The sequence below is a fragment of the Xenorhabdus siamensis genome (assembly GCF_037996745.1).
Taxonomy (GTDB): Bacteria; Pseudomonadota; Gammaproteobacteria; order Enterobacterales; family Enterobacteriaceae; genus Xenorhabdus; species Xenorhabdus indica.
The window spans coordinates 57,672-115,342 of the sequence record NZ_JBBMXE010000019.1 but is presented as its reverse complement, the minus strand read 5'-3'; the positions used below and the strand labels follow the sequence as shown (position 1 = coordinate 115,342).

The window sequence follows — 57,671 nt, the reverse complement described above, 5'->3', positions numbered from 1 at the left end:
CGGCTCATCATCCGTACTGCCAGCAGCGAATGCCCCCCTAAGGCAAAGAAATTATCATGTCGCCCCACCTGCTTAACTTTCAACAATTCTTGCCAGATAACGGCCAGAGCAATTTCCATTTCTCCTTGTGGCGCTTCATAGATCTGACGGGCAAAAGCCTTATCATCTGGAGCCGGCAATGCGCGACGATCCAGCTTGCCATTTGGTGTTAACGGCAGTGACGCTAAACGGACAAAGGCCGCCGGCACCATATACTCAGGCAAAAGAGCACTGACGTAATCACGCAGACGCTTAGCCAATCCGTCATCAGGCTCAGCCACAACATAGGCAACTAAACGTTGCTCCTGCCCTTCTCCCAATGCCAGCACCACCGCCTCACTCACAGCCGGATGCTCAGTTAATCGTGTCTCAATATCTCCAGGTTCTACCCTAAAGCCCCGGATTTTGATTTGATAATCATTGCGGCCCAGGAATTCCAGATTTCCATCCGGTAAGTAACGCACCAAATCCCCTGTTCGATACATCCGCGTATTGGGGCTATCGCTGAACGGGTCAGATAAAAAACGTTCTGCCGTCAGTGCTGGCTGGTTCAAATAACCCCTGGCTACAGCCGCACCACCAATATACAATTCTCCCACCGCGCCTAATGGCACCGGATGACCAAAGTTATCCAGTAAATAAAGCCGAATATTGGCAAGGGGGCGACCAATCGTCGGGCAAGGGTGCGCAGGTTCTATAATTGCCAATGTTGCATCCACTGTACATTCGGTTGGACCATAGACATTATAGGCTGTCAAGAATGGGATATTCGCAACAGCGTGCCAGGTTGGAGGAGATATGGCTTCACCGCCAACCCATAGCACCAGGGGTTTGTTATGTCGGTCTAACCCCGCAGCCAGCAACATTTCTAATTGCATCGGTGTGCAATCTATTACATCAAGATTAGCCGTGGTTAGAAATTGCAAAAAGGCCGTACTATTGGCTCGTACATCTTGTGGCACAATGACCAACGTATAGCCATTCAACAGACTCAATAAGTTTTTCACTGCTGCATCAAATGAAATACTGGCGTTCAGGCCAATCCGGGATACAGATAATTTTGCAAAAATATGTTGTGTCAGTGTTCCATGTAAGTTCAATACAGAGCCATGCTCAACCATCACGCCTTTCGGCGTACCAGTAGACCCGGAGGTGTAAATGACATAAGCCAGATGCCGTAAAGTCAATGTCTGTATTTGTGGGTTACTGTCCGATTGATCTGGCAATGAATTCGGATCAATTACAGTCAGTCCGGTAAACGCTTTTTCACCCAGCGCTATCTGCCCCGCCTGATCAACCAATACCACTAACGGGGCCGCATCACTTAAGATATGCGCTAAACGTTCACTTGGATAGGCAGGATCCAGTGGTACATATGCCCCACCCGCTTTCAGCACCGCCAGCAATCCCACCACCATAGCCAGTGATCGTGTGACACAAAGGACTACTCGCTGCTCTGGTACAACACCTAATGCAATCAGTTGATGGGCTAGTCGGTTAGCACGGGCATTCAATTCCGCATAGCTGAGCGTCTGTTCTTCATATACCAACGCTGTTGCATCCGGGGTCTTCTCTACTTGTTGTTCAAATAATTGATGAATACACAACGAATCGGGATACGCTGTCTCCGTGGCGTTCCAGGTTTTCAACAACAACGTGCGTTCAGTTTCAGGCAGGATTTCTAATGCCCGTACTGGTGTCTCCGGGGCCTGTTCAAGTGCCTCCACCAAACTTTCCAGTGCCTGCTGCATATAGCTGCATATCCTTGCCGGGTCAAACGGCTGCTCGACATGAGCGGTCAGACCCAATGCGTCTCCAAACTCTTCCACCGACAGGGCAAACGGATAGTTAGTACGTTCCTGTTCACCCAGGAATTCAACGCCATCCAAGATTTCATCCGAACCTTCCGGCAGTAAGTTATACCGATAGTTCAACAAGGTATTGAATAACGGCAAGCCACTGGCAACTCCGCTGCAACGCTGAGCCAATGCCAGTGAAGCATGTTCGTGTGCCAGCAATCCGGCCAGTCGGGTATGTACTACCCGGACACTATCCCGTACCGGAGTCTCATTGATATCTAAACGCAGCGGCAAGGTATTGATAAATAATCCCATCCCGTTGCCCGCTCCTTCCCCCGTCTGCATACGTCCAAACAACACGGTACCGAATACCACTTTTTCCTGCCCGCTGGTACGCGATAACACTTGCGCCCAGGCAAGGTGGCACAAGGCAGCCAAACTCACTCCCAACCGTCTGGCCTGAGTACGCAAACGATCATTCAATGCGGCCGCCAGCATCTGGTGATATTCCATCACTTGAGAGCCATCACTGTGTACTTCCGTTACCCCAAATGACAACGTTGGTTCCTCTACCTCCGCCAACATATCGGTAAAGAAACGGGTGTGCTCTGTCTGGCTGGCACCCAATCGGGCTTGAGCAACCAGATTGCGGAAAGGCGTCGGAGCAGGCAGGCTATCTTCCTGCTCAGCAAAACAGACCTGAACTTCATGGTTCATCACCTCCATCGTTACATGATCACCAACCAGATGATGCAGCAATTGTAATGCTACCCAACGGCCATCAGCTTCCTGGGCGACCACAAAACGCAGCAGCGGTGCTTGCCCCAAGTCAAGACGATAATGAAGCGGATCAAAACGTTGAATAAGCTGGTCATGGACGGCCCCATCAGCAGGGTCTAATTTCAGCTCAGTCACGGACAAAAGCGCCTGACGCCAAACCACCTGAGCCGGGCTTGATAACCCTTGCCAAACAAAAGCGGTGCGCAAGATATCATGACGGTCAACCACTTTTTGAGCTGCGGCCAGATAGTGATCCAACAACGATCGACTATCAAAAATTATCCGGTTGGTTAACAGATACGGGTCGCCTTTTTCCCTCAACAGATGGTGGAATAAAATACCATCCTGTAATGGTGACAGGGTATAAATATCTTGAATATTAGCGATTCCCCCCGGCACCTGACTGACCAGCCTATCAATGTCTGCCTGTTCTATATCAATCAACGGTAACATTTCCGGCGTGATCCGTTCACATTCATGGCTTATCAGGTTTGGCGGAATAGCAAAGGTATCATCCACTTTTGTCAGCAAAGCGGCCTGTTCTGCCAGTACCGGACTGGAAAACAGCGCTCCGGCTTGTGCGGTATAGCCTTTCTCCCGCAACAATCCCATTAGTTGTACTATTGACAACGAATGACCACCTAGTGCGAAGAAGTTATCAAATCGACTAATTTTATTGATACCCAGTAACTGGCTCCACATCGCTGCCAACAGGTTTTCTGTTTCGCTTTGGGGGGGCTGATAATATTGACGCTGATAAGCGGTGGCATCTGGTGCCGGCAGTGCCTTTCGGTTAAGTTTACCATTAGGCGTCAGTGGGAAATGTGTCATCACCATAAACGCAGCTGGCACCATATATTCGGGTAGTACAGACAACAGATATTGACGTAATTCTGCCGTAATCTGATCAGATTCATCACCTTGCACCAAGACGATATAAGCCACCAGCCGTTTATCTTCCCCATTCCCTGCATGAGCAATAACAATCGCTTGCTGCACCGCCGGATGGGTTTCAAGGCAAGTTTCAATTTCACCTAACTCAATACGGAAACCACGAATTTTGACCTGATGGTCATTACGCCCAAGATATTCAATATTGCCGTCATTATCATAACGGGCTAAATCGCCGGTACGGTACATGCGGGCATCCGGTTTTGAATAAAAAGGATCTGTTAAAAACCGTTCTGCTGTTAGCTCTGGTCGATTCAGATAACCGCGGGCAACACCGATACCACCAATATATAATTCACCAATCGCCCCCAAAGGGACCGGCCGTTGTTGGTTATCTAATAAATAAATACGGGAATTGGTAATGGGCTTACCTATCGGCACTACCTGATCCTCAAAATGATCGGGACAATGCCAGTATGTCACATCAATTGCGGCTTCAGTCGGGCCATATAAATTGTATATCCTGACCCAAGGCATCAATGCCTGGCACTGCTTCACTGTAATAGGATGTAACGCTTCGCCGCTGCAAAACAGGTGTTTTAGCGTTAAACAACGGGCCACATCCGGTTCTTTTAAGAATGCGCTCAACACCGAAGGCACAAAATGCAGAGTGGTTACCTTCTCCTGATTGATTAATTCAATCAACTGAGAAAGGTTTTTCTGTTGTGCTGTGGTAGCCAATACCATTTTGGCGCCACTCATGAAGCTACAAAACAGCTCCCAAACAGAAACATCAAAGCTAAACGTGGTTTTTTGCAAAACCACGTCGTCAGGGGTGAGTTGATAAGTTTGCTGTATCCAATACAACCGATTTATCACACTACGATGCTCATTCTGCACACCTTTCGGGTTGCCGGTCGAGCCTGAGGTATAGATAACATAGGCCAGATTACGTGAACTGAGTGCCATAACACAGGGATTCTCTGCCGAGAATTCAACGTTCTCCGACAGAACAGTACCAATATCCAACTGTTTTTTTGTCGCAGAGATGTCATACAACTTATCTGCACCGATATCGTCATGTAAGAGTAAAATAGGAGCGGCATCATCAAGAATATAATGAAGACGTGCTGATGGATAACTGGGATCAAGCGGCACATAAGCCCCGCCCGCTTTGAGTATTGCCAGCAAACCAATAACCATCAGGGGTGTTCGGTCAACACAGATAGCTACGCAACTATCCGGCACTACCCCTTCAACAATCAACCGATGGGCTAAGCGATTAGCCTGTTGATTCAATTCAGCGTAACTCAGAATACGATCATTAAATACCAATGCAGGTGCATTTGGCGTTTTCGTCGCCTGTTGCTCAAGTAATTCATGAATACAATATTCGGCGGGGTAATAACCCGCGGTGTCATTCCATTGATTTAATAATAGTTCTTTCTCAGTTGCTGACAAAATATCGAGATCTTTAAGGCGCTGAGTCACATTGTTTGTAATAGTGTGTAACACAGTAAGACAGTAATTTATCTGGCGTTCTATAGCTTGTTTTTCAAACAATGTCGTAGCATAGGTTATTCCCCCAACAAGCTCATCATCTCGGTGGAATATAACCAGCTCAATATCTGATTTTATGCAATTAGATCTGTAACCCATGGATGACGTTTTGATTCCCTCCAGTTCAAACTCTCCATCATAAAAATCTGGCCAGGTCATGATAGCCTGAAAAATAGGTGAATCAGCGACATGAGATCCCGGATTGATGATTTCAATAAGGTGCTTAAACGGAATATCCTGATTATTTTGCGCATCAATAACAGTATGATTTACCTGTGAAAACAGTTCTGCAACGGTGGCATCATCATCAATATCAATCCGGATTGGTAAAATATTGGCTAAGGGCCTCACCGTTTTTTCTGTTCCTGTTATATTTCTATTCGTAAAGGAGGTCCCTATAATGATACTGTCCTGCCCTGAAAGGCGATGAAGCACAATCGCCCAAGCTGTCATAATTGTCTCTAACAGTGTTATTCCGTGTTCTTGGCTAATTTGTTTAAGCTGATTCGTGAATTCTTTATCGAGCGTAAACGAACAGGTATCTCCTTTTGAGGATAACTGATTAAGTCTGGGAGATATTGTCGGTAAGGTGAGTAAAGGAGGGGCATCAGCAAGTTGTTGCTGCCAATATTCACGTTGTATTGATATCTGTTCTTCAGTCCAGCTAATTTCATTAGCTTCGTGTTGAGCAATAAGAGGTAAAGAAAGCGTTCGATGATTCAGCAGGTCATTATAAATGACACATAATTCATTAATTAAAATTTTAACAGATAAGTTATCAACAATAATAGGATGGAGATTTAACAAAAAGATATATTCATCATCTTTCAATAATACTAACAATACCCTTAACAAGGGTCCCTTCGCAAGATTAAAAGACGTGTTAAGTGTGTTATCAATAATCTGAGCAACCTTATTTTCTTTGTCATCAGAGGTGCGAATATCAGAAATTAGAAAAAGGCTTTCAATATTTTTGCTCAGAGTATTAATCACTGATTCATGATCATCTTCAACTAATGTTGATAATAATGCATCATGCCGAATCAATAAAATATTTAAGGCCTGGTGCAATAGTTCAACATTTAAAATACCACTTAGTTTATAATATACTGATACATGGTGGTTTGCAGGAACATAATGATCTGGCCGCATGTGTTTTTTTGATACCGATAAATATTTTCTATCACGTCCGCTTGCCGAAGTCATCACCTTATCATTTTTCATTTATAATTCCTCATGTTAATCATATCAAAAAGAACACCAAATACTGAATATTTAAAAACCGAAGCAATCATTAACTCGTTTTTTCTTGCGACCACTTTAACTTTATCACATGTTTGATATTGATTTATTTGAGGTTTCTATCATTATTTCATTATTAATAGTCTTAACTTTAAATTCACAATAGATATATTTTAATAAACACAAAAACAATTATATTACACTATTAACACTAGATGGTTAGTTTATTGTTAGTGAATATTTTTTAATTTTAGATATTGAGATGTCATATAATCAATCATCATCACGAAATTCATTATACTTGTTGATATTTTTGTTTGTTTTCCTGAACTGAAATCATATGATATTTAGCATGATACATTTAACATGTATGTTATCATTACCTTTTCGCATAAAATTCTTAACGTTGAGCCCTTCCTTTTCCAATAAAGCAATTTTTCAAACAGTAGGGAAATGTAAACACCCATGAAGCTTTTTACGCCATTATTGATGTACCGAGGTTTACCTAAAGATATATATTTTATTGCATTAGCAAAATTTGTTCTTGGTCTTGGAAATTTTATTATACCATTTATTATTCTTTTGCTAACACAAAAACTTGGGTACTCAACAACGATAGCCGGCGGGTTAGCTATGGGGATAACCGCGCTTTTTCTTATAGGTAGTCTTATTGGCGGTAAAATAGCTGATTCTTTCGGGCATAAAAGAGTGATGGTATATGGAGAAATTGCCGGTTCACTGGTTCTAATCGTTAGCGGTTTTTTTTCAGACTGGCCTGTGATGCTTCCTGTTTTACTTTTTTTAAGCTATTCCTTTTATGGCGTGTCTATTCCTGCCAGTAATGCACTTGTTGCAGGTATATCGTCTCCAAATAATCGCAGTGCTGTTATGTCATTAAGTTACCTTGCATACAGCTTAGGCTCCGGCATTGGACCCATATTGGCTGGCTACCTTTTTTGGAATTTTACGGCCTGGGTTTTTTGGGGAAATGGGATTGCGAGCTTAATCGCTGTTCTCATCGTTTTATTCGGTGTAGACAATCATATTCGCGATCATAGAACCAGTGAAATAGAACTTTCAGAACTTGAAAAAGCGACTGACGGTTCAGTATGGAAGGTGTTTAAGGAGCGACCCAGATTACTTATTTTCGGAGTTTTGTGTACCTTTCTTTGGTTTGCCTTAAACCAAATGACAATAACCACTCCCCTCTACTTAAGCCATGTATTTGACAAGCAAGGTCCGATCTTATACGGACAATTAATGACATTTGTAAGCATTTTAGTCGTTATTATTACACCGTCAATAATCAGATTAACGTCAAATTTATGCGACATTAAAAGTCTTTCCATCTCCGGTTTTATTTTTGCACTAGGATATAGTTTGATACTATTTTATAGTTCAGTCAGTATGCAGTTTATAGCGTGGTTTTTCCTTGCTATTGGAGAAATTCTACTTTTAACCAAAGAAGGTGTATATTTGGCTAATCACTCTCCAAGCAGCCATCGCGGGCGTATAAGCGGGATATTAACAACAATCAGACACATTCTTCTTATGCCTACCTATATTTTAATCGGCGCTTATATTCAATCAGATGGATATGTGAGTACCTGGAGTTTGATCATCATTGTTTCTTTAGTGGCTGGAATAACATGCTGGCTTTTTTCAATTCAACAAAATTCAATTCAACAAAATAAAGTTACAAAATGATTTAGAACGGCACCCATGACGCCTGAACAAATTAAAATACGCGTATTTAAAAATAAATTACAACACATTGAAGTAAAAATGACATATTAAAGAGGCATCTAAAAAAATCCGGTATGAACAATCAATACCGGATTTTTATCGTCAGGTTAAATTAATACTATTACTTTGCCATTCTCAGAGTATCCATTTTTCCAATCCGTTGTTGAGGGTTATTCACCATGGCTTGCAGCACAATAAGAAAATAGTCAATGTGTCGTTCTATGGTCGATTGATCAAACAGGGCCGTGGCATAATTTATCACCCCGGCAATCACGCCATTCTCCTCAAAAAACTCTATTTCGAGATCACAGTTAATAATATTTAAATCATGAATAACCGATGATACTGTCAGCCCCGGCAGTGTCCAGTGGGGATCTTCATAATCCTGCCAGGCAAACATCACCTGGCACAACGGCATATGGTCTAGCGGGCGTGACGGCTGCACATTTTCCATCACCTGCTCAAACGGCAAATCCTGATGCACCTGTGCCGCTAATGTGGTTTGCCGGACTTGTGCCAACAACTCTGCCACCGTCAAGTCATCCGAAACCCTCGTGCGCAACGCCAGTATATTCACGAAGAATCCAATTAAAGGCTCCACTTCCTGACGACTACGGCCAGAACTGGGAGTGCCAACAATAATATCCTCTTGACCGGACAAACGCGCTAAAACCACCGTCCAGGCAGACAATAAGGTCATAAATAACGTGACATTGTACTGCGCACTCAGGCGTTTCAGGGCGGCTATTAATTCCGTATCCAAATTGATGGGTAAAACCTGCCCGACAAACGACTGCTCAGACGGGCGTGGTCGGTCTGTCGGCAGATTCAGCAGAGCCGGTGCATCAGCCAACGCCGTGCGCCAATAGTCAGCTTGTGCCTGCATACGTTCAGCGGAAAACCACTGCCGCTGCCAGGCTGCATAATCAGGGTACTGGATCGTCAGCGCGGGTAAAGGATCCGGTTGCCCGGCCAGAAAAGCCGTATAGAGCGTGTTCAGTTCAGCTATCAGCACTTCTTTCACTGACCAGCCATCGGAAATAATATGGTGCTGTGTCAGCAAAAACTGATAGTCGTCATCCGCCAGCCGGATAAGCATCGTTCGAACAAGCGGGCCCTGGCTGAGATCAAATGGCGCAGATACCTCCTCAATACGCAATCGTTCCAATGCTGTTTCGGCATCCGGGCACTCACGCAGGTCATAATGAACCAACGGCAGTCCGCGGTCTGCCGCCAGCAGACGGACCTGAGGCTGACCATCAACAGAAACAAAGACCGAACGCAGGGCTTCATGACGGGCAAATAACACATCCAGCGCCTGCTGCCAGGCTGCGATATCCAGTTGTCCACGCAGATGCCACACGAGCGGCATATGGTAGCGTTCACTGACACCTTTAAATTGCGTCAAGAGCCACAGGCGCTCTTGAACGAATGACAGTGGCAATCCTCCCTCACGGGAGAGAGGCAGAATGGGGGGCAATGTGCTTTGTTGTTCAAACCGGGTATGAAGTTTTTCAGCCAGGGCCGCTAAAGAAGGGGAGCTAAACAGTTCACTCAGTGTCAATTCCATCCCTAAAGCTGCTATTCGGTTCATTACCTGCATTACCAGCAATGAATGGCCGCCCAGTGCAATGAAATTATCATGCCGGCTGATCTGTTCAATCCCTAAGACTTCTTGCCAAATCGCCGCTAACGCGATTTCCATTTCCCCCTGTGGGGCCGCATAAGTTTGCCGGGCAAAAGCCTCTCCATCCGGTGCCGGCAGGGACCGGCGATCCAGTTTGCCATTCGGCGTCTGTGGGAAGCTGTCCAGACGTACAAAAGCCGCCGGCACCATATAATCCGGCAAAACAGCACTCAGGTGAGTACGCAGGTTGTTAACCAGCGTTTCATCGGCTTCTGCTGCCCCCGTTTCCACAATGACATAGGCCACCAGCCGTTTACCTTGTCCGTCATCTCGTGCCAGCACGACCGCCTCCTGTACCGCTGGGTGCTCCAGCAAACGGGTTTCAATTTCTCCCGGTTCAACACGGAAACCGCGAATTTTTACTTGCTGGTCATTACGGCCGAGGAATTCCAGACTGCCGTCTGGCCGATAACGGGCCATATCCCCGGTGCGGTACATCCGCGCCTCCGATACGGGGCTAAAGGGGTCGGGGATAAAACGTGCTTCACTTAAAATTGGCTGGTTCAGATACCCCCGCGCCACCCCCACGCCTCCAATATAGATTTCCCCCACACCGCCTAACGGCACTGGTTGCCCGTGGCTGTCCAGCAGGTAAATGTGGGTATTGCTGAGCGGCTGGCCGATAGAACGGTCATCCTCAGCGGAGACAACTGCTTGACAGGTGGCGGTGACGGTATTTTCTGTCGGACCATAGGCGTTTAATAACCGGGGACGGTGACCGACCTGGGCAAACCAGTTCTGAAGGGCTGTTTTCTGCACCGCTTCACTGCCGATAATAACCAGCCGGAGCGCGTCCGGCAGCAGTAATCCCGGTTTTCTGGCAGCCAGTTCAGACCAGAATAATGTCGGCAGGAACAGCACCGTAATACGGTTTTCGCGGGTTAAAGTAATAAATTCCGGCATAGAAGCCAGCCAGCTATCATCACGGACCACCAGTGTGGCACCCTGACATAATGAGGAGAAACATTCCTCGACAGCGACATCAAAGGCAAACGCCGCAAACTGCAATACCCGATCCTGCGCCGTCACACCATAAAGCTCATTCACTGCCAAAGTACGCTGATAAATCGCCTGATGCTCCACCATCACCCCTTTCGGCGTGCCGGTAGATCCGGAGGTGTAAATCACATAGGCCAGATTTTGCGGTGTTAATGTTGAAACCTGCGGGTTGCTGTCCGGTTGATCCGGCAGCACCGTCGGGTCAAGAACGGTCAATTCAGCCAGCACGTTGTCACCCAAGATGGACTGTCCGACCCCATCCGCTAATATCACCGATGGAGTGCTGTCACTCAGGATATAAGCCAGACGCTCTGCCGGGTAGGTTGTGTCGAGTGGCACATAGGCTCCACCGGCTTTCAGTACGGCTAAGAGGGACATTACCATAACCGGTGAGCGTGCCACACAAATCGCAACCCGTTGCTCCGGCCCGATCCCTAACTCAATCAATTTATGTGCCAGCCGGTTCGCCCAGGTATTTAATTCGGCGTAACTGAGCGTTTGTCCCTGATATTCCAGTGCTATGGCCTGCGGAGTTTTCGCCACCTGCTGTTCAAACAGTTGGTGGATACACAATACTTCAGGATAAGTGGTTTCTGCCGCGTTCCAGATGCCTGACAATAAAGTCCGCTCCGCTTGCGGCAGAATTTCTAATGCCCGTACTGGTGTTTCCGGGGCTTTTTCTAGCGCGTTCACCAGACTTTCCAGTGCCTGCTGCATATAGCCCCATATCCGCTCTGGCTCAAACGGCAGTACCACACTTGCCGTCAATCCTAATGCGTCACCAAAATCCTCCACCGACAACCCAAAGGGGTAGTTGGTGCGTTCCTTGCCGTCTAAAAATTCAATGCCTGCCAATGTGTCATCCGACAGCGCTGAGGGACCATTGTGCGGGTAATTGATATGCGGGTAATTGATATGCCGGTAATTGAGCAGAGCGCTAAAGAGTGGTGTACCACGCTCAACCCCGCTACACTGCTGCGCCAGCGCCAATGACGCATGTTCATGGGCTAATAATCCCGCTAGCCGGTGATGGGCCGCCTGTACGCTGTCCCGAACCGGGGTATCATCCATATCCAACCGCAATGGCAAGGTATTGATAAATAATCCCATTCCCTCCTCTGTCCCTTCGCCTCCGGTCATACGCCCAAACAACACAGTGCCAAATACCACTTTTTCTTGTCCGCTACTGCGCGCCAATACCTGTGCCCAGGCCAGATGACACAAAGCGGCCAAGCTGACCCCCTGCTGCCGGGCCTGACGGCGCAAACGATCATTTAGTTCCGGGCGTTAGCAATCGGTAAAATTCCCTTTCCTGTGATCCATCCAGATGGACCGCCGCCAGCCCGAACGGCAGTGTTGGTTCTTCCACTTCTGCCAGCATGTCGGTAAAGAAACGGGTATGGGCTGCCTGACTCACGCCCAACCGGGCCTGTGCTACCAGATTGCGGAACGGGACAGGCGCCGTCAGACTCTGTGCCTGTCCTGTCAGGCAGCTCTGTACTTCATGGTGCATCACCTCCAGCGTTTCATGGTCACCAATCAGATGATGCAGTAATTGCAGAACAATCCAACGGCCATCGGCTTCCTGCGCCACCACAACGTGCAATAACGGGGCTTGATTCAGATCAAGATGATAATAACTGGGATCAAAACGGCGGCTTAACTGGTCAATCGCCGGACCGTCAGCCGGATCCAGCGTCAGCTCTGTCACTGACAAAGAGGCATGACGCCAAACGACCTGCACCGGTACCGATATCCCTTGCCAGATAAACGCGGTGCGTAAGATATCATGCCGTTCAACGATCTGTTGCGCTGCCGCCAGATAACGATCCAGCAACGCACGGTTCGCAAACGCCATCTGGACACTTAACAGGTACGGATCCCCTTCGTGTGCCAGTAAATGATGGAACAAAATCCCGTCCTGCAATGGCGATAAGGCGTAGATATCCTGAATATTCGCTATCCCCCCTGGAACTTGCTTGACAATGTGGTCAATATCCGCCTGCGTTAAATCCACCAGCGGCAACATGGCCGGAGTCAGTTGTTTTGTCGCGGGGGTAATCATATTCGGGGGGATCTCGATGGCCTGATGCTGCCCCAATGTTTGCGCCAGCTCGGACAACACTGGCGACCGGAACAACTCCCGTGCTGTCAGTGTTAACCCCTGCCGGCGCAAGCGTTCAATCATACGCACCGCAAGCAATGAATGCCCGCCCAGTGCAAAGAAGCTGTCATGACGACTGATTTGCTCAATGCCCAGTAATTCTCCCCAAATCGCTGCCAGCGTCATTTCGGTTTTTCCCTGCGGGGCTGCATAAGTTTGCCGGGCAAAGGCGTCACCGTCCGGGGCTGGCAGCGCCCGGCGATCCAGCTTACCATTCGGCGTCAGTGGAAACGCATCCAAACGTACAAAGGCCGCCGGCACCATATAATCCGGTAAAACCGCGCTCAGATGCGTTCTCAGGCTGTTTGCCAGCTCTTCCTCCTCTTCCACGACCACATAAGCCACTAACCATTTCTCTGTTCCATCCCCCAGAGCCAGTACTGCTGCCTCACGCACTGCCGGATACTCTGTCAACCGGGCTTCAATTTCCCCCGGTTCAATCCGAAAGCCGCGGATTTTCACCTGCTGGTCATTACGCCCCAGAAACTCCAGATTACCGTCCGGCCGGTAACGGGCTAAGTCCCCGGTGCGGTACATCTTCACATCCGGGCTACCACTAAATGGATCATGAAGGAAACATTCAGCCGTTAATTCGGGGCGATTTAGGTAACCACGGGCCACGCCGGCACCGGCAATATAAATTTCTCCGATCACGCCAAGAGGGACAGGTTGTCCAGCAGGATCAAGAAGATAGATGCGGGTATTGGCGATTGGGCGGCCAATCACTGATGCTTCCGGGATCCCGGTCTGAGCTTTATATTCATACCAGGTAGCATCACCATTAATTTCGGATGAACCATAAAAATTTAACAGACGCAGCCAGGGGTAATCTGCCACAACTTGTCGGGCCAGTTCAGGCGCCAGCCGTTCTCCGCTGCAAACCAGCGTCCTGATGAATTTTAACTTATCGCCATGGACTTGAATTAAGTGTTTTAGTAACGAGGGCACCAGTACCAGATAATTGACGTCAAAGCGGCGTAAACCATCACAGAAACGGTCAAGATCTTTCACTGCCTGATCACTGAAAACGACCAGTTTGCCACCGGACAACAAGACGCTCAGCATCTCGGTGACAGAATCAACAAAGCTGATGTTGGTTTTCAGTGCCCCTACCAATGGCACCGTTACGATATCGCGGACAAACCATAATAAGCGGTTACACAAGGCGTGATGACTGTTCATCACGCCTTTGGGCAGGCCCGTAGAGCCGGAAGTGTAGATCACATAAGCCAGATGGTGCGATGTCAGTCCCAACGCCTGAGCATCTGGGTTATCGGTGGAAAGTGACATCAAGAATGCTGCCTGAGCATCAAGTACCACGGTGGGCACAGTGTTGGCTAGCCGGTCAACCCATTCGGTTTGGGTCAGTACCACCACGGGGGCGGCGTCTTCAAGCATATATGCCAGCCGATCGGCCGGATAAGCAGGATCCAGCGGCACGTAGGCCCCACCGGCTTTCAGTATGGCTAATAACCCAATCACCATTGCGGATGACCTTGACACACAAACCGCGACCCGTTGTTCCGGTTCAACCCCCAGTTCAATCAACTGATGAGCCAACTGGTTAGCTCTGGCGTTTAATTCCGCGTAACTGAGGGTCTGATCTCCATCGATCAGGGCGATGGCATCCGGGGTTTTCGCCACCTGCTGTTCAAACAGCTGGTGAATACACAAGGCTTCAGGATACGGCGTTTCCGTTGCGTTCCAAGCGGTTAACAACTGTGTGCGTTCCGCTTGTGGCAGGATGTCTAATGCCCGCACCTGCCTATCCGGGGTGTGCTCCAGCGCATCTGCCAGACTTTCCAGTGCCTGCTGCATATAGCCCCATATCTGCTCCGGCTCAAATGGTTGCACGACACTCGCCGTCAATCCCAGTGCATCACCAAAATCCTCCACCGACAACACAAAGGGATAGTTGGTGCGTTCCTTGCCATCTAAAAACTCAATGCCTGCCAATGTATTATCCGCCGGTGCTGAGGGGCTATTGTGCCGATAATTTAGCAAAGCGCTAAAGAGGGGCGTACCGCGTTCAATGCCACTGCACTGTTGTGCCAACACCAGTGACGCATGCTCATGGGCAAGTAATCCCGCCAGCCGGCGATGGACGGTCTGTATGCTGTCCCGAACCGGGGTATCATCCATATCCAACCGCAATGGCAAGGTATTAATAAACAAGCCCATCCCATTGTCTGCCCCTTCTCCAGCGCTCATACGCCCAAACAGCACGGTGCCGAACACCACTTTTTCCTGTCCACTGGTACGCGACAATACCTGAGCCCAAGCCAGATGACACAAAGCCGCCAGACTCACCCCATGCTGGCGGGCCTGACGGCGCAAGCGGTCATTCAGTTCCGGCGTTAGCAATCGGTAACATTCCCTTTCCTGCGATCCATCAAGATGGACCTCCGCCAGCCCAAATGGCAGGGTCGGCTCTGTCACTTCCGCTAACATGTCAGTAAAGAAACGGGTGTGGGCTGCCTGACTCACGCCCAACCGGACTTGTGCCACCAGATTGCGGAACGGCACAGGCGCAGCCAGGCTCTCTTCCTGTCCCGTCAGGCAGGTCTGCACTTCACGGTGCATCACTTCCAGTGTTTCATGATCACCAATCAGGTGATGCTGTAATTGCAGCACAATCCAACGGTCATCCGCTTCCTTTGCCACTACAAAGCGCAATAACGGCGCATCACTCAGATCAAGGCGATATTGATTGATGTTAAAACGTTCATCCAGTTGCCTGCTAACTGGCCCATCGGCCGGGTCCAGTATGAGCTCCGTTACTGACAAAGGGGCATGACGCCAGACCACCTGCACTGGTGTAGATACACCTTGCCAGATAAAGGCGGTGCGTAAAATATCGTGACGATCAACCACACGTTGTATCGCTGCCAGATAACGATCCAGCAACGCGCGATCAACAAACACCATTTGACCACTCAACAGGTAGGTATCCCCTTCCCGTGCCAGTAAATGGTGGAATAAAATCCCGTCCTGCAACGGGGATAACGCGTAGATGTCCTGAATATTTGCTACCCCGCCCGGTACCTGTCCGACAATATGGTCAATATCCGCCTGGGTTAAATCTGCCAGCGGTAACATCGCCGGAGTCAGTTGCTGCGTTTCGGCGGTGATCACATTCGGCGGGACTTCGACGGTCTGATACCGTCCCAACGTTTGCACCAGATCAGACAACACCGGCAACCGAAACAAATCCCGCGCTGTCAGTGTTAATCCCTGCTGACGCAGGCGCTCAATCATACGCACCGCAAGCAACGAATGCCCGCCCAGCGCAAAGAAACTGTCGTGTCGGCTGACTTGTTCAATACCCAGTAATTCTTCCCAAATTGCCGCCAATGTGATTTCCATTGCCCCCTGCGGGGCTTCATACGCTTGCCGGGCAAAAGCGTCTTCCTCCGGGGCCGGCAGTGCCCGGCGATCTAACTTACCATTCGGGGTTTGTGGGATGCTGTCCAGACGCACAAAAGCTGCCGGCACCATGTAATCCGGTAAAACTGCACTTAGATGGGTACGCAGGCTGTTTGCCAGCCCTGCATCCCCCACCGTTTCTGTGACCACATAAGCCACCAGCCGCTTATCCTGCCCTTCTCCCTGCGTCAACACGACTGATTCATGCACTGCCGGGTGCTCTGCCAATCGAGCTTCAATTTCCCCCGGTTCAATACGAAAGCCCCGAATTTTCACCTGCTGATCGTTACGGCCGAGAAATTCCAGATTGCCATCCGACCGATAACGGGCTAAATCCCCGCTGCGGTACATGCGTGCATCCGGGGTATCACTGAACGGATCAGCCAGAAAACGTTCGGCGGTTAACTCAGGGCGGTTCAGATAACCTCTTGCCACTCCTACCCCGCCAATATACAGTTCTCCCACGGCTCCTAGTGGTACAGGCTGACCAAAATTATCCAGTAAATAAAGCCGGGTATTATCTAATGGGCGACCAATTATTGGGTAAGGATGCTCTGGGCCTATATGCGCCAGTGTTGCATCTACTGTGCATTCCGTTGGACCATAGACATTATAGGCAGTCAGTTGTGGGATGCCGATTACAGTCTGCCAGGTTTGTGTTGATATGGCTTCACCGCCAACCAGTAGTACTAAAGCTTTTTTATGCTGACATATGCCCGCAGCCAATAACATCTCTAATTGCATTGGCGTACAATCCAATACGTCAAGGTCAGCCTTAATGAGAAATTGTAATAAGGCCGCACCATCAACTCGCACCTCTTGTGACACAATGACCAATGTGTAGCCATTCAAGAGACTCAATAAATTTTGCAGTGATGCATCAAATGAAATACTGGCGTTCAGACTAACCCGATAAGGTGCAGATGAATTGGCAAAAACACGCTTTGTCAGTACTGCATATAAATTTAACAAAGAACCCTGTTCTACCATCACCCCTTTTGGCCGACCCGTCGAGCCGGAAGTATACATCACATACGCCAGAGAGCGTGAAGTCAATACCGCTATCTGTGGGTTACTATCTGACTGTTCAAATAAGATATTTGGATCAAGCACCCTTCGTCCTGCCAATGCTTGCTCACCCAAAGCTGTCCGGCCAGTATTATCGGCCAGCACTATCGCCGGCTCAGCATCCCTCAGATTATCAGCCAAGCGTTCTCCCGGATAAGCCGGGTCCAGCGGCACATAAGCGCCTCCCGCTTTTAAGACGGCCAGCAACCCAACCACCATGGCCGGTGAACGTGCCACGCAAATGGCGACTCGTTGCTCCGGTTCCACGCCCAGAGCCATTAATTGATGGGCCAGCCGGTTAGCCTGGGCATTTAATTCTGCATAACTGAGCGTCTGGTTTTCATAGACCAGCGCGGTGGCCTGTGGCGTTTTCGCCGCCTGCTGTTCAAACAACTGGTGGATACACAACGTCTCAGGATAAGCGGTTTCCGTCCTGTTCCAGGTTTTTAATAACCGTATACGTTCTGCTTGTGGCAAGATGTCCAACTGTCGTACCGGGATTTCCGGGGTTTGTTCCAGTGCGTCCACCAGACTTTCCAACGCCTGCTGCATATAGCTGCATATCCGCTCTGGCTCAAATGACTGCACTATTTGTACTGTCAGGCCCAGTGCTTTGCCAAAATCCTCCACCGATAATGTTAATGGGTAGTTGGTCCGCTCCTGGCCGTCTAATAACTCAATCCCTTCCAGCGATTTATCCAATTGATTCGATTGATCATTATGTCGATAATTTAACAGGGCACTAAAAAGGGGCGTACCACGTTCAACACCGCTACACTGTTGCGCCAGCGCCAATGACGCATGCTCATGGGCAAGTAATCCCGCCAGCCGGTGATGGACGGCCTGTACGCTGTCTTGTACCGGGGTGTCATCCATATCCAGCCGTAACGGCAGGGTATTAATAAACAAGCCCATTCCTCCCTCTGTTCCTTCGCCGCTGGTCATACGTCCAAATAATACGGTGCCGAACACCACTCTTTCTTGTCCGCTACTGCGCGCCAACACCTGAGCCCAGGCCAGATGACACAACGCCGCCAAACTGACCCCCTGCTGCCGGGCCTGACGGCGCAGACGGTCATTCAGTTCCGGTGTCAGCAGCCGGTAACATTCTCTTTCCTGCGTTCCATCCAGATGGACGTCCGCCAGCCCGAATGGCAGGGTCGGCTCCGTCACGTCCGCCAGCATCTCGGTAAAGAAACGGGTATAGGCTGCCTGACTGACGCCCAACCGGGCCTGCGCCACCAGATTACGGAACGGCACCGGCGCAGGCAGGCTTGCCTCTTGCCCTGTCAGGTAAGCCTGCACTTCACGGTGCATCACTTCCAGCGTTTCATGGTCACCAATCAGGTGATGCAGTAATTGCAGGGCAATCCAACGGCCATCCGTTTCCTGCGCCACCACAAAGCGCAATAATGGTGCATCGCTCAGGTCAAGACGATAATGACTGACGTTAAAACGGGCCGCCAATTGGCTGGCTCACGGGGCCCTCTGCCGGATCCAGTATCAGTTCAGTCACGGATAAGGCAGCATGACGCCAGACGACCTGCACGGGTACGGATATGTTTTGCCAGATAAAGGCGGTGCGTAAAATATCGTGACGGTCAATCATCCGTTGCATTGCTGCCAGATAACGATCCAGCAAAGACCGATCAGCAAACGCCATCTGGACGGTTAACAGGTACGGATCCCCTTCCCGTGCCAGTAAATGGTGGAACAAAATACCGTCCTGCAACGGCGATAAGGCATAGATATCCTGAATATTCGCCACCCCGCCCGGCACTTGTCCAACAATGTGGTCAATATCCGCCTGCGTTAAATCCACCAGCGGCAACATGGCCGGAGTCAGTTGCTGTGTTGCGGGAGTAATCACATTCGGCGGAATTTCGATGGCTTGATGCTGCCCCACTGTTTGCGCCAGATCGGACAACACCGGCGACCGGAACAAATCACGCGCTGTCAGTGCCAATCCCTGCTGACGCAGGCGACCAATCATACGTACAGCGAGCAATGAATGGCCCTCCCAACGCAAAGAAACTGTCATGGCGGCTGATCTGCTCCATGCCCAGTAATTCACCCCAAATCGCTGCCAACGCCATTTCCGTTTCCCCCTGCGGGGTTTCATAGATCTGCCGGGCAAACGCCTCACTGTCCGGTGCCGGCAATGCCCGGCGATCCAGTTTACCGTTTGGCGTTAAGGGAAACGCATCCAGACGCACAAAAGCCACCGGCACCATATAATCCGGCAAAACTGCACTCAGGTGGGTACGCAGGCTGTTAACCAATTCTTCATCCATATCTGCCACGACATAGGCCACCAGCCGTTTGTCCATCCCATCACCTAGCACCAGCACTACGGCTTCACGTACCAACGGGGACTCGGCCAGCCGTGCCTCAATTTCCCCCGGCTCAATGCGGAAGCCGCGAATTTTCACCTGCTGATCATTACGGCCCAGAAATTCCAGATTGCCGTCCGGCCGGTAACGGGCTAAATCCCCGGTACGGTACATGCGCGCCGCCGGGCTATCACTGAACCGATCAACAAGGAAAAATTCGGTCGTCAATTCAGGCCGGTTCAGATAGCCACAGGCTACGCCGTCGCCCCCCACATAAATTTCGCCAATTGCCCCCAACGGTACGGGATGTCCATGACTATCCAGCAGATAAATCCGTGTATTGGCGATAGGCCGGCCAATGGGGAGCCGGATCATACCGTCTTCCAGCCCCTCAATAGGATATATTGTTGTAAAAGTGGTGCCTTCCGTCGGGCCATAAGCCTGTAAAAGTTGTTGTGGCGGACGATGTTTCAGAACCTGAGCAATCACCGATAAATCGGGGATATCACCGCCAAAAATCAATATTTTTATCTGCGGCAGCACCACGGACAACTCTACCGCCAGCCGGTTAAACAGCCCGATGGTCAACCACAGGACTGTGATATGGTGAGTCTGTAGAGCCCGGACTAACTCTACCGGCGTCAATAAGGTGGTGTGATCAATCACTACCAGCGCCCCGCCGTTAAGCAACGGCGCCCAGACTTCAAAGGTGCTGGCATCAAAAGCTGGGTTCGCAGTAAAAGCTACCCGATCATCCGGTTTGATGGCCGCATAACTATTATTGATAACCAGCCGGACCACAGCACGGTGTGGCACCAGTACCCCTTTTGGAGTGCCAGTCGAGCCGGAGGTGTACATGATATAGGCTAATTCGGTGCTGGCACGCGGCAAATCAGGATTAACGCTCTGTTGCTCGCTGCTTGTATTGCTCTCATCGGAAAGACGAAGCAGCGGTACAACCAGATCAGCCGGGATCGCTGTCTGTGTATCGGTGAGTAACAATTTGGCGGCACAGTCATTGATCAGCCAGTTTTTCCGTTTATCCGGTACAGTGGGATCAAGGGGAACGTAAACCGCACCAGCTTTAAGCACCGCCAGTTGAACCACCACCAGCATGATGGAACGTTCGAACAGCAATACAATATGATCGCCGGGACAAACACCTTGTTTGATAAGCTGGTGAGCCAACTGATTAGCCCATGTATTCAGCGCCTTATAGCTCAGGTGCTTATCGCCCGCTATCAGAGCTGTCGCCTGTGGGGTCTTCTCCGCTTGTTGCTCAAACACCTGATGAATACATGACTGGTTCGGGTAGGTAGTTTCCGTGGCGTTCCAGGTTTCTAATAGCAATGTCCGTTCCGCCTCCGGCAACAAATTAAGCTGCCCAATGGGGATACCATCACTTCTTCCTTTTGATAACAGCAACATTTGTAAATGGTCATCCATACGCGCAATCACTTCCCCGCTCAGGCGATTTGCATCATAAATCCAACGGAAACTACCTTGTCCATTTACCTGAAGTGTCAGTAATTCACCCGACGCCTGTTGATCACACGGTCTACCATCCTGTATTACCGAAACAGCGACAGGCCACGGATGGTGAGTACTTAATTCAGGAATGGCATACAGTGAAAGTAAATGGGAAAGGCGGTCACGACTGAATGTCTGGTGTTGCGCCAGTCGGGCAAGTTCATCATCAACCGCGTCAGCTACCCCTCGCCACGACTTGTCCCATGCTACTTCAATGTTCATGGGCACTACTGAGGCCAGATTTGCCTGGTTATCGTTTAATGCAGCACTCCAGCCGATTTGGTATGCAGACTGCTGAGACAGGCGCGCAAGATAGATAACAAATGCCTGCAACACTATTTGCCATGGAGCCTCTTGACCCTTTTGGGGAGACGGGGACTGCCAACGGCTGATTGCCCAACGGGGTTCTACAATCTTATGAGGTATGTCGAAAGGTAACTGGAGAGGGTGCAAAGCGATAAAACGCTGATACCAAAATAATTCACTGGGTGTGAATAATTGCAGGGTATTTATTCCAGAAAGTGCTTCACCATTAAGACTATTTCCCGTTGTAGCAATATTATCTTTCATTTATTACCTCATCTCAACGAATCTGTTAGTTGTTTGAAAATGTTCAATCTGTAGGATCATCAAAACCATTTTTTCTTGCTTTTTGTTTTATTCATTTGACTGGAGAAAAATATAATTCATGCATAAAACGTTGTTCAGGATATTTAGGTGGTATTTTCTATCAGGTTTTTAAATTACATAGTTTAATTTCTGGTTAATAAAAATTAATGCCATAACAATTTATCTAACAACGGAATAAATAATTAGTTTGGCAAATCAGAATAAGATATTCTGTTTTTATTTTTTAGATGAACTTATTCATTTTTTATTAGCTATAATTAGCAACCTAATAAATAAAAATTATCTTAGCTTAAGAATAATTCCATTTAAATGTCATGTATTAAATGGTTAGATTGCCCATTAAATATAGTTTTTACGTTCAATGAAGGTGCCTATGACTTTGTCGTGCATCTCTTCTGATTTGGAATAACCTATCGTTTTTCAATTCAGCCTTTTTATCCGGGGACGATGGGTGAGGTTGGTTCTCTCTATACGCTGGGTAAATGTCTTACCAACAAGATGCTCTTTTTCAGGATGGCAATCATAAACGGCATAATCATAGGTGCAATAAAACCGGATATTAACGGGTGACAAGAGCTCAAGTCGCTTTTCCAGTGTTTTCCTACAAACGACCATTGCTCGTCTATTTCACAACAAATAACAACTTCTGTGTCAGGAGAATTTGCTGATGTATCCGGGGATAGCATTCAATTTAAGTCAATTCCAGTTATCAGGTATGACGGCAAGATTGGCAAAGATAACGTTGGTGACCCCGAGCGGGAACATCCATTACGGTGAACATCTTTAACAGCACAGCAAGCAAGAAGGACAAAACCATAGCCGCTTGATAGTGTTGACCTAATACACACAGAAATTCATGGTGGTAGGGTTGCATCCCTGTAACCATTCTATGCGCTTGAAATCCAAAGGTGCTTATCCCCTCAAAAGTCAGGAAAACCCAACGGGCTTAAAACCCTGGGTCTAGACGGGCTGCATACGCTGTGCCAAATCAATTATATTTATTCTAACTCACTTTCAAGATACAAGATCTACTCACCCCCAACCTCTTACCCTGCTTATACTCATGTTCATGAAGGTGTGCCGGAAGCTGCTGCGTTTCTTGGTAATACAGTAGAGCATGTCATCGATCGACTTAAATATGATCTGTTGGCAATTAAGCCTGGTAGATTTATTTGCCCAATGAGTTTAGATGATGAATAAGACAATCACTGACAAACAGATTGCTCCAGAAACCAATTTATGCAACTGGTCAATTAGATCGACCAGTTGCTTAACGCTACACCCTAGAGCCTTTTTCACCAACTCTAGTTCTATCGTAACTGCGGTAGAGTGCTACATCCGGGGCATAAGTACTGAATGCGCCAGAATAGATGAAAACTATTCTAGCTTCTCTGTACACTTAGCTGGTTTTATCCTGAATTTATCTTCCTCTGATACCAGTTCGAAACGACTGACATCGGGGTTTAATTCCGTCAGTTCAGCCATTCTTCCCAGTAAGTAAATTATCTTCGTCCTCTTTAGCGTCAGAGTTCCGACGCTTTCAAGCCTCATATCACGTTTAGCCACCTGTTCAATATTGACAATGTATATATTGGTGTCTTCTGATGCCTGATGAAGCAGCACTAGATTTTGGTCACTGCGCCAGAGTGACAGGTTGGCTGTGCAGGCATCAGAAAACCGGATGACTGAATCCTGACCCCGGTCATCTATCGTGATATGCCGATAGTGATTCAGCACCTCGGAGGGGAAAAGCCAGTAATACGATTCTTTTGAACGTCCAGTGATGGCCAGCCGATCAATGCCCGCCAGTTGCGGCAGGCGGATTTTTTCATCCAAAAGATCCTGACCCACCTGTAACACCAGACTCTCCGGTGTTCGGTTAATAAAACGGTAATTCCCCACTAGGGTCGACTTTCCTTCGCTGACTTGCCACAATTCTCCGGTAGTCTGGTCATGGACATAACTGTCCTCCTGTCCGGCAACCTGACCCAAGTAATGCAGAACATGATTCGAGTTAAGTATGCTGGAACGAAGCGTTTTCCCTTCCTTCGGCAGGTACCACGCAGGATAACCACGCTCAGAAAATAGTCTAACGGCTTGCGCTAATTCAACCTCATTCCTGAGTGCTACAATGGCTGAGGCAATTTGACTGTCCGGGCGACCCTGCACATGCCAGGCAATCAGCACCGGGCGGTCTGTCATCTTGGCATCAACTGACAACAGTAAGACTGCGCCGTCCGGGGTTTCCAGCCGGAGTGTATTGCCCTGACGAACCGCACTGCGGTATTGATAGCTGGCCTGGGGCCAAAGTTCCGCTGCGGCAGGCTCCTCAGAGAGCACCCGCTTTTCACTCAATTTAAGGCCAGATTCCGCCGACAGTGGTTGACGATATAACTGATGGTTATCGGTGTCAAAAATCCATGCCTGACTGCCATCTTCCGCTAAACCAAGATAGGTCAGCGTGTGTTTTGTAATGAGACCAACTCCACCTTGCACCACCCGGCCTGCCGTACTGTCATACCAGGCACTGATTGGTTTTCCGTTACTATCCTGCAACCCCAACAGCAGCAGGGTACTTAACCGATCTGGATTATCCCGCACCAACTGACTCAGTGCGGCTATCAGACTCTCCTTGTCAGCCTTCTGGTGAGATTGAAGCTGTAGCCAGTCTGCCGTCACCCCGATCAGACGGATACTGCCCTGATCATCTGCCAGCCACAGTATCCCCCCACTGGAAAGTACAACCAACTGCTTGTTCGCTATGGATACGGATCTGATATCGTCAACAGCCACCTTGCTGGCCGGAGTGCCGGACAGGCCATTATCCTGCTGAAAATAAAGACTATGTCTCTGATGGCTGTAAAAATAATAACCCGGTTTATCGCCAGTCGTGGTGAAAACGAGGGTGAAATCAGGCGTCAGGGCCTGCAAATCCGCATTTTTCTTTTTCAGCTCAGCCAGGATGCCGGCATCCTCCTGATCCGGATTCACCCGGTTCATTCTGATCAGATTTTGCGGCTGTTTTCCATCTGTCTGTAACCAGTAATGTCTATCCACATCAGCCAATCGCCCAGAAAGGCTGATCACCTCCGCCAGGCTGCCTTTAACCTGACGTTCCGGCACACAGAGATCGCCGGTGAACCACTGATTCGCCGCTAGTGGTGACATAAGGCCATTAAACTCACCGTCACTGGAATCGAGAAGAACAGGCAGCGAAACGAGGTTTTTTTCACTGATTTTATCCAGACCAGCCAGCATGACTGTATTTCCGTCAATAGCTACCAGTTTCAACGTTTCCTCTGCCACCTGATAAGTATACGAGATACGGCCTTCATCTAGCTGGCGTTCCACCACAAACCAGAGCTGGTCATTGCCCTGCATCACATGACTGCTGATTTTCTCCTGATCATACCCCGGAAATTTTATCGGCAGATACTGCCGCAGAACTTCGCCACTGGCAATATCCACTTGCCAGAGCGTGGCATCCCGGTAAAACCACGCCTTATTACCCTCGACTTTCGCCAGCTCGGCATCGCTGAGAAAATCTGCTGCGTCAGGGACGTTGGTGTAAATCATACGATCACGACCGGTCTCATAGAATGCGCGGCCAACAGGACGGCTTTGCGGTGAGAGCCGGTAGTGTTCCACCACTAAATATGGCCTGTTGTGATGTTCATAATTGCTTAACTGCCTGAGATGATCATGCAACGCTTGCAGACTGTTAAACTGCACAGCATTCGTTACGTTCTCTGTTATCTGCCACTGATTCTTTTTGTTCTGCTTGACAGAAAATATCCCTGCATTATTTATCAGAGAAATATTATCCGACTCTTCAGACAGGGTTATCTTTATATTGCCGATATGCAGTAGTTGTCTGTTATCTTCTTTGCTAAGACGGGTGTTAACATTAGAGCCGATATGACGGGCATCCAGTATCCAATGGGTATCAGTGTTTCCCTGTAAGGACAGAGAAACCCCCTCCTGCAAGCTGATACGGTATTTGCCTTTCCCGCCGGTCAGATGGTAGGACAAGAACCCGTGAACATCCTCCGGTAACTGCTGGATGACAATATCCCGGTCTTCATCGTCCAGAATAATGTCAATCGGTGTTTCAACAAATTCTGGCTTTATACGGCGTACCACGCGCTCTGAGGGAAAAGCATAAAAATCAAAGTCGAATCGTCCGTCTTCTTCCAGTCGTCGTAGAACGTCAAATCCCCGGTCGTTGCGAGCAGTGACGAAGGGCAGGATCATATATTCGTAATTAATGTAGGACTTCATGGTAACGGGCAGGATCAGTATGTCGCTGCTTCTGGGATGGAAATGGAAGTCGATCTGCGCCTGTTTGTGACCGATGCCTTCACGGATATTAATTGCCTGTTTTTTATCAGTATTAGCTGGCCTGCCGGGCCACCAGCCAAAGTAATTACTCCTACCCGAACCCCATGAATATTTCGGGTCGTTGCGATAGAGATACTGACTGTCAAAAGTCAGATTACCATGGCGCAAATCGAGCTGACGGATTACTGCGCCGGGGATTGGTTCCATCACCGTATAACGGCTGCCATCTTTTGCCACTTTTTCCGCCTGCCGGTATCCACCCTGCTGATAAGCTGCTTCCAGATCGGCAAAATAATTGCCTACCGCCTGTGCATCACTGGCTACCCTGCCGAACGCCTCGGCCAGAGCCGTAAAACCAATACCTAAACCAGCCAGTGGTACTGCCAGCGAGGAGGCAAAACCAGCAACAATGGGGGCACCGAAGATCCCGGCACCAATACCTACGCCGGTTGTAACCAGGCCAGCACTATCAAACGCCAGTTGTGTACCGTAAACCGCCTTCTGGGATTCATTCTGCGCATGTGCCAGTTCTATACCGTCCAGTCCCACACTGAGGATATTTAACCCCACCCCGGCACCAGTGCTGACATGGGAGAGTGATGAAAACAGGCTGCTGGTCACTCCCCGGCCTTCGCTGGCCACCGCCTTGTACAAACTGGCGAGTTTATAGCCATCCTCCAGCACACCATGAGCCATCTGCGTCAGATTAACATAAGTGTGCACCCGCAATGCGGTCTCTAACGTATTAGGCATCGCATTAGGCACCTTATCACTGGCTACGGTGGTACGATTTTTATCGGCAAACCAAGGGATCAGAGTCTTAATCATAAAGGCGGAATTCAGCCCGTGAACAGCTTCTGCTTCGGGGATACCTGTACGCAGGGTGAGTTTCCCTTTGGTATACTCGTGAGTTTTGCTGACAGTCTCGAGATCTTTATCATAAGAATGAATAAAATCAATAATACGTCGGTCATCCGTCGTGAATGTCTGGGGAGGAAGCTCAGACCGTTCCGTATTAATAAACTGTAAAGAATAACTTCCCGGCTGGGACTCACTCTCCCTGAGGCTGCCCAGTACTGGCTGCCATTTTTCTGTGGACAGTGCGTTTTTGCTGTACAGTTGCTCCGTGGCCTGCTGAAAATCCTCTGCACGGTTAAGCATCTCCAGCAGCCGGATGTCAACCTGCACATTGTCTGGAACCGGAGCCGTTTTGTTTCCCAGTGGCGGGTTAGCCATACCTCCTACAGGGACTGATTTACCTGGCGTTACTGTTTTCACCCACACACTATTCTGCGGATTAAAAACAAGCGTGACTTTATTACCGTTTTCCACGAATTGTTTCCGGCCTTCAGAGCTGACAGTAATTTGAGTGGTATAAGCCTTAACAGAAAGTGGACGAATACGCTGGTCAAGCGACTGAGCAAACTTTAGCGCATAGCTTTCCTGCTGGTCTTCACCAGCCAATGAACAGCTCACCATACTGATATGTTCAGGGGATGTTTTAACGCCGGAGTCTGTACAGAACTGGCTGAGTTGTGACGCCAGATCTTCCGGAAGGCGTTCGGCCAGCGTCTGGTGATGAAGGTTATCCCCACTATCGCGGCTATGACCAACCAGTTGCCAGCGGATTTTTTCTTTATCCTTCAGGATAGCCAGGTCACCATAAACCACCTGGTATTGACCCTGGGCATCCAGTTGCACCAGCACTGAATCAGGGTGTTTTCCCACCAATTTTGCTGCCGCTTCCCTGACTACAGGGTCGTTTTCAAGCTGAATGATCAACTGACCATCAAAGCGGGACATTCCACCCTCATGGTGAGCCTCAACTACAGGCTTTTCCCAATGACTGACAGGTTTTTCATCGAACGGAGCAATGCTCTCTGATTTATGATGGTAGCGACCTTCCTCCTGTTCCGATAGCGCTGGCATTGGACCAAAGCGGGTAAAACGCGGTGAATGGAACTTCTTAGCCTCTGGCAAGCCCTGATTGATGATCGGCAAGATTCGTGCCATTACGCCCTCATACAATTCCCCCTTCTCTTTACCTTCAGCGCGGTACTTATCGAACATATGTAACATGTCCTTACCGATACTGTCCGCACTCTCCGGTTCGTAACGTGCAGCGACATAGAAGGTTTCAAAGAACGAGTGATAGCCGTTACGGATCATGAAAGCCGCGTTGGCCATCTGGAACTGCCAGTACTCCTTGATGCTCAACGCAACATCAAACAATTGCGGTAAGACATTGCTGACAGTCTGAGTGGTCCCTGAAATCCCGCCTACGAACGGGGTATCCAGGTCATTCATATAGAGTGTAGCCTTATTCTTGGGATCCGGACGGAATTGGTTGTAGCTGCGGTACTTATCGTCCTTAATCAGATTCGAACCATCGTGATATACCTGCTCCTCAGGGCTGGTATTGAGGATCAGAAACGGGTCTGGCTGATTCAGCCGATTGTTGATTATGACCTTGTTGTCATCTCTTTCCGACATCAACTCAGCATGGGGATTTACCGGGACTGCAAGCTTGGAAAAGCTATCGGCCACCGGGCGCAAGACATGGAAAAAGATCTGTTTGCGCAGACTCCTGCCCTCATCACTCAACAGCACCTCTTCAACCGTCAAATTCAGTTGCACATCGTTGCTCTCAAGGTTCTTGCGACCGACCAATAACAGGGTAAGCAACTTGCTATCCAGCAATCGCTCAACCTCAACCTGATCGAAAACCTGTATTTTCGGGTTGTTTGGATGCCGTGCTGCATTGGCACTGGCAACCCGCTGAGTTTCCTCTTCGACAGCCTGAATGTGCCACTGTTCGTACAGTGGCGCCAACAGCTTCTTGGCCTGGGCAATGTCATTTTGCACATAGCCATTTTGCAGGACCTTGACCAGATTACGGTTCTCCGCCAATCTCTCCACCAAACTCGCCGCCAACCTGAACAACAGTGGATCATTATTGACGTTCTGCCAGACAGAATCGGCAAACGCCTGTTCCCACAATACCTTATTCAGGTTATTGCCCTTGATATCGCGCATACCGTCACGGGTGTACTTTGGCACTAATACCCCTGCGGGGGTGATGTGGTTGCGTTCAAGCAAACGCACTAACTGCTGCTCAAACGCTGTGCGCTCGCTGCTATCTTTGAACAGACGACTGACCTTCGTATCATCGCCATGCAGTAGTTGTTCCAGCTTGTCGAAAAATGCGGTGTTGTATTGATACAGTACGTCGGTCTGTGCCTTGCTCAAGTGACTACTGCTGACTTTGTCACCGTCAACGCTCATCACCCCAAAGGGGGTCGCGGACAAGTAGGTTTTGCCCTGTGGCATTTCCAGCAAGTACTGGCGACCAGCAAAACCGACCGAGCGTTCTAGCTCACGGATATTGATGAAAAGCCCATCACGATCCGGATCATAACTGTTCTGGCGAAAATCCTCCAAGCCGATAGTTTGGAAGCTGGTGATATCAGCATTCTGGTTGATTAGGTCACTCAAGGTGCCGGCCAATGGGACCTCATGAGTGTGGCCGGACACCTTAATCCCAATTTGGTTCGGTACTTTGCGGTCAACGCTGATCAACAGTATCTTGCGATCGTTATCCAGAAAATGTTCCTTGAAGCCTTCGCGCTCGGTGCTTTCCGAAACCAGGTAGTTAGCGAAGTACTTCTCGACGAATTCGATTTTGACCAGTACCGAGCGAATTGGTGTATAGGTCGGAGAGCGAAAGGATGGCGGCTCACTCTTGAGACGGTATTGTTGTTGCCAGGCCAAGGAGCGGGCTGGAGTACCAAAGGAAAAGTTGAATACCCCGTCTTTTGGCACGACCAGCCTGCCGTCTTTCAGGAAGAGGTCCTTGAAGCGTCCATCAGTGCTAGTATTGACCAAAGCGACGTTCATACGGATGTAACCAGGACGTTCCTCCATCATTAATAGTGAAATATTTACCGGCAGATCATCAGAGGTCAGAGGCACTTCGATCAGCTTGCGGAGAGCATTAGCCTCTTTTGTCTCTTCCTCAGGGCGGGTTTTGAGCAAGGCGATGTAGCGGGCTTTGACATCTTTGTAAGCTTGCAACTCGGAAAATAACGTCACGTATTTTGGACTGATCGTGGTGTCAGTCACTTGTATAGTCAGTTGCTGTTCCAGATGCTCGATCTTGGCATCTATCTTAGCCAGCTTGTCCACCTCGTCCTTCCTCAGAGTCTTCGCATTCAAGGTCTTGGAGCCACCGGGAATGAGCATATCCAAAGCCTTTTTCCTAGAGCTGTTAAAATGCGTTATGGCCATCTGCTGGCGGCTGTATAACAGAATGTCGCGATCCAGTTGCTGCTTGTAAACCTTGATCGCCGGCGTGTCAGGTTGACTGTTCATCTGCTGCCGTCTTTGTTGCAGCGTCTGCAACTGGTCGTCAATAGAAACAGGGTTATCCTGCATCTGAAAATACTGTGCAGCCAATACACTCAGGGTGCTCTGCTGTATTTCTTGCAACTGTTCACCTACCTGCCTGATGTAGTCGTCACGCTCGTTGGCGTTCATGTTAAACCATTCAGTCTGGCGACCTGCTGCCTTGATTTGTCGATCGATCAGAGTATTGAGCAATCTTTTAGCGAAGCTCTTTGCGTCGCGGAAGTTAGTCAGAATATCTAAAGATATCTAACCGTGTTGATAATTATTATCAATAATAATAACCATTATTAATTGCGATTTAAGAAAATAATTACTCATGTAAATCAATTGATTGATTTGTAATGATGATGTTTGTTATCTCGCTGTTTTCGTTTATTTTATTATCTGGATATGACGGTATGCTATTTGGAACATTTTTTATCTTCGTCAGCGAGTGAAACCAACAAAGGGACAACCCTCGGCATGATGCAAAGAACGATTTCGCATGGGTCCATGCACAGTACCAGCCATCGGGCCAGTTGCCAGCTATTCGAAAGATGCAGAATACGTATTAATGAGTGAACATATAGTCGTATTAGTGTATAAAATCCATTTGAATAAAAACGATTAAACGGAGAATGCGTGATGAGTCCATTGAAATCCGGAGATAAGGCCCCCCAATTCAGCCTTCCTGACCAAGATGGTGAAAACATTAACTTATCTGACTTCAACGGTCAGCGTGTTTTAGTTTATTTCTATCCCAAAGCAATGACCCCAGGCTGCACTGTTCAGGCGTGTGGTTTACGCGACACGATGGGCGAACTGGAAAAAATTAATGTCACAGTATTAGGCATCAGTACAGATACTCCCGAAAAATTATCCCGCTTTGTCGAGAAAGAGATGCTGAATTTCACTCTGCTTTCTGATGTTGATCATCAGGTTGCCGGGCAATTTGGTGTTTGGGGTGAAAAGCAGTTTATGGGAAAAACCTATGATGGTATTCATCGCATCAGTTTTTTAATTGATCCAGAAGGTAATATTGAACACGTTTTTGATAAATTCAAAACCAGTGACCACCACCAAATTGTTCTGGATTATCTAAAACAGCATTCATCTTGATAAACTCCCAGGCTAATAACACAATCCCCCATCAACCAGATGGGGGATTTTTTCGCGGACTTCTGCACTACCAGTACTATCGCAGTTTGCTATGACTACTCTTCTGCTTTTTCTTCTGGCCAGACATTAATAACTGCTTTGATCAAAGTCGCCAATGGGATAGCAAAAAAAACGCCCCAGAATCCCCATAATCCACCAAAAATAATAACAGAAAGAATAATAACCAGTGGATGCAGATTTACTGCTTCTGAAAACAGAATAGGTACAAGCAGGTTTCCGTCTAATCCTTGTACAACCAAGTAAGCGATAAATAGCGTCCAAAAATCTGTTCCGAAGCCCCATTGGAATAATGCAACTATAATGACAGGGATAGTGACAATCACCGTACCTACATAGGGAATTAACACGGACAAGCCAACAAGTACAGCAAGCAGCATCGAATAATGCAATTTAAAGAAAGCAAATACCGCGTAAGTACAAATGGTCAGGATAACCATTTCCATCACTTTTCCACGGATATAATTGGTAATCTGTTGATTCATTTCATGCCATACTTTCCCGGCTAAACCGTGGTTACGTGGCAAGATACTTTGTAATGCTGCAACCATCTTATTTTTATCTTTCAGCAGGAAAAATACCATAAAAGGAACAATAATCAGGTAAATAGAAAAAGTTAACAGCCCAATCAAAGATGCCACGGAAAACTTAACCACAGATTCTCCCGCTAAGGAAAGCTTGCCACGCAGGTTTTCTGCAAACATTTCAATAATACCAGCATCAACCAAAGCGGGGTAACGGGAAGGCAAAGTATGAGCATACTCATTAAAATGGTTGATCATATTTGGTAGGTCAGAAAACAGATTCACACCCTGTTGCCATACTGTTGGGGCAACAATTAGGATAATCAAGGCGCTAATCCCCATAAAAATAGTTAATACAATTGTCACAGAAAGTGAGCGGCTACATCCTAATTTCTCCAGTTTTACTGTTGGCCATTCCAGTAAATACGCCAATACAATTGCGGCAAGAACCGGCGCCAAAATACCATTAAAAAAATAAATGATGCCAAATCCTGCTAACAAAATGAACGATAATGCAGCAATTTGTGGATCAGCAAAACGGCGGCGATACCATTGCATGATCATATCCAACATAAAAAAACTCCCTGATAACAATACCTAACAATTATTTTACTGAAATTGCTTACGACTGACCGATTTTAAGTTACCCTTTGCTATCATACACGTATCCTGAAAATGATAGCTAACTGGACATAGTGTTTTTATAAGCACTGTTTTACGAGAGTCGCTTTATGAAAAAAACATCTACTAAGAAACCCCTGATAGCGATATTGGTTAGTCTGACACTATTTGGCAATCTTCCGGCCCTTTCTGCACCTGTTGCAGATTCATTACCAGATATTGGTACAACAGCAGGATCTACGCTCAGTATCAATCAAGAAATAGAACTAGGTGATTTCTATATCCGCCAAATACGTGCTGAAACCCCGCTGATTTATGATCCACTATTAACAAAATACATCAATCAGCTAGGCCAGCGGTTAGTAAATCACGCAGATGCGGTCAAAACGCCTTTTCATTTTTATATCGTCAATAACCCTAACATTAATGCGTATGCTATTTTCGGTGGCAATGTTGTACTACACTCAGCCCTGTTCCGTTATAGCCGAAATGAAAGCGAATTAGCGTCTGTCATGGCCCATGAAATCGCCCATGTCACTCAGCGTCATTTAGCCCGCCGGATGGAAGATATCCAACGAAAATCGCCGCTAGCATGGGCTGGCACATTAGGTGCTATCTTATTGCTAATGGCTAATCCACAAGCAGGAATGGCAGCATTAAGTGGTACTCTGGCTGGTTTTACACAAGGCATAATCAGCTTTACTCGCGAAAATGAACAAGAAGCAGACCGTATAGGTATGCGGATATTGAACCAAGCCGGGTTTGATCCTTATGGGATGCCTAATTTCATGCAAACTCTGGGGGATCAATCCCGGTATAGCTCTAAACTGCCAGAAATGTTATATACCCATCCATTGCCTGACAGCCGATTAGCTGATGCCCGCAACAGGGCCAATCAATATCCCAAAAAATCTATTCCAGAATCACAAGATTATCTGCTTGCCCGCGTGCGCATTCTGACAATAGAGTCTACTGTACAATCTCCCTATACAGAGGAGCTTCTGAACAAATACAGCCAAGGAACTGCAAAAGAAAAAATTGCCGCCTCTTACGGGCGGGTTCTCCTCCTAACCCAAAATAAAAAATATACTGAAGCCAGAACAATACTGACTCCATTACTGGATAAACAACCAGACAATATATGGTTTATTGATGCCATGACAGATATTGATATTGAGCAATCGCAGTATGCGCAAGCTATTACCCGCTTACAACAAGCCCTCCAAAAACATAAAAATGATCCGGTGTTACAAATCAATCTCGCTAACGTCTATATTCAGGCTAAACAATATCCAAAGGCTTCACAGCAGCTATTCCAATATACTTTCAACCATCCTGATGATTTAACCGGTTGGTCATTAATGGCAGAAGCGGCAGGTAAACAAGGAAAACGCAATACTGAACTGGCAGCTTATGCAGAAACTATGGCATTAAAAGGACAGTTCGATATGGCTATAAATTATCTCAGCCAGGCCAGTGCATTGGTAAAATTAAATAGTTATGATCAAGCCCGTTACGATGCCCGCATTGATCAGTTACGCCAACTGCAACAACGTTATAGCCAATATGAGAAATGAGGTTTTTTACATGCAAGATATTATTTTTTACCATAATCCCCGTTGTTCAAAAAGTCGGGAAACGCTTAAGTTAGTTGAAGACCTCGGGATTACCCCAGAAATTATTCATTATCTCGATACGCCTCCAACAGCAAAACAACTTGCTGTTTTATTAAAAAAGCTAGGTTTCAACGATGCCCGTCAGTTAATACGAACTAAAGAAACGCTCTATAAAGAATTGGGACTTGATAATAGTGAACTATCACAGGAAACCTTACTCCAGGCAATGTCCGAAAACCCTAAGCTCATAGAGCGTCCAATTGTTGTGGCAGGAGATAAAGCACGCTTAGGGCGTCCGCCAGAGCAAGTTAAAGAAATTTTAGGCAATTAACTATTTTGGGATATACAGAAAAGTGATAGGGAAATACTTCTATCACTTTTTCACCCTTTGCTTCCTGACCCAACTTATTAAAGATCAAGGATATCTTTTACAAATGGGATTGTCAGTTTACGTTGAGCCACAATAGAAGCACGGTCAAGCTCATCCAACGTCCTAAATAGTGTTTGCATTTCCCTATCAAGTCGTTTTAACACAAAACGGCCCACATCTTCAGGTAATTCAAACCCTCGTAACTTCGCCCGCAATTGCAATGCCTGAATTTTTTCATCATCAGACAAGGGTTGCAATTTGTAGATCTGCCCCCAATCCAAGCGAGATGCCAAATCTGGCAATGTTAAGTTAATTTGTCGGGGAGGACGATCTCCGGTAATCAAAAGACAGGTTTGGCCGATCTCTACAATCCGGTTATAAAGATTAAAAATAGCCATTTCCCATAACTGATCACCTGCAATACATTCCACATTGTCAATGCACACCAATGATAAATGTTCCATACCATCAAGAACTTCTGGAACAAAATAAGCTCGTTTATCTAACGGTACATACCCTACAGCCTCTCCTTGTTGGGACAATTCGGCACAGGCTGCGTGGAGTAAATGGCTCTTGCCCCCACCATCGCGGGACCAAAAATAGATATAACTGCCATGTGACTGACTAATAGCCAATTTTATTGCTGCTAATAAAGACGTATTCTCACCTGCAAAAAAGCTGGCAAATGTTTCATCATCAGGCAAATATAAAGGCAATGAAAGCTGCGCCGGTGTATTCAGAAGCACCTCAAACCGAATGGATAACGAACAGTACTGAGTTTACCATAAAAACCAAGTCTACTACAAAAAGCGATAACAAACACAGTTGACAATACATTTTGATAATGTTTTATTTTTCAGCCAATTATTTCTAATATAATAAAAAATAACCAATTTAGAATTAACAAGAAAAATAAAATAAATAAAACAAACAGTTAAAAACAATCGATTAAAATTTATTCTGAAAAACAGATTATTTGAAAATATCCTTAAAAATCGAACTGAGAAAACTTTTTTCACTCACAGCTTATTTTTGTTAAAGAACCATACAGAAATATAAAGAACCGTGGTTTCTCATAACAAAATAAATACATCACTGTGCTGATTCAAGAGTTCACTATGGCAATTGAAAACAACTTAAGACAAGACGAGCACAGACTACATTTGCACAAGGCTCATTGAGCCATATTCTTTTCCACACAAAAGATCTTGATGAAAGAGAAGATAGAATATCCCCTCTTGCTATGAATATTATACTATCAATAAGTTTAGAAGAAATTTTGCTGGAAATTGTCGAAAAATAGATAAGAACCCAACTTATATTAAGTCGAGCAATTCCTCCCTATGATCATACTTTTATTACGATATATCCTAAATAAATATGAGTTACACTGAACTGTTTTCTCGAATGATTTACTTTTCTTTATCGGATGTAGAAATTATCAGAGCATTAGCCTCTTTCAAAAGTTCAGTGACTTCGTTTTTATCTAAATCACCCTCAATAGATATAGAGCTGCCATTACTTTTAACTATAGATATTTTTAAGTTACGACCGCCCAAAAGTGCTATGAGTGCTCTTCTTATACTATCAAGGTAGCTTAGATTATCTTTAAAAAAAGTGAGAGTAGGTTTAATAATGTTGAATGTCTCTGAACGAGATATTACTGGATCAACTTCTATATGAAACCTAGCAAGTTCAGTATAAAACTCTTCGATCAAAGATTCATCTATATATAAAGTAATAATATTGGTATCTTTCATTGTATTCTCTACTTTATCTTTAGTGATACTAAATAAATAAGTAAAATTGAATCATATAGAAAAAACATCTGATATCTTTAGCGCAGTCCATTTTTATGGCACAAAGACTAAAATATAAGAAAGGATTTTGTGAAAAACCCTTTCTCATAAGAAGCAAATACAATTTAGCTTATAACTTTATTATTCTATCATATACAGGATCTTAAAAATTAAGCCTTGCAAAACACGCTTCCAATGTCTTGTTTTTACATGACTTTCTTTGTCGGGTTTTGAAGGCATTCCGGCATAAATAATCCTTGGCTTTTTCCAGCCAAAAACAGGTTTCCGACCATGCCCTTTGTAGCAGGTTTTCAATTATTGGCCGCAACCAGATATCCGTATTTTGCGCCGCTTTAAGTAAGGAAACCTCCGGAAATAATCGTCTTGCCATTGTCCGTCTGACCAGTAAGGTGAGCAGACTTGACCAGATAAGTCCGGTGACTAACGAGTCTTTCCGGGTGGCAAAACCTTGCCAGTTTGTGTGGGATTTCAACTCCTTAAATAACAGCTCGACCTGCCATCGACAGCGATAAATATCCATCACATCATTAGGTGTAAATTCTTCCGCTGGTAAATTCGTCAGCCAAATACAAAACCGTTTTTCCTCCTTAAGCCAACGGCGGATAATGCGAAATTCATAACCGTTACGCTGACAATGCAAATCTAACACTTCAGAGCGGTGAATTCTGCACGTGACCGTTTTTAACCTTTTTCCTGCCAGTTTAGGTAACAATTTTCCTTGTCCATTGTGGGCGGCGACAATCAGGGGATTGAGGGATTTTTTCCCTCTGACAATAAATGAAGCATCTGAATGCGAGAGTTGTTCAAAATAGTCAAAATCAGGATACCCCGCATCAGCAAGCAGAAGTTGTCCCTTCAATTCGGCCGGAGCAGGCAAATAAGCGCGTTCCGCTGCGGTATCTGCTGTGACGGTCATTGCTGTTGGTGTTTGACTGAATAATGACATGGTTATATGACATTCAACGGCGGCAGCGGTTGTTTTGAAGCGATAAGGAAAGACTTCAGCGAGAGCAGGATGAACCTGAAATGAGCTGCCATCTTGTAAAATAACATTTTGGAATTTAGCTAATTTTTGGGGTATCGCTACTTGTTTTTCAACCCACTGAGCCATAAAAAATCGGACGATGATTTTAATAAACGCCTCAAAAGCCGGTTTGCGTAATTGATTATAAAAAGGCCGGTAACTGACTTGCTGGGCGTCGGGGCATAGGCCGTTATACTTCTGATGTAATTGGGCAATGGCGTTAATTTTACCGGTACTGAGTGCAGAAATCAGACTGAGGATCAACGTGCGTGGCTCAATATTTCTGACACGTTGGGTGAACCCACAGCCAAAGGCTATTTTATTCAAAGAAACGTCACTGAATAATTGCATTAACTGGTGTTTTATAGCAATAATCGTCATAGGCTTCATCCGTGGTTTTTGATATTTGTTTGGCGACGATAATCAGATCATAAATGAAGCCTTTTTTCTATCTAAAATATACGGTTACTGCTTAAGATCCTGTATATGATTATTCTATAAATATTATTTTGTACCAAATATCTTATCACCTGCATCCCCCAGGCCAGGAACAATATATCCATGTTCATTGAGACGTTCATCGATAGACGCGGTATATAGCTCAACATCAGGATGAGCTTTCTCTAGTGCTGCAACGCCTTCTGGTGCAGCAACTAAAACCAATACCTTAATGACAGGACAACCTGCTCTTTTCAGTAGATCAATCGTAGCAATCATAGAACCGCCTGTTGCCAACATCGGATCAACAACCAACGCCATACGTTCATTAATGTCAGAAACCAGTTTTTGGAAATAAGGCACAGGCTCTAATGTTTTCTCATCACGGTAAACACCGACAACACTGATACGGGCACTTGGAATATTTTCCAACACACCATCCATCATTCCCAAACCTGCACGCAAGATAGGCACTACTGTGATTTTTTTTCCTTTGATCTGATCTATTTCTACCGGACCACACCATCCATCAATGGTCACTTTCTCAGTTTCTAAATCAGCAGTTGCTTCATATGTTAGAAGACTTCCCACTTCTGAGGCCAGTTCACGAAAACGCTTAGTGCTTATGTCATGGTCGCGCATTAGGCCCAGTTTATGTTTAACGAGTGGGTGTTTAACCTCAACGATCTTCATGGGTTTCTCCTACTGTATATTTAGCCGGCAGATAAAAAAATCGCGGGATTATACCTCCTTTTTGATATCGCGCCACTATCCACCTATTAATTTTTAGCAACCACAAGTATTTTTCTCCTATTTTTTATCCGTAATAACCTACAGAAAGCTATCGCAAACGTTTGCCTAGACTGTTAGAATTACCCCCGTTCTGTTTTATTCATTCAAATGCAATCGCCTGGGAGCTACGCAGTGACCAACAAAACCTCTCTTAGCTATAAAGATGCCGGTGTCGATATTGACGCGGGTAATGCCTTAGTCAATCGTATCAAAGGCGTAGTGAAACAGACCCGACGCCCTGAAGTGATGGGGGGATTGGGAGGATTCGGCGCTTTATGTGCCCTGCCACAAAAATATCGTGAACCTATTTTAGTTTCCGGCACAGATGGCGTTGGTACTAAACTGCGTCTGGCGATGGATCTGAAACGTCACGATACTATCGGAATTGATTTGGTCGCCATGTGTGTTAATGATCTGGTTGTTCAAGGTGCTGAACCGCTGTTCTTCCTTGATTATTATGCGACAGGTAAATTGGATGTGGATACAGCATCCAGTGTCATCACCGGCATTGCAGAAGGCTGTAAACAAGCCGGTTGTGCGCTGGTCGGTGGAGAAACAGCCGAAATGCCCGGCATGTATCATGGAGAAGATTACGACGTTGCTGGTTTCTGTGTCGGCGTGGTTGAAAAATCAGAAATCATTGATGGCAGCCAGGTTCAGGTCGGCGATGCACTGATTGCATTGGCATCCAGCGGGCCACATTCTAATGGCTATTCATTAATTCGCAAAATCCTTGAAGTCAGCCAGACCAATCCTGAAACAACCAAACTGGATGATAAGCCATTAGCTGATCATTTACTTGCTCCGACCCGTATTTATGTCAAACCATTACTTGAATTAATTGAGAATGTTGAGATCCACGCGATTTCTCATCTAACGGGTGGCGGCTTCTGGGAAAATATTCCCCGTGTTCTGCCAGAAAATATGCAGGCAAGAATCGAGGGGACTAGCTGGCAGTGGCCTGCGATTTTCAAATGGTTGCAACAGGCAGGTAATGTCAGCGATCACGAAATGTACCGCACATTCAACTGTGGAGTCGGTATGATAATTGCCCTACCACAATCTCAGGCAAAACAGGCAATTGAATGCCTAAACACAGCAGGAGAAAATGCGTGGCAAATCGGCAGCATTACTGAACTTGGTCACAACGAACAGCAAGTCATTATCAGTTAATAGAAAGCCAGTTAATAAAAGGCCAGTCAATAGAAAGTCATCCTATGAAAAAAATTGTGGTATTAATTTCTGGTAATGGCAGTAACCTACAATCCATTATTGATGCCTGCCAACAAAACCGGATTAATGGACAGGTTTGTGCAGTGTTCAGCAACAATGCCAATGCTTATGGCCTGCAACGGGCAGAACGCGCGGGTATTCCCACGCATTCTCTCAATCCGAAAGAGTATGCAAATCGTGCAGATTATGATTTTGCTCTACTCACCGCTCTTGATCGATATCAGCCCGATTTGGTCGTTTTAGCGGGTTATATGAGAATATTGTCACCCGGTTTTGTACAGCATTATCGCGGACGCCTGATTAATATTCACCCTTCCCTGTTGCCGAAATATCCCGGTTTGCATACCCATCGTAAAGCAATAGAAAATGGAGATCAGGAGCACGGTACTTCTGTCCATTTTGTTACTGAAGAGCTTGATGGTGGACCCATTATTTTGCAGGCTAAAGTACCAATCTTTACAGGCGATCAGGAAGAAGATGTCATCAGACGCGTCCAAACTCAGGAGCATAATATCTACCCGCTGGTCATCGGCTGGTTCCTGGATCAACGTCTGAGAATGGATAACAATACCGCCATTATGGATGGCAAGATATTGCCACCACAAGGTTATGCCTCAGAATAACCAATATTAGACTGATTACAGCATTGTGTTTAGATAGTGTCGTCATAAATAAATTCATGTAATAATCACCCTATATTACATGAATGGATGACTTAACCATGAGCACACCCGCACACCGCCGTCACGATATTTCCGATCATATTTGGAGTTTGCTTGAACCTCACCTACCGGGGCGTAAGGGGGCCTGGGGGCGTGTTGCTTATGATAATCGATTATTTATTAATGCCGTGTTCTGGATTTTACGGACAGGCGCACCCTGGCGAGATTTACCGCCCGATTATGGCGACTGGAAAAATACGCATCGCCGTTTTTGTCGGTGGCGGGACAAAGGCGTATGGGAAGGACTGCTTGAAGAACTCATCTTTGAACCCGATTTCGAATGGCTGATGATTGACGCCAGTCATATTAAGGTTCATCCCCATGCCGCAGGAGCGGCAGGAGGCAATCAGGATATGGGGCGCACAAAAGGGGGCTCAATACAAAGATACATCTGGCCGTGGATGCGCATGGTATGCCGATCAGAGCGCTTATTACAAGCGGTCCCACAGCGGATTGCTCACAAGCTGAGGCCTTGATTGACGGAATAGAGGCAGAACATTTATTAGCGGATCGGGGCTATGACAGTAATACCGTTGTTGAACAAGCAAAAAAACAAGGCATGGCAGCGCAAATTCCCGGCCGAAAAAATCGCAAAGTGAAACGAGAATATGCTCGAGACCTCTATCGACTCAGGCATTTAGTTGAAAATGCGTTTCTTCATCTTAAACGCTGGCGTGGCATAGCAACCCGCTATGCCAAAAATAGTGCATCGTTTCTTGCCGCGGTCCAAATCCGTTGCCTTGCTCTTTGGTTAAGTATCTCATGACGACACTATCTAGAGTTAATGTGTTCAGAATTAATGTGTTCAGGTTAGCGTGTAAAGTTAATGCATTGAGATTAATACGTTTTAAGGCTAATGTGTTTTAAGGCTAATGTATTAAAGTTAATCATGTTAAGATAATGAAAATTAACCAGACACTTTGCTGTAAGTTATTCTTTCGGAAAGTTATTTCTCTATATTTCGTTCTTTTTCTATAATTTATATTTTCCTATAATTTGTAGTGCTAACCCAAAGCTGTAACTTGAAAGGCAACGGGGACATCTAGTAATAATTAACTATCCGTATATCATTTCGTATAGACCAAAACTAAATCGGCTCTTATCGTAAAAACACTGAGGTATCTAATGTCCAGTGGCTCTGAAAATCCACCCGTAAACTTACGCCCCCTCGAACGGGAAGATCTCCCTTTCGTCCACCAGCTCGATAACAATGCCAGTGTCATGCGCTATTGGTTTGAAGAGCCTTATGAGGCTTTTGTTGAATGCGATCTCTATGACAAACATATCCATGACCAAAGTGAACGCCGTTTTATTATAGAGAGCATGAATGCTAAAGTCGGCTTGGTTGAGTTAGTGGAAATTGATTATGTTCACCGCCGTGCCGAATTTCAGATCATTATTGCACCAGCTTATCAAGGGCAAGGTTATGCCACTGAGGCGGTTAAACTTGCGATGGAATACGCATTTTCTGTGCTCAATCTCTACAAACTCTATTTAATCGTTGATAAAGAGAACGAAAAAGCAATTCATATATACAATAAATTAGGATTTTATACCGAAGGTGAATTAATCGATGAATTTTTCGTAAACGGCTCTTATCATACTGCTATTCGGATGTGTACTTTCCAACATCACTATTTTGCTAACAAAATTCGTCATTCTCAGAGTAAAAAGCAAGATCGTTAACCCAATAAATGGACCAAACGGAGTAGTAATGTCCCACGACCGCCTCTATACAGAAAAAGAACTCAGTTGGCTCTCTTTCAATGAACGCGTACTTCAGGAAGCGGCTGACAAAAGCAATCCACTTATTGAAAGAATGAGGTTTCTAGGGATCTACTCCAATAATCTGGATGAGTTTTATAAAGTTCGTTTTGCTGATGTAAAACGTCGTATTCTTATTAGCGAAGAACGGGGTTCTGCAACCAGCGCCCGGCAATTATTCAAAAAGATCCAGTCTAAAGTAGCCAAAATCGATCAAGAGTTTGATGAACTCTATAACGATTTACTCTTAGAAATGGCACGCAACCAGATTTTCTTGATCAACGAACGGCAGATATCACCCAATCAACAAATCTGGTTGCGACAATATTTCCGGCAACATTTACGTCCGCATATTACACCTATCGTCATCAATCCAGAGACTAATCTGGTTGAATTTTTGAAAGATGATTACACCTATTTGGCCGTGGAAATTATTCGGGGACAAGAGACAAAATATGCCCTGCTGGAAATTCCAGCAGATAAAGTTCCCCGTTTTGTTAATCTACCGCCAGAAATGCCCAAAAAACGCAAGTCAATGATTTTGCTTGATAATATTTTACGTTATACACTGGATGAAATTTTCAAAGGTTTTTTTGATTACGATACACTGAACGTTTACTCCATGAAAATGACCCGTGACGCTGAATACGATTTAGCAACGGAAATGGAATCCAGTTTGCTGGAATTGATGTCTTCAACCCTGAAACAACGGTTAACAGCCGAGCCTGTCCGCTTTGTTTATCAACGAGATATGCCCGATGAAATGGTAGAGCTACTACGCAGTAAGTTAGGGTTGTCTAATGATGACTCTGTTATTGCTGGCGGCCGTTATCATAACTTCAAAGATTTCATTAAATTTCCCAATGAAGGAAACCGAACCCTTCTGAATAAACCAATGCCACGCTTGCGCCATACCTGGTTCGATCATTTCCGCAACGGTTTTGATGCTATCCGTGAACAAGATGTATTGCTCTATTACCCTTATCACACTTTCGAGCATGTGCTGGAATTACTGCGGCAGGCATCATTTGATCCGAGTGTATTATCGATAAAAATTAATATCTATCGTGTAGCTAAAGACTCACGCATTATTGATTCTATGATCCATGCGGCTCACAACGGTAAAAAAGTGACGGTAGTCGTGGAGTTACAGGCACGATTTGATGAAGAGGCCAACATCCACTGGGCAAAACGCCTGACTGAAGCAGGCGTACATGTGATTTTCTCTGCTCCGGGTCTGAAAATTCACGCGAAGTTGTTTATCATTTCACGCCTTGAAGGCAGTGAAATTATCCGCTATGCCCATATTGGTACAGGAAATTTCAATGAAAAAACCGCTCGTTTATATACCGATTATTCCCTGCTAACAGCCAAGCCAGAAGTGACCAATGAAGTACGTCGTGTATTTAACTTTATTGAAAACCCTTATCGTCCCGTAACATTTGAGAATTTAATGGTATCGCCCCAAAATTCACGTGCAATGCTCAATAAGTTAATTACTCAAGAAATCGAAAATGCCAAAGCAGGAGAAGTTGCAGGTATTACCTTAAAAATAAATAACCTGGTAGATAGAGAATTAGTGGATCGCCTGTATGATGCCTCCGAAGCGGGTGTCAAAGTGCGTCTTCTGATCCGGGGTATGTGTTCTCTGGTTCCCAATCAACCCGGTTTTAGTGAGAATATTCAGGTCACCAGTATTGTAGATCGCTTCCTTGAGCACGATCGGGTTTATGTTTTCACCAATAAAGGGGATGAAAAAATCTTCCTCTCTTCCGCGGACTGGATGACCCGGAATATTGATTATCGTATTGAAGTCGCCGTTTGTTTGTTAGATCCCCTGTTAAAACAACGAGTGTTGGATATTTTAGAACTCCAGTTTAACGATACGGTCAAGGCGCGCTATATTGATAAAGAATTGAGCAACCGCTATGTGCCACGGGGAAATAAGCGTAAAATCCGCGCACAAACGGCCATTTATGATTATCTGAAAAACCTGGAACAACCGGAACCAAGAGCCTAATTTATGCCGTTGAAACACGATAAACCAACGCCTAAGCCGCTAGAAATTGCAACCATTGACCTTGGCTCTAACAGTTTTCATATGGTCATCGCCCGTATTGTAAATGGGGCATTACAAGTTATTGGGCGCCTAAAAAAACGGGTTTACCTTGCTGATGGACTCAATGATAAAAATGAGTTAAGTGAAGAATCTATCAGTCGCGGTCTTGACTGCCTGTCGCTATTCGCTGAGCGGTTGCAGGGTTTCTCTGCGGAAAACGTCTGCCTTGTAGGTACTCACAGTCTACGGGAAGCAACCAATGCGGAAGAATTTCTGCAACGAGCCAAAGAGGTTATTCCTTATCCCATTGAAATTATTTCCGGTCATGAAGAAGCCCGTTTGATCTTCATGGGAGTAGAACATACTCAACCTGAAAAGGGCCGTAAGCTGGTAATTGATATTGGTGGTGGCTCCACCGAGTTGGTTATTGGTGAAGATTTCGAACCTCTATTAATTGAAAGCCGCCGTATGGGGTGTGTGAGTTTTTCCCGACAGTTTTTTCCTGGTGGTGTAGTAAATGAGCATAATTTCCACAAAGCAAGGCTTCAGGCAGAACAAAAACTAGAAAATCTCATCTGGCCATTTCGCACAAAAGGCTGGGATTTTGCTTTAGGAGCATCAGGGACTATCAAAGCAGTCCATGAATCACTGGTCGAATTTGGTGAAAAAGATGGTTTGATTACACCAGATCGCCTCCATATGCTGGTGAAACAAGTACTAAAATACAAAAACTTCAACTCTCTGGATTTACCCGGTTTACCTGAAGATCGCAAACAAACTTTTGTTCCGGGTCTGGCTATTCTATGCGGTATATTTGACGCCCTGCATATTCAAGAATTACGTTTGTCCGACGGAGCATTACGTGAAGGTGTTCTTTACGAAATGGAAGATCGCTTCCGCCATCAGGATATTCGTCAAAGAACAGCCAAAAGTCTGGCTGATCACTATAATATTGATAGGGAACAAGCCAGCCGTGTCTGGAACACAGCCAAAACACTTTATGACCAATGGGCGGCACAAAATCCAAAACGAGTACAACCACAATTGGAAGCCATTCTGCTCTGGGCAGCGATGCTCCATGAAGTTGGCTTAAGCATCAATCTGAGTGGCTTACAGCGGCATTCTGCCTATATTCTGCAACACACGGACTTACCCGGTTTTAATCAAGAACAGCAATTATTGTTGGCAACATTGGTTCGCTATCACCGCAAAGCAGTTAAAATTCATGAACATCCCCGTTTCTATCTGTTCAAGAAAAAGCAATACCTTCCGATGCTCCAGATATTGAGATTAGCAACCTTGCTGAATAATCAACGCCAATCCACGACGACACCTGAATCTTTAAGGTTGGAAACGGATCATGGTCACTGGACACTTTATCTTCCCAAAAACTATCTAATTCAGAATGTACTGATGCAGTTAGACTTAGAGAAAGAACAGGTTTACTGGAGTGATGTGACAGGTTGGCACTTACATATCCAAGAGGAATCACCAATTGCGGCGTTGGAACATCATCAGCAAAAACAGCAAAATATGATGGAACAAAATAGTAATCCTAAGACAAAATAGCACCATATCCCCCTAGACCGGGTAGTTTTGCACAAATTAAAGGTAGACTATGTTACAACCAGCCTTTAAACCTGATAATGGGAATGTCACCAGCCAACATTCCCAAAAGCTGGCGCTCATTCGCCAGAACCTGTTTTCGCTGCTCATTGACGATAAGCTGTTCGTTGATTCGTTATTGGGGCAAGCTGATGCACATGCAAAAATTAGCGATGACCAATTATTAGGGAAGATTGAAGAAGTCAAATCCCTGCTGACCAATCTGCATGCAGCAGATATTGCCGATATTCTGGAAGCATTACCTTATGATGAACGCCTTGCTTTATGGCGGCTCATTGATAATAACCAGCGTGGTGAGGTATTGGTGGAAGCCTCTATTCCAGTCTGGGATAACTTAATCAAAGACATGTCTGATCTGGAACTGCTCAGAGCAATTGGAACACTGCACGTCGATGAACAAGCTTATATTGCTGAACACCTTCCCCGGGATACAACACGCCGTTTACTGACCTATCTGGAGCCTAGCCAGCGTAACCGCATCCGGGAAGTATTGCAGTACCATAAGGACAGTATCGGCCAGATGATGGATTTCGAATTTGTGACAGTACGAGGTAACGTCACACTCGGTACTGTTCAGCGTTTCCTACGTTCCCGCGGCTCTATTCCAGAAACAACGGATAAAATCTTTGTCATTGATCGTAAAAATCGCCTTCAGGGAGAACTTCTACTTACGACTTTGCTAACCAATGCACCGGATAAACTTGTAGCTGAGGTGATGAACATAGACACCGTTACTTTTCTGCCTGAACAAAAAGGCGAAGATGCTGCCAGTGCGTTCGAACGTTATGACCTGATTTCTGCTGCGGTAGTGGATTGTAACGGGCGTTTGATGGGGCGTCTGACTGTCGAAGATATCGTCGATACTTTAAGCGAAGAAACGGATACCAATATCCGACGTATGGGGGGGTTGAGCCGTGAAGAAGATGTCTTCGCACCGGTTGGGCAGGCAGTAAAAACCCGCTGGGCTTGGCTTGCTATTAATTTGTGCACAGCATTTGTCGCTTCACGTGTTATCGGCCTGTTTGAACATACTATTTCCCAACTCGTGGCTCTTGCCACTTTAATGCCTATTGTGGCAGGCATCGGGGGCAATACCGGTAATCAGACTATCACCATGATCGTACGGGCATTGGCTCTCCACCAGATCCAAACAGGGAGTTTCCCTTATCTTTTATTGAGGGAACTGGGTGTTGCTCTGATAAATGGTGTTATTTGGGGAGGTATTATGGGTATTGTCACTTATGTGCTCTATGGTGACCTTGCAATGGGTGGCGTAATGACAATGGCAATGATACTAAACCTGCTGATGGCTGCATTGATGGGGGTCTTGATACCTTTTATTATGATGAAATTAGGCAGAGATCCTGCGATTGGTTCCAGTGTTATGATTACTGCAATTACTGATACTGGCGGTTTCTTTATTTTTTTGGGATTAGCAACGCTGTTTTTGGTTTAATGAGTTCACTGACATTTAAGAAACTCTGTATTCAAGAAACGCCGATTATTTAATCGGCGTTTTTGCAAATTATCAATACACTCTTTCGTCCCAGACACTATATCCAGATGTTCCTGCCATATGATGACGACAGATAATATCTTTATATTTAATAGAGACAATTTCTTCCGGTTGTGATTCCGCATGGTTAATACTATGCGGATAGTTTGGTGACAATTCAATGATTGTCGCATCACGACACTCAATTGAATAATAGAGCTCTTGAGATCCTAATTGCGAAGTGCGATAAAAATCAAATTTCAGATTCAAATTTTCATTATTTGAAATTGCCATCATTAATAACGGCGATGATTTATCTTGTGGCTTTACAAACACAATTGGACTATGGTTAACATTTTGTTCTCTATGAATAGAATGATGCAGATTCAACACAAAGATTTCATCTTCATGTCCAGTCTGATATTTATTTCCGATGGACTCAAGCGAAGAACAACCTTGTGAAATCAACCCTTGTTTGTCTCCTTGCAAGGTTAAATAAATCATATTAGCCATAATAACTTCCTGTTTTGATTAAGTTTGAAAGTACTATTAATCGCGTCTAACATATTTTGAAAAGCTACTGTTTTCCAAAAAAATGTGATTAAAGTCACTAGGCAATAACGTTTACAGCCAAACCCTATTTATTGCTATTAACTTTAACCATTCATTTTACCTGCGATTATGGAATATTATATCAACGAAAAACAAGACAAGATACGCACTTTACTCAATAATTGACTAAGGATTTCTTTAATATCTATAACTTATAGTACTATTTCACTGACCAATATCTTAAATACATTGGGTTCAGTTTCTATTTTCATTATCTCCTTCTATCACCTCTGATAAGATATCGTATTTATTGACTATTTTCTGCATGTCATATTTGTATTTATCATTTGGTCTTTTCTGTGACATTTTTGCTTTTATACAATATTTTTCAATACCATCCCCCATTTCCTTTTTGCGATCGTCGGGTTAATGACTGTCCCATTTACCAGCTAAATGCTAACAAGTCTCCCTGATGAAAGCAGGTTACGTTAAACCCTTTAGCGCTTCTCACGGAAACTTAAACATTCAGCTTTTACACTCAGCTAACAATAGTATTTATTTCATTGACATAATTTCCACATTTTCTCCATGATTGGCTATTTCTCTCCAAGTACACTAATTAAATATATATTTACACTGATTTAGCATAAGATGCGTGTGACTGATTATCGGCACAATAAGAAGAGAATATCGAATATATGAGCAATAAATGTCGTACCTACTTTTTTTGGTTTGCTGTGTTAGCCGTTATCATCGCGGTTGCTTTTTTTACATGGAACTATTTTAAAAAATCAGCCACATCGGAAGAAAAATCAGCACAAGTGTCAGAATTGCAGAAAAATTCGCACCTTATCCCAACCCAACCCGTTCAGGTGGCTACCGTTAAAATGGTGTCTGTCCCCCATTATCTGGGAGGTTTAGGAACAGTTCAGGCCGCTGATACCGTAAATGTTACCAGCCTTGTGAATGGGCAATTAATTGCCCTGCATTTTAATGAAGGCCAACATGTCAAAAAAGGCGATTTACTGGCGGAAATTGATCCCCGTCCTTTTCAGGTCAGGCTAGCAAAAGCACAAGGGCAATATGTCAAAGATCAAGCGATACTGGCTGATGCTAAACAGAATTTGGCTCGCTACCAGCAATTGGCAAAAAGCAAATTAATTACTCAACAAGAGTTGGATAAGCAGTTTTCCTTAGTACGCCAGTATCAAGCCGCCCTAAAAACTGCTCAGGCAGATATTGATGAACAAAAACTGCAATTAACCTATAGCCGCATTATTGCCCCTATTTCAGGTCGTGTCGGTCTGAAACGGATAGATGTTGGTAATTATGTCTCTTCCGGAGGAGAAAATCCGATTGTCGTCATCACACGTGTCAACCCTATTGATGTGGTGTTTTCCCTGCCTGAAAACGATCTCAGCACTATACTGAAGGCACAAAAGAGCAATACAGAACTCGCTGTTATCGCCTGGGATCGCAATAACCGATTACAACTGGCACAAGGCAAATTGCTCAGTATTGACAACCAGATTGATGTTGCTACTGGCACCATCAAAATGAAAGCACAATTCAATAATCAAGATAACGCTTTGTTTCCAAATCAGTTTGTCAATATTCAGATCAAAGTGAATACGCTCAACAACGCCATTGTGATCCCAAATGCCGCATTACAGATGAGTAATGAAGGTTATTTTGTCTGGATGGTGGATAAAGAGAATAAGGTCAGTAAACATAAGGTGACTATCGGGATGCAAAACGCCGAATTAGTTGTTATCAACAACAACTTATCCGTCGGTGACCGGGTTGTGACAGATGGTACTGATCAATTGACAGAAGGTGCTACTGTCGAGATTGTTAAGCCCCTGAAACCAGAGTCAGATAACAGCAATAGCGATAAATCTGACCAGTCAAACAGCAAAGTGGAGAATACTTAATGCATCCTGGTTCTCCAATAACAGGGGGCGGCCCGTCCCGCTTGTTTATTTTGCGTCCAGTAGCGACTACACTGTTTATGATTGCAATATTGCTTTCTGGTATTATCGGCTACCGAATGTTACCCGTTTCTGCATTGCCACAAGTAGATTATCCTACTATTCAAGTTATCACGCTCTATCCCGGTGCCAACCCTGACGTCATGACTTCTGCTATAACTGCACCATTAGAACGCAGATTCGGGAAAATATCCGGTTTGAAGCAGATGGCATCGCAAAGCTCCGGGGGCGCTTCTGTTATTACACTGGTATTCCAGCTCTCCTTGCCATTGGATATAGCAGAGCAGGATGTACAGGCTGCCATTAATTCAACCATTAATTTATTACCCGATGACCTGCCCTATCCGCCAATTTACAGTAAGGTCAATCCGGCTGATCCGCCTATCTTAACCCTGGCCGTAACCTCTGATTCCCTGCCAATGACAGAGGTTCAGGATATGGTGGAAACTCGCGTTGCTCAACGCATTTCTCAAATCGGTGGTGTAGGTTTGGTCACGCTGGCTGGAGGACAGCGCCCTGCTGTGCGTGTGAAGTTAAATGCACAGGCTATCGCTGCACAAGGGTTAGATAGTCGTACTATCAGCAATGCAATTGTAAGTGCGAATGTAAATTCACCAAAAGGCAGTTTTGATGGCCCGACCCGTTCGATCACTTTGTCTGCCAATGATCAAATGAAGTCCATTGACGAATACCGCAATTTAATTGTGGCCTATAAAAATGGGGCTCCGATTCGCCTGCGCGAGGTTGCAACAATTGAACGAGGTGCAGAGAATACCAAACTGGGCGCATGGGCAAATGAAAAACCCGCTATTGTTATCAATGTCCAACGTCAGCCAGGTGCTAATGTTATTGAAACTGCTGATCATATTCGTTCCATGCTACCAGAGTTGATCAGCAACCTGCCTAAGTCAGTGAATGTAGATGTTCTGACTGACCGAACTGCTACGATCCGCTCTTCAGTCAAGGATGTGCAATTTGAGTTGTTACTGGCAATTGCATTGGTTGTGATGGTGATTTACCTGTTTTTACGCAATACAATTGCCACCCTGATCCCAAGCATTTCAGTGCCACTTTCCCTGATCGGCACATTTGTGGTGATGTACTTTTGTGGTTTTTCCGTCAATAACCTCACCTTGATGGCATTAACCATCGCAACAGGCTTTGTAGTCGATGATGCCATTGTGGTTATCGAAAATATTTCCCGCCATATTGAGCGAGGAGAAAAACCGCTGACTGCCGCATTAAAGGGAGCCGGTGAAATCGGTTTTACCATTATTTCACTGACTTTTTCTTTGATTGCCGTTCTGATCCCTCTGTTATTTATGGGAGATATTGTCGGTCGTTTATTCCGGGAGTTTGCAATTACATTGGCGGTAGCGATTTTAATTTCAGCCGTAGTTTCACTGACACTGACACCAATGATGTGCGCAAAAATGTTGAAAGCAGAAACGGATGTTAAACATAATCGCTTTGAACAAGCCTGTGAACGTTTCTTTGAGTGGATAATTGCGATATATGGCACATGGCTGAAACGTGTCCTGAATCATCCCTGGATAACACTCGGTGTTACACTCAGTACTCTGGCTTTAACTGTTCTGCTCTATATCATGATCCCAAAAGGATTTTTCCCATTGCAGGATAATGGATTAATTCAGGGAACACTGGAAGCCCCACAATCCATCTCTTTCAGCGCTATGGCAGACAAACAGCGTCAGGTAACTTCATTGTTACTAAAGGATCCGGCTGTGAAGAATATAACTACGTTTATTGGCGTTGATGGTAGTAACCCAACATTGAACAATGGGCGTTTGCAAATTACGCTTAAGCCTTTTGATCAGCGTGACGATAGAATTGAAGAAATTATTCCCCGCCTGCAAGCTCAAGTGGCCAAAGTACCCGATGTAACCTTGTATCTACAACCGACTCAAGATCTGACAATTGATACTCAGGTTTCCCGTACCCAATATCAATTTACTTTACAGGCTACTTCTCTTAATGAACTTAATGTCTGGGTTCCAAAATTACAGGAAGCACTAAAAAAACGTCCTGAATTGGTTGATATCAGTAATGATTGGCAAAACAGGGGATTAGTTGCTTATATTGATGTGAATCGCGATATGGCCAGTCGGCTAGGTATTTCCATGGCTGATATTGATAACACACTGTATAGCGCTTTTGGTCAAAGGTTAATTTCGACCATTTACACACAGGCGAATCAATACCGCGTCGTGCTGGAGCAGGATACAACGCATTCACCCGGTCTTGATGCACTCAATGATGTCCGTCTTATTAGCGCTGATGGCAAGACAGTGCCCCTAACCGCTATCGCTACAGTGAAACAACAATTGGGTTATTTATCCATCAATCATCTGCAACAGTTTCCTGCCACCACTTTTTCATTCAATATTGCACCCAACACTTCTCTGGAAGCAGCAGTTAATGCAGTGAAGGAAACAGAACACGCAATTAATATACCAAACGATATCAACACACAGTTTCAGGGAGCAACACTGGCATTCCAGAATGCACTGAGTAATACCTTATTGCTGATACTGGCTGCTGTCGTTGCGATGTACATTGTGCTTGGCATACTGTATGAAAGCTTTATTCATCCGGTAACTATCCTGTCAACCCTCCCCACTGCTGGCGTCGGAGCATTATTGGCTTTAATGCTAGGTGGCTATGAACTGGATGTTATTGCCATCATTGGGATTATTTTGCTGATTGGTATTGTGAAGAAGAACGCTATCATGATGATCGATTTTGCTTTAGTAGCAGAACGGGAAAACGGAATGTCACCCTATGATGCCATTTTTCAAGCCTGCCTCTTACGTTTCAGGCCAATATTAATGACAACGATGGCTGCACTATTGGGGGCACTGCCATTAATGCTCAGCAACGGAATTGGCGCTGAACTGCGCCGTCCTTTGGGAGTTAGTATGGTAGGCGGGTTGATTATGAGCCAGATCCTGACCTTATTTACAACACCTGTTATTTACCTGCTATTTGATCGGCTAGGGCACTATTACAAGAGTAAATACAAGTATAAGAGTGATTCTAAGCAACGAAACGACGATCAAGTAAAATTAGCTCATTCTTCTACTGACCATCAGGAGCCGCTGTGAAATTTTTCGCCTTATTTATCCAGCGGCCTGTCGCAACCACACTATTAAGCGTAGCCATTACGCTATTTGGTGCTGTTAGCTTTACCCTGTTGCCAATATCACCATTACCGCAGGTTGATTTTCCGGTGATTACAGTTTCTGCTTCAATGCCCGGAGCATCACCGGAAACGATGGCTTCTTCCGTCACCACTCCATTAGAACGTTCACTCGGCAGAATTGCTGGTATTAAAGAGATGAGTTCCAGCAGTTCATTAGGTTCCAGTGATATTTTTCTGGAATTTGAGCTGAACCGGGATATTAATGGGGCAGCACGGGATGTACAGGCAGCTATAAATGCAGCAGAAAGCCTGTTACCTTCGGGGATGCCAAGCCGCCCAACCTACCATAAGGCAAATCTTGCTTCTGCCCCGATCATGATTCTGACTTTGACATCAGATAGCTATGCTGAAGGGCAATTGTATGATATCGCTTCAACACATCTTGCCCAAAAAATCTCACAAATAGAAGGTGTTAGCCAAGTTAGCGTTGCGGGTAGTTCACTACCCGCAATACGGGTCGAACTGAATCCCAATGCCCTATTCAATCAGGGAGTATCTCTTGATAATATTCGCGAAGCTATCAACAAGGCGAATGTCAGACGCTCAACAGGACACGTTGATACAGATAAACAAAGCTGGCAAATACAAACTAACGATGAAATCAAGCAAGCGGACAATTATGCTTCCATTATTGTGCACTATCGTAATGGCTCACCCGTTCGTTTGAAAGATGTCGCAACGGTCAAAGATTCCGTCGAAGATACCTGGGCAGCGGGAATGTCCGGCAATGGCCCCGCCATTGCGCTGATTATCCGGCGAGAATCAAGTGCAAATATCATTGAAACCATCGAGAAAATTCGAGCTGAACTCCCGGCCCTGCGAGCATCAATACCCGCTAATATTCAGCTAAATGTTGTACAGGATCGCTCTCCCCCTATTCGGGCGTCCCTGCATGAAGTGGAACGGGCACTTGCCGTCGCTGTTGCACTGGTGATCCTGGTTGTTTTCCTATTCCTGCGTTCAGGACGTGCCACTCTTATCCCGGCAATTGCAGTTCCGGTATCATTAATTGGTACGTTTACGGCTATGTACTTATGTGGTTTCAGCCTGAATAACCTCTCATTGATGGCACTGACCATTGCTACGGGTTTCGTTGTCGATGATGCCATTGTGGTACTGGAAAATATTTCCCGCCATCTGGAAGCCGGGTTGAAACCAGCACAAGCCGCTCTTAAAGGAGTAAGAGAAGTTGGTTTTACTGTTCTTGCTATGAGTCTTTCACTCGTTGCTGTCTTTATACCCCTTGTACTGATAGATGAGTTACTTGGCAGACTATTCCTTGATTTTGCCGTTACGCTCGCAACCGCAATAGGTATTTCACTGTTGGTTTCCCTGACGTTAACGCCGATGATGTGCGCTCATTTATTGAAATCTTCACCGGAAAAATCACTAAAGAAAACCCGCGGTTTCGGCAAAGTTTTACTGAGACTCCAGCAATACTACGGACGCTCATTAAAATGGATACTTAACCATACTCGTTGGGTTTTATTGACACTGATTGGGATTATTGCGCTGAATGTCTGGCTTTATATCAGTATTCCGAAAACTTTTTTCCCCAGACAGGATACAGGCCGATTAATAGGCTTCGTTGTTGCTGATCAAAGTATTTCATTTCAGGCCATGCGTAAAAAAATGGAATATTTCATAGGGGTTATCAATGCAGACCCAACTGTTGAAAATATTACAGGATTTACAGGTGGAAGCAGCATCAATGTCGGTTTTATATTTATGGGCTTAAAACCATTGAGTGAACGAACAGAGAATATCGAACAAGTCATGACCCGTTTAAGGAAAAAATTATCCCACGAGCCGGGTGCAGAACTTTACTTGATACCTATTCAGGATCTCAGCTCTGGCGGAGGCGGAGGTAATGCCAGATCCATTTATCAATTTACTTTGCTGTCAGATGATTTTTCTGAACTTCGCAAATGGACACCTATTATCCAAAAAGCCCTGAAGAAAGTACCGCAATTAACAGGAGTAAATTCGGACGATGACAGTAAAGGTTCCGAACTCACAATCACCTATGATCGTGATCTGATGGCTCGCCTCGGCATTAGTGTCGCCCAAGCCAATAGCTTGCTCGGTAACGCTTTTGGACAACAACCGATTTCAACCATTTATCAACCACTGAACCAATACAAAGTAGTGATGGAAGTCGCACCTGAATATAATCAGGATGCCAGCTCATTAGAGAAAATTTTTGTTATCAATAAAGAAGGAAAACGTATCCCACTCTCTTATTTTGCAAGCTGGCGACCAACCAATGCACCATTAGATGTTTATCACCAAGGGCTTTCAGCCGCTTCTATGATCTCCTTCGATATCGCAGAAGGTTATACGATGTCTGATGCAACCAGAGCAATAGAACGCACAATGACAGAACTCGGTGTTCCATCAACAGTACGTCTTTCTTTTACTGGTACAGTGCAAAAATTTGAAGAAAGTCAGCGTTCTCAGTTACTGGTGATCCTTGCGGCAATTATTACTGTTTATCTGGTACTGGGCGTACTTTATGAAAGCTATATTCATCCTCTGACAATTCTTTCCACCCTGCCTTCTGCGGGAGTTGGAGCCTTGCTGGCATTGGAGCTCTTCAATACTCCTTTTAGTCTGATCGCCATGATTGGGATTATGCTGCTAATTGGTATTGTGAAGAAAAATGCCATTATTATGGTGGATTTTGCTCTTGAAGCTCAGCGAAATGGTCAGTTAAGTGCCCAAGAAGCAATATTTCAGGCCAGTTTGTTAAGATTCCGGCCGATCATGATGACTACACTTTCAGCCTTGTTCGGAGCTCTGCCTTTGGTACTGAGTAACGGCGATGGTGCTGAATTACGCCATCCTCTGGGAATGACTATTGTTGGTGGTCTGGTAATGAGCCAGCTTCTTACGTTATATACTACACCTGTGGTCTATCTATTTTTTGACCAGCTACGTGAAAAATGGCGCCAACACAGAGCAGCAAAATTTCAGAGAATAAAGCCATCGTGAAATTCAAGATGAAAACAGGGATCAGCAGAAAATTGTTTCTGGCAATTTTTGCTACCTGTATGCTGGTACTAGTAACAATGCACTGGGGGATTCGCCTCAGTTTCCAACATGGATTCATTGGTTATATCAAACAAAATAGCCAAATGCGTGCCAACATGCTGGCAGAAGCATTGACAGAACAGTACCAGCAATACGGTAATTGGGATTTCCTGACCAAAAATGATCGCGTTATTTTTCAGATTATCCGTGATATTGAGCAGGGCAGTAACAACCATCAGGAGTCCTCCCCCCACGACTGGCGTACTCAGTTCTGGGTTGTTGATCGCCACATGAATCGTTTAGTGGGCCATGCGGATAATATGTCTGAAGAAACCTATCGCAAGCCTGTGATTTATCAAAATGAAGTTGTTGGTTGGGTAATTGTCAGTGCTTCTGACAAAATTACCCGTCAAGCCGATATCAGTTTCGCCAGCCAGCAACAAATGACTAGCTGGATTATCGCCGGCTTTTCCACTCTGTTAGCCTTGATAGCAACTTTTTTCTTATCCCGTGGATTTCTGAAACCGGTTAAACGGCTGGTAGAAGGAACACATAAACTGGCTTCCGGTGATTTTAGTATTCGTGTAGCAGTATCCAGCAAAGATGAGATTGGTCAACTGGCATCAGATTTTAATCTTCTGGCTTGTACATTAGAAAAAAATGAACAGATGCGTCAGGATCACATGGCAGATATCTCCCACGAATTACGTACTCCACTCTCTATTTTGCGTGGTGAGCTGGAAGCTCTGCAAGATGGTGTCCGACAACCGACACAAGCAACTATCCACTCCTTACTGACCGAAGTTACTATCCTGACAAAACTAGTGGATGACTTGCATTTGTTGTCCCTATCAGATCCGGGTTCTCTGGCTTACCGGAAGGAACTGATAAATATCGATGAACTGCTGAAAATAGCTGTGGCTGCTTACCAGGGGCGTTTTGCCGATAAACAGATTGCTCTGGAACTACAT

At 45.6% G+C, this 57,671-nt stretch carries 23 protein-coding genes and 3 pseudogenes (2 of these 26 cut by a window edge); 16 read left to right on the top strand and 10 right to left on the bottom strand.

Features of this window, described 5'->3' with window-relative positions:
- Positions 1 to 6,293: the 5' portion of a non-ribosomal peptide synthetase gene (locus tag AAC852_RS18195; protein ID WP_340622199.1), read on the bottom strand. Its footprint begins 1,993 nt before the window's first position; the window shows 6,293 of its 8,286 coding nt (coding positions 1-6,293); its start codon is at positions 6,291 to 6,293; its stop codon lies beyond the left edge, outside the window.
- 483 nt (positions 6,294 to 6,776) lie between these two features.
- Between AAC852_RS18195 and AAC852_RS18190 the strand changes: the two genes are divergently transcribed.
- On the top strand, positions 6,777 to 8,018 hold the full coding sequence (locus tag AAC852_RS18190) for an MFS transporter (protein WP_340622198.1): 1,242 nt from the start codon (positions 6,777 to 6,779) through the stop codon (positions 8,016 to 8,018).
- A 175-nt stretch (positions 8,019 to 8,193) separates the two neighbouring features.
- On the opposite strand, the pseudogene AAC852_RS18185 reads toward AAC852_RS18190, so the two are convergent.
- Positions 8,194 to 21,834, bottom strand: a pseudogene (locus AAC852_RS18185) (amino acid adenylation domain-containing protein); the annotation flags it as partial.
- A gap of 399 nt (positions 21,835 to 22,233) precedes the next feature.
- A pseudogene (locus AAC852_RS18180) lies at positions 22,234 to 22,538 on the bottom strand (IS1 family transposase); the annotation flags it as partial.
- 412 nt (positions 22,539 to 22,950) lie between these two features.
- Here AAC852_RS18180 and AAC852_RS18175 point away from each other — a divergent pair.
- Positions 22,951 to 23,094: pseudogene (locus AAC852_RS18175) on the top strand (universal stress protein UspE); the annotation flags it as partial.
- A 177-nt stretch (positions 23,095 to 23,271) separates the two neighbouring features.
- Here the strand turns inward: AAC852_RS18175 and AAC852_RS18170 are convergent.
- Positions 23,272 to 30,834, bottom strand: a complete 7,563-nt coding sequence (locus AAC852_RS18170) for a TcdA/TcdB pore-forming domain-containing protein (protein WP_340622197.1) — start codon at positions 30,832 to 30,834, stop codon at positions 23,272 to 23,274.
- 432 nt (positions 30,835 to 31,266) lie between these two features.
- On the opposite strand from AAC852_RS18170, the gene bcp reads away from it, so the two are divergent.
- Positions 31,267 to 31,740, top strand: coding sequence for a thioredoxin-dependent thiol peroxidase (gene bcp / locus AAC852_RS18165; RefSeq protein WP_340622196.1), 474 nt, complete (start codon positions 31,267 to 31,269; stop codon positions 31,738 to 31,740).
- A gap of 95 nt (positions 31,741 to 31,835) precedes the next feature.
- On the opposite strand, the gene AAC852_RS18160 is transcribed toward bcp, so the two are convergent.
- Positions 31,836 to 32,894, bottom strand: a complete 1,059-nt coding sequence (locus tag AAC852_RS18160) for an AI-2E family transporter (RefSeq protein WP_340622195.1) — start codon at positions 32,892 to 32,894, stop codon at positions 31,836 to 31,838.
- A 158-nt stretch (positions 32,895 to 33,052) separates the two neighbouring features.
- Between AAC852_RS18160 and bepA the strand changes: the two genes are divergently transcribed.
- Both bepA and arsC read left to right on the top strand, forming a co-directional pair.
- Positions 33,053 to 34,519 carry a beta-barrel assembly-enhancing protease gene (gene bepA / locus AAC852_RS18155; protein ID WP_340622194.1) on the top strand — a complete coding sequence of 489 codons (1,467 nt, stop codon included), beginning with the start codon at positions 33,053 to 33,055 and terminating at the stop codon, positions 34,517 to 34,519.
- A 10-nt stretch (positions 34,520 to 34,529) separates the two neighbouring features.
- Positions 34,530 to 34,889, top strand: coding sequence for an arsenate reductase (glutaredoxin) (arsC, locus tag AAC852_RS18150; RefSeq protein WP_340622193.1), 360 nt, complete (start codon positions 34,530 to 34,532; stop codon positions 34,887 to 34,889).
- Positions 34,890 to 34,966: 77 nt separating this feature from the next.
- Here arsC and hda read toward each other — a convergent pair whose 3' ends face one another.
- The 4 genes from hda to upp all read right to left on the bottom strand — a co-directional run bounded on the left by hda (position 34,967) and on the right by upp (position 38,903).
- Positions 34,967 to 35,674, bottom strand: coding sequence for a DnaA inactivator Hda (hda, locus tag AAC852_RS18145; protein ID WP_340622192.1), 708 nt, complete (start codon positions 35,672 to 35,674; stop codon positions 34,967 to 34,969).
- A 666-nt stretch (positions 35,675 to 36,340) separates the two neighbouring features.
- On the bottom strand, positions 36,341 to 36,688 hold the full coding sequence (locus AAC852_RS18140) for a hypothetical protein (protein WP_340622191.1): 348 nt from the start codon (positions 36,686 to 36,688) through the stop codon (positions 36,341 to 36,343).
- Between the two features lie 202 nt (positions 36,689 to 36,890).
- The gene (locus AAC852_RS18135) at positions 36,891 to 38,153 is read right to left on the bottom strand and encodes an IS4 family transposase (RefSeq protein WP_340620463.1); all 1,263 of its coding nucleotides are present in this window, start codon (positions 38,151 to 38,153) and stop codon (positions 36,891 to 36,893) included.
- A gap of 123 nt (positions 38,154 to 38,276) precedes the next feature.
- Positions 38,277 to 38,903 (bottom strand): uracil phosphoribosyltransferase, encoded by a 627-nt coding sequence (upp, locus tag AAC852_RS18130; RefSeq protein WP_340622190.1) that lies wholly within the window; start codon positions 38,901 to 38,903, stop codon positions 38,277 to 38,279.
- Between the two features lie 231 nt (positions 38,904 to 39,134).
- Between upp and purM the strand changes: the two genes are divergently transcribed.
- The 7 genes from purM (at position 39,135) to mgtE (ending at position 47,862) form a co-directional block, all read left to right on the top strand.
- The gene (gene purM / locus AAC852_RS18125) at positions 39,135 to 40,175 is read left to right on the top strand and encodes a phosphoribosylformylglycinamidine cyclo-ligase (protein ID WP_340622189.1); all 1,041 of its coding nucleotides are present in this window, start codon (positions 39,135 to 39,137) and stop codon (positions 40,173 to 40,175) included.
- A gap of 44 nt (positions 40,176 to 40,219) precedes the next feature.
- A complete protein-coding gene (gene purN / locus AAC852_RS18120) occupies positions 40,220 to 40,858 on the top strand; it encodes a phosphoribosylglycinamide formyltransferase (RefSeq protein WP_340622188.1) in 639 nt (212 codons plus the stop codon).
- Positions 40,859 to 40,956: 98 nt separating this feature from the next.
- Positions 40,957 to 41,723, top strand: a protein-coding gene (locus AAC852_RS18115) for an IS5 family transposase (protein ID WP_340622187.1) whose coding sequence is annotated in 2 segments (ribosomal slippage) — positions 40,957 to 41,332 and positions 41,332 to 41,723 — 768 coding nt in all. Because the reading frame shifts where the segments join, the coding sequence is not laid out codon by codon here.
- A gap of 359 nt (positions 41,724 to 42,082) precedes the next feature.
- The gene (speG, locus tag AAC852_RS18110) at positions 42,083 to 42,643 is read left to right on the top strand and encodes a spermidine N1-acetyltransferase (RefSeq protein ID WP_340622186.1); all 561 of its coding nucleotides are present in this window, start codon (positions 42,083 to 42,085) and stop codon (positions 42,641 to 42,643) included.
- A 28-nt stretch (positions 42,644 to 42,671) separates the two neighbouring features.
- The gene (ppk1, locus tag AAC852_RS18105; RefSeq protein ID WP_340622185.1) at positions 42,672 to 44,741 is read left to right on the top strand and encodes a polyphosphate kinase 1; all 2,070 of its coding nucleotides are present in this window, start codon (positions 42,672 to 42,674) and stop codon (positions 44,739 to 44,741) included.
- A gap of 3 nt (positions 44,742 to 44,744) precedes the next feature.
- A complete protein-coding gene (ppx, locus tag AAC852_RS18100) occupies positions 44,745 to 46,349 on the top strand; it encodes an exopolyphosphatase (RefSeq protein WP_340622184.1) in 1,605 nt (534 codons plus the stop codon).
- A gap of 49 nt (positions 46,350 to 46,398) precedes the next feature.
- Complete coding sequence (mgtE, locus tag AAC852_RS18095) at positions 46,399 to 47,862, top strand: magnesium transporter (RefSeq protein ID WP_340622183.1); 1,464 nt, start codon at positions 46,399 to 46,401, stop codon at positions 47,860 to 47,862.
- Positions 47,863 to 47,934: 72 nt separating this feature from the next.
- Here the strand turns inward: mgtE and AAC852_RS18090 are convergent, their stop codons facing one another.
- Entirely contained in the window at positions 47,935 to 48,414 is a 480-nt protein-coding gene (locus tag AAC852_RS18090) for an Hcp family type VI secretion system effector (protein ID WP_340622182.1), read from the bottom strand.
- A 737-nt stretch (positions 48,415 to 49,151) separates the two neighbouring features.
- Here AAC852_RS18090 and AAC852_RS18085 point away from each other — a divergent pair.
- The 4 genes in view from AAC852_RS18085 to baeS are tightly spaced (at most 8 nt apart) and all read left to right on the top strand, a layout consistent with a single transcriptional unit that may run on beyond the window.
- The gene (locus AAC852_RS18085; RefSeq protein ID WP_340622181.1) at positions 49,152 to 50,387 is read left to right on the top strand and encodes an MdtA/MuxA family multidrug efflux RND transporter periplasmic adaptor subunit; all 1,236 of its coding nucleotides are present in this window, start codon (positions 49,152 to 49,154) and stop codon (positions 50,385 to 50,387) included.
- A complete protein-coding gene (locus AAC852_RS18080; protein ID WP_340622180.1) occupies positions 50,387 to 53,569 on the top strand; it encodes an MdtB/MuxB family multidrug efflux RND transporter permease subunit in 3,183 nt (1,060 codons plus the stop codon). Before AAC852_RS18085 ends, AAC852_RS18080 begins: the two co-directional genes overlap by 1 nt.
- Positions 53,566 to 56,661 carry a multidrug efflux RND transporter permease subunit MdtC gene (gene mdtC, locus AAC852_RS18075; protein WP_340622179.1) on the top strand — a complete coding sequence of 1,032 codons (3,096 nt, stop codon included), beginning with the start codon at positions 53,566 to 53,568 and terminating at the stop codon, positions 56,659 to 56,661. The genes AAC852_RS18080 and mdtC overlap by 4 nt, the downstream gene beginning before the upstream one ends.
- 8 nt (positions 56,662 to 56,669) lie before the next feature.
- Positions 56,670 to 57,671, top strand: partial view of an envelope stress sensor histidine kinase BaeS gene (gene baeS, locus AAC852_RS18070; protein ID WP_340622178.1) — the 5' portion only. It continues 399 nt past the right edge of the window; only the first 1,002 of its 1,401 coding nucleotides appear in the window; it begins with the start codon at positions 56,670 to 56,672; the stop codon falls past the right edge of the window.

What these genes read in the sequence shown, in the direction of transcription:
- purN (WP_340622188.1), top strand. Translation starts at nt 40,220, where the DNA reads ATGAAAAAAATTGTGGTATTAATTTCTGGTAATGGCAGTAACCTACAA.
- ppk1 (WP_340622185.1), top strand. Translation starts at nt 42,672, where the DNA reads ATGTCCCACGACCGCCTCTATACAGAAAAAGAACTCAGTTGGCTCTCT.
- AAC852_RS18085 (WP_340622181.1), top strand. Translation starts at nt 49,152, where the DNA reads ATGAGCAATAAATGTCGTACCTACTTTTTTTGGTTTGCTGTGTTAGCC.
- AAC852_RS18190 (WP_340622198.1), top strand. Translation starts at nt 6,777, where the DNA reads ATGAAGCTTTTTACGCCATTATTGATGTACCGAGGTTTACCTAAAGAT.
- arsC (WP_340622193.1), top strand. Translation starts at nt 34,530, where the DNA reads ATGCAAGATATTATTTTTTACCATAATCCCCGTTGTTCAAAAAGTCGG.
- AAC852_RS18090 (WP_340622182.1), bottom strand. Translation starts at nt 48,414, where the DNA reads ATGGCTAATATGATTTATTTAACCTTGCAAGGAGACAAACAAGGGTTG.
- upp (WP_340622190.1), bottom strand. Translation starts at nt 38,903, where the DNA reads ATGAAGATCGTTGAGGTTAAACACCCACTCGTTAAACATAAACTGGGC.
- speG (WP_340622186.1), top strand. Translation starts at nt 42,083, where the DNA reads ATGTCCAGTGGCTCTGAAAATCCACCCGTAAACTTACGCCCCCTCGAA.
- AAC852_RS18135 (WP_340620463.1), bottom strand. Translation starts at nt 38,153, where the DNA reads ATGACGATTATTGCTATAAAACACCAGTTAATGCAATTATTCAGTGAC.
- AAC852_RS18080 (WP_340622180.1), top strand. Translation starts at nt 50,387, where the DNA reads ATGCATCCTGGTTCTCCAATAACAGGGGGCGGCCCGTCCCGCTTGTTT.
- AAC852_RS18140 (WP_340622191.1), bottom strand. Translation starts at nt 36,688, where the DNA reads ATGAAAGATACCAATATTATTACTTTATATATAGATGAATCTTTGATC.
- AAC852_RS18160 (WP_340622195.1), bottom strand. Translation starts at nt 32,894, where the DNA reads ATGTTGGATATGATCATGCAATGGTATCGCCGCCGTTTTGCTGATCCA.
- mgtE (WP_340622183.1), top strand. Translation starts at nt 46,399, where the DNA reads ATGTTACAACCAGCCTTTAAACCTGATAATGGGAATGTCACCAGCCAA.
- bepA (WP_340622194.1), top strand. Translation starts at nt 33,053, where the DNA reads ATGAAAAAAACATCTACTAAGAAACCCCTGATAGCGATATTGGTTAGT.
- ppx (WP_340622184.1), top strand. Translation starts at nt 44,745, where the DNA reads ATGCCGTTGAAACACGATAAACCAACGCCTAAGCCGCTAGAAATTGCA.
- bcp (WP_340622196.1), top strand. Translation starts at nt 31,267, where the DNA reads ATGAGTCCATTGAAATCCGGAGATAAGGCCCCCCAATTCAGCCTTCCT.